Here is a 57,671-nt window from a genome sequence, read left to right on the forward strand (position 1 = left end):
AACAGCCCGCATTTGGAGCAGTTCAAAGCAAAAGGTATCGAAGTGGTTCTAATGTACGATCGTATTGATGAGTACGTAATGAACTACCTGACTGATTTTGATGGTAAGCAGTTCCAATCGATCACCAAAGCGGGCTTAGACCTAAGCAAATTCGAAGGCGAAGAAGAGAAAGAGAAGCAAAAAGAGGCAGAAGAAGAGTTCAAATCTGTTGTTGAGCGCACTCAATCTTATCTTGGTGATCGTGTTAAAGAGGTTCGCACGACATTCAAGTTAGCAACTACACCTGCTGTTGTTGTTACCGATGATTTCGAGATGGGCACTCAAATGGCTAAACTTCTTGAAGCTGCGGGTCAAGCTGCTCCTGAGGTGAAGTACATCTTTGAGATTAACCCTGAACATGCGCTAGTTAAGCAGATGGCTGATGAAGCGGACGAACAAGCGTTTGGTCGCTGGGTTGAGCTATTACTTGGCCAGGCTATGCTGGCTGAAAAGGGCTCAATGGAAGATCCGTCACAATTCTTAGGTGCAATCAACGAACTACTGACAAAACGTTAGTCTTTCGACTTTGGGCTAAGCCCATAATTATGAATAAAAGCTCGCGAATGCGGGCTTTTTTTATGAACGTCGCTTAACTTCATCGAAATGCAGCTAAAGTCGCTAACAAGATGAACGCAAACGCTGTCGATACATTCTTTAGTCTTAATTTCAGCCAAATTGAATATTAATGTGATAGAATGCTCGACCTAATCAGCTGGGACTATGAACCTATCATCTCCAGCTGTATGATTTTTAAACGTTATACCGAAACTTACCGTTTTGCTTCTGTTTACAGTTGTGCTTAGCCTCAGTTGTTACCTAACCTCTCTTGTTTGACCTAAATTAAACCAGAAAGGCGGGATAGTGAGCTTCGGTATAAATCATAATTTTTATAAGAGGATTAAACATGCGCATCATTCTTCTAGGTGCTCCTGGCGCGGGTAAAGGTACTCAAGCTAACTTCATCATGAACAAATTTGGTATCCCTCAAATTTCAACTGGTGACATGCTACGTGCTGCTATCAAAGCGGGTACTGAGCTTGGTAAGCAAGCAAAATCAGTAATCGACGCTGGTCAGCTAGTTTCTGATGAAATTATCCTTGGTCTAATCAAAGAGCGTATCGCTCAAGATGACTGTGAGAAAGGTTTCCTACTAGACGGTTTCCCACGCACAATCCCACAAGCGGATGGCCTAAAAGAAATGGGCATTGCTGTTGATTACGTTGTTGAATTCGACGTAGCTGACGATGTGATTGTTGAGCGTATGGCTGGTCGTCGTGCTCACCTTCCTTCTGGTCGTACATACCACAGTGTGTACAACCCACCTAAAGAAGAAGGTAAAGATGACATCACTGGTGAAGAGCTAGTGGTTCGTGATGACGACAAAGAAGAAACAGTTCGTGCACGTCTAGGCGTATACCACGATCAAACGGCTCCGCTTATTTCTTACTACGGTAAGGAAGCAGAAGCAGGTAACACTAAGTACCTTAAATTTGATGGTACTAAGCAAGTTGCTGAAGTTAGTGCAGAACTTGAGAAAGCACTAGCATAATTGGCTAACAGCCAGTTTTAGAATTTGATATATTGGAAGCGACCGTTAAGGTCGCTTTTTTTGTTTCAATTTTTAGTAATATACCAATCTAGATAAATCGATTGTGCACTGTTTCCGCGGTACGGCTTAGATTCGCGAGGCTAACGCTCAAGGTGATATTGTGATAACCCAGGTTAAGAACGATTATTCTTAAATTTAGTGGCACAACAATGATCTTAAACTTATGCCGATTAGTATATTACGTTCCAGAAAATCACACATTGGTCTCAGGTATCTATGGAAAATAATAAAAAGCAGGGCGTTTTACTGGTGAACTTAGGAACACCAGATTCAGCGACCCCAGCTGGCGTTCGTCGATTTTTGAGTGAATTCTTACACGATAAGCGAGTCGTAAACCTAACGCGTTGGCTTTGGTGTCCTATTTTACATGGGGTGATCTTACCGATTAGAGCGCCGAAAGTGGCTAAGCTGTATCAGTCTGTTTGGATGGATGAAGGCTCACCACTGCTTGTGTACTCTCAAAGACAAGCCGACAAGCTCCAGAAAAAATTAGAGATGCCCGTAGCGCTGGGTATGACCTATGGCAACCCAAGCCTTAAGACGGGGGTCGAGCAACTGATGGAGCAGGGTGTTGAAGACATTATCGTCCTGCCTTTATATCCTCAGTACTCAGGTACAACCACAGCGGCTGTTTCTGATGGTTTAACCAAAGCCTTTAAGCAGATGTCAGTGATTCCGAGCTATCGCTTTATTCGCGACTACTACGCGCACCCAAGCTACGCAAAAGCATTGGCTGAAAGTGTTCGTAGTCATTGGGATAAAAATGGCAGAGGTGATCATTTAGTGTGTTCTTTCCACGGTATTCCGAAGCGACTCGCTGATGAAGGTGACATCTACCCTCAACATTGTGAAGCGACGACAAAATTACTTGCTGCTGAGTTAGGCTTATCTGCGGACGATATCACTATGACATACCAGTCTCGATTTGGTCGAGAAGAGTGGTTGAAGCCTTACACTGACGAGACACTTGAATCACTGCCGAGTAAGGGCATCAAGAAGATTGATATCATGGCTCCTGCGTTCTCGGTTGACTGTTTGGAAACGTTGGAAGAGATTTCTGACCAGTGTAAAGAGACGTTCATTGATGCTGGTGGCTCAGACTTTAGCTACATTATGTGTCTCAACGACAGAGACTCACACATCGATATGATGGCTGAGCTAGTGGCGCTTCATCGCTAACTGATATGCCAATAGAATAAATAACAAAAGGGCTGCTCATTGAGCAGCCCTTTTTGATCTTGGATGTTTCTTCTTGAAATCGATCTAGCTATTAAGCGACCGAAGTTTCTGCTTTTGGTTCTGCTTCAAGCGTCATGTTGGTTTCTACACCATGCATCCATGATACAAGCTTGCCAGCACAAAGAAGCAGTAAGACGCCACTTATTGTCGCTGTAATTGCGATACCACCGAAGATAGACATTGCGCCAAGCTCACCAACGTGAGAACCCACAAGGCCAGCTACGTAGTTTGCGACAGCATTGAAACCAAACCATGCACCCATCATTAACGATGCTAGACGAAGCGGAGCTAACTTAGTGACCAACGACAGGCCAATAGGAGATAGACAAAGCTCACCAAGAGTATGGAAGAAGAAAGCACCGACTAGCCACAGCATTGATGTTTTCACTGTTAGGTCGCCACCTTGCTCCATTACTGCGCCCATCATGCACACAAAGCCTAGTGCTAAGAAAAACAACGCCATCGCAAATTTCACTGGCGAGTTTGGTTCACGCTTACCAAGCTTGACCCAAAATGCAGCAATGATTGGTGCAAGTGTAATGATGAAAAATGGGTTCAGAGATTGGAACCAAGCTGCAGGAACTTCAAAGCCACCAATCATACGGTCAGTATATTGTTGAGTGTAGATGTTCATCAAACCGCCAGCTTGTTCAAAGCCAGCCCAGAAAACGATTACGAACAGACCCATAACAAGAATAACTTTTAGTCTGTCGAACTCTTCTTTGGTCAGTGGTGTTTTCTCTTTCGATTTGTTCAGCGCTTTCGCTCGTGCAGCTGCAGGTACTGAGCCAATGTTGCCTAACCATGACTGAGCCATCGTCAATTGCATAACTAAGCTAATAACCATACCGATACCAGCGGCTAGGAAGCCAGCTTTCCAGCCGAATGAATCGACTGCAGCACCTGAAATTAAGCCACCCAGTAGCGCGCCTAAGTTGATGCCCATGTAGAAAATGGTGAAAGCGCCGTCACGTCGGTTATCGCCTTCTTGGTATAGGTCGCCAACCATGGTCGAGATGTTTGGTTTAAACATACCGTTACCACTGATAAGCAGTGCTAAACCTAGATAAAGAGCATTTACTTGGTCTAAGCCAATAGCGCCGTTAGGAAGAGCAAGTGTAAATTGGCCTAATGCCATTAATACACCGCCCACTAGGATCGATTTACGTTGTCCTAAGTAGTTATCGGCAAGCCAGCCGCCGATTAATGGCGTGATATAGACTAAACCAGTATAGATACCATAAAGATCGAGGGCATCTTTTGTTGACCAACCAAGGCCACCATTGATAGTGGTATCGGTAAGAAATAAAACAAGGATCGCACGCATTGCATAGTAGGAGAAACGTTCCCATAGCTCTGTGCTAAAAAGTAGAAATAGGCCTCTAGGATGGCCAAAGATGTTGTGATTGCTTGGCATAAGTTTTACTAATTTTAGGTATTAAAAGATTTTATAGTTCCTTATGTATACAGAGTGGAATAACCATCTGCAATAGGTGTCTTTTATGGTCACGATAACTATTTTTTTATAAGCTCATGAAAATACTGGGTTTTACTGGGAATGTTGCCCAGATAATGCGTGCTGCAAACTAATTTTCCAGTTTTGAGTTGAGCGCATAGTGTTCTTTTTAAAAGAATTATCGAATGCTAACCGTCGAATTGATTGGTTTGTTGGATGGTTTCTGGGTTTAAATGGTGTGTCGTTCCTTTTGTGTGTCGCATACATAGCCTTACAATAATGCGTCTTTTTATCTGTAAATGTTCCCTGTACAATGCTTAACCACTTTTTGTCCCTATGGCTTTTTGTTGATAAGTTGGCCTGTTACGCATAATTTATTGCTTATCAGGATTCATTTTATTAACGGTGATTAACGATTTTAGGCTTGTGGTAATATGTCCCAAAATAGAAAATGGCTAGTAAAATGAAACGTTGGTATTTACTTTACTGTAAGCGTGGCGATCAAAAACGCGCTCAACAGCACCTAGAAAACCAGGGGGTAGAGTGCTTTTATCCTCAAATCGATGTCAAGAAGGTCGTGAGAGGGAAAGAGAAGCAGGTCAAAGAACCGCTGTTCCCGTCTTATATCTTTGTTCGCTTTGATTATGAGCAAGGCCCTAGTTTTACGACAGTTCGTTCGACTCGTGGCGTTGTCGACTTTATTAAGTTTGGCGCAAGGCCACATGAAGTCCAAGGCGACTTAGTGTATGAACTGAAAGAGTTTGAGAAGTGTTGCGAAGATGAACCTGAAGAGTGCTGTGTTGAGTTTGAATCAGGGCAAGTGGTCAAGATCAATAGTGGTCAGTTTGCTGGGGTTGAAGCTATTTTCCATCAGAAAGATGGTGAAGCTCGATCTATTATGCTGGTAAAAATGATCAGCAAAGTGGTTCCGATCAGTATTGAGAACGAAGCACTACAAGCTCACGCATAAGTGCAGTAATACAAAGCAAAAAATAGGCTTAAAACAAAAAGGCGCATAATGCGCCTTTTTTAGTCTTTAGGATTTGTTCAAAACGCGCTAAGCGTTGTAAGCATCGTTGTGAACGGCTTGTACTGCACGGCCTGATGGGTCGACACAGTTTTTGAATGACTCATCCCACTCAATCGCTTTCGCTGATGAACAAGCAACTGAAGGGCCACCAGGTACACATTCTGCCGCTGATTCTAGAGGGAATAGCTCCTCAAAAATTTCACGGTAAGCATAACCTTCTTTGGTTGTTGGCGTGTTGTAAGGGAAACGGAACTTCGCAGCTTCCATTTGTTGATCCGTTACTTTTTCTTCAGCCGTTGCTTTTAATGTGTCAATCCAATCGTAGCCAACACCATCAGAGAACTGCTCTTTTTGACGCCATGCAATTGAATCTGGTAGGTAGTCTTCAAAACACTCACGTAGAATGTGTTTCTCCATTTTACCGTTACCACACATCTTATCTTCAGGGTTCAAACGCATTGCTACATCGATGAACTCTTTGTCCAAGAATGGAACACGACCTTCAACACCCCATGCCGCAAGAGATTTATTGGCGCGAGCACAGTCAAACATGCTTAGAGCAAGAAGTTTACGCACGGTTTCTTCGTGGAACTCTTTTGCATTTGGCGCTTTATGGAAGTACAGGTAGCCACCAAAGATCTCATCAGCACCTTCACCAGACAGTACCATTTTGATACCCATTGCCTTGATCTTACGAGCAAGCAAGTACATCGGCGTTGAAGCACGAATCGTCGTTACATCGTAAGTTTCAATGTGGTAGATAACATCACGGATTGCATCTAAGCCTTCCTGAATGGTGTAAGTCATCTCGTGGTGTACGGTACCAATCTTATCTGCAACTTCACGAGCAGCGATAAGGTCAGGCGCGTTTTCTAGACCTACTGCGAATGAGTGTAGTTGTGGCCACCAAGCTTCTGATTTCTCATCGTCTTCGATACGCATTGCAGCAAAACGTTTAGCGACTGCTGAAGTGATTGAAGAATCAAGACCACCAGATAGAAGTACACCATAAGGTACATCTGTCATTAGTTGACGTTTAACTGCAGCTTCTAGCGCTTCAGTCAGTTCTTCTTTACTTGTGCTGTTACCTTGTACCGCAGCGTATTCATTCCAATCGCGGATGTAGTAGCGATGAGGCTCTGCATCTTTCGAAGAATAGAAGCTACCAGGAGGGAACTCACTGATCGTCTTGCATACTTCAACGAGTGCTTTCATCTCTGAAGCAACGTAGTAGTTACCGTGCTCGTCGTAGCCTTGGTAAAGCGGGATGATACCAATATGATCACGGCCGACTAGGTACTCGTCTTTCTCTTCGTCGTATAAAACGAATGCGAAAATACCGTTAAGTTCTTCTAAAAGGTCCGCGCCCATTTCTTGGTATAACGCTAGGATAACTTCACAGTCAGAATCAGTCTGGAACTGGTACTTATCTTCATAGCGTGCGCGAAGTTCTTTGTGGTTATAAATTTCGCCATTCACTGCAAGAATGTGCTTTTTATCTTGGCTGTATAGTGGTTGTGCACCACTGTTAAGACCAACGATAGCCAAACGCTCGTGAGCAAGAATTGCTTTTTCACCAGCATAGATACCAGACCAGTCTGGGCCACGGTGACGAAGCTTTTTAGACATTTCTAAAGCAATAGGGCGAAGTGCTGCGGCATCACTTTTAATGTCGAGAATGCCAAATACTGAACACATAGAACTTCCTTTTAAATAATTTCTAAATCAACTGTATTCAATTTGCCATTCTGGCTAAAAAAAGCAACCGAATGTGAGCAAAAAAATAATATAAAGGGGTTTCTGTTAGAAATTATCTAATTTTAAGGTGGTTTTGGTGAGTGGTGTCTAATTGCGGTTGGTTTTTTAAACAAAAACCTCTCAAAAGTGCAAAAGAACAGCAATTTTGAGAGGTTAACTAGACAATGTTTAGGATTAGATCTTATTGATGTTAGGGTTTAATTGCTCACATACGTGTCGAGCAAAACCACTACCAGCTTCACTGTAGATGTTGAATGCTGCATCGACACCATTCTCTTTCAATGTTTCTAGCTGGTCGGAGTATTCAGCAATGGCGGCGATTTGACCTTTAAAATCACGTGATTTTAGCTGCTCTAAGGCTGTTTGATTACCTTGGTGATGAGGCATCGCCAAGATCACTAACTTCACGTTTGCTGTATCTAATATACGCTCCCAGAAATCTGGGTCGGTTGCGTCGCCAGAAATAACGTTTCTTCCAAGGCTTCTATGGTTGTGTGCGGCTTCTTCACGAACTTCGACACCTAAGCTAACCTTGCCATAGCGAGAACGCAATTCATCGTAGGCGCCGGTACCAATGCGCCCCATACCAAGAATAAGCACTTGTGCGCGACCAGGATCAATTCGTTTATCACGTTGGTGAAGCTTTTCAGCAGCGTGCTCTTTGAGCCACTTACCTGACTGTTGATAAAGCTTATGACCCGCTTTGTTTAAAGGAGCAGCGATTAAGAACGACAACGAAACCGCAATTGCCACCGCCACTAATATATCGCCAGACATCCACCCCATCTTAAAGGCAAGACCACCGACGATAAGACCAAATTCACTGTAGTTAAATAATGATAGAGAGGCGAGTAGAGAGGTTCGAACACGGAATTTGAAGCGGTTGAGTACCAAGAAGTAAAGCACGCCTTTCACTGGCAGCAACAGTAAAAATAAGATGGCGAGCATAAAGCCTTGAATGGTAGGTTGCTCGGATAATCCAATATTCAAGAAGAAGCAGACAAGGAAAAGCTCTTTGAGGTTAAACAGCGATTTCGACAGCTCTGAAGCTTTTGGGTGACCGGCTAACAACATACCTAAGATCAGAGCACCTAGATCTGGTTTAACCCCTACAAACTGGAACAAGCCTGCACCGACGACCAATGCGAAGAAAATGCCGAACAGCACCAACATTTCGCCGTGACCAACCCAGTCGAGGACTTTGTAGAACAATGGACGACAGAATGGCAAAGCGAACAGTGCGATGGCATACCACTCTGGAATTTTGCCTGTCGATGCCGTTAAGAAGACCACGGCAAAGATATCCTGCATGACCAGAATACCGATCGCTAATGTTCCATAGGTCGCATTCATTTCCCCTTTCTCTTGCAGAGACTTAACTGCGAATACGGTACTAGAGAATGAAAGGGCAAAACCGAGTAGAACAATCTGTTCTATTGACATGGCTGCCAACGAGGAAATACCTAGGAATTTAAAACCAAACAGGGCGACCGCAAAAAACAGAGTGGATAAAAGGTTGTGGATTGTTGCGCCAGCCCAGATCTCTTTAGAGAGCAGGGTTTTGATATCGAGCTTTAAGCCAATCGTAAATAGAAGCAGGGTGACACCAAGGTCAGCCAAGGTAATGATGGTGTCATTGGTTTCAAAACCCAGAGCAAAGAGCCCAAAACCAGCGACCAAAAAGCCGACCAATGGGGGAAGGTGACACTTTAAAGCAATAAATCCTGCAATAAACGCAGTGGATATTAATATAAGTTCCATAACTTGTAGTAGTAGTTCCCTAGCTTAAAAAAACGGGCCGTGTTTATACAAACACGGCCCGCGGAAAATCAGAGTTGTTTTTCTTTAGTCTTCAAGAAGCTTTTGAAGTAACACACCGTTGAGCATGGCGCGCTTAATCATGGCAAAAGCTCCCATCGTAGGATGTTTATCGATCTGTGATGCTACAATAGGCAGGCCGCTATGGAAAGCCGTTAACGACTGATTCTCTACATTGCGCTTAATTGCAGGGAAAACAATCTCTTGTGCCTTTGTAATATCACCAGCAATGATAACTTTCTGAGGATTAAACAAGTTAATCGTCATTGCGATAGCTTTACCCAGTTGATTACCTACTCGAACCAAACTTTGCTTAGCCAGTTCGTCGCCATTGATAGCATGGTCACATACATCTTGAATGGTAATGTGCTCAATCTCTGTTAGCGAGGACTCATAACCTTGCTTAATTAGCTTTTGGACACGTTCAACAATGGCAGGGTTTGCCGCTACGGTTTCAAGACAACCGAAATTACCGCATTGGCATTGCTCGCCAAGTGGATCAATTTGGATATGACCAATTTCACCCACGTTGCGGTTATGGCCAAGGAAAACCTGACCATTAACAATAATACCAGCACCAGTACCACGGTGAACGCTAACCAAAATAGAATCTTGGCTGTCTTTACTTGCACCGAAGTAGTGCTCAGCAAGCGCCATTCCTCGAACGTCATTACCAACAAAACAAGCAACATGGAATGTGTCGCGAATAATGTCGCTTAACGCAAGGTTATCGATGTCTGTATTTGGCATGTACTCAACCACACCTGTCGTTGGGTTAACCAAGCCTGGAAGAGTGACACCAATGGCAATCAGTTGGTCGATCTTTGGTTGGTGTTCAGCAATGAAAGCCTTCAAATTATTGACCAAGCCTTGGGTGAGGTCTGATTGGTCTGAGTAATTCAGGTCTTGCTGTTGGAAAGCCAGCTCACGACCGCCAAGGTCATGCAGGCTTATTTGAATGTAGTCTCGACCCAAGCGCACAGCGACAGAGTGAAAAGGCTCTACTTCTGTGGTTAGGGAGATAGCGCGTCTACCGCCAGTAGACGCTTGCTGCGCAACCTCTTTAATTAGGCCGCGCTCTAAAAGTTGGCGGGTAATTTTTGTAACACTTGCCGGTGCGAGTTGGCTTACATCAGCCACTTGTATACGACTGATAGGCCCTTGTTGGTCTATAAGTCGGTATACCGCCGCACTGTTTAGTTGTTTAACTAAGTCTACGTTACCTATTTGTCCGCCATTCATACTTAATTGTGCTCGTATTGTCCGTTAACAACAGTCGCTTTAACGTTAAAGTCTCGGTCAAATACAGCTAGGTTTGCAACCATGCCTTTTTTGATTCGACCTAGCTTGCTTTCTACACCGATAGCCGTAGCTGGGTATAGCGTAGCCATGCGAAGAGCTTCGTCTAAAGCGATACCGGCGTGCTCAACTGTATTCTGAACTGCTTCAATCATAGTCAGAGCTGAGCCGCCCAGTGTGCCGTTTTCATCAACACACTTACCATCACGGTAATATACTTTCTTACCGACAAAAATAAAGTATTCCATGTCAGCACCTGCAGGAGCTGTGGCATCCGTCACTAATACCAACTTTTCTCCCTTGATTTTATGCGCAATTCTGATGTTTGCGTAATCAACGTGGAAGCCATCGGCAATAATGCCAGCATAAACCTCAGGTGTATCGTAAATCGCGCCAACAACGCCAGGTTCACGACCAACCATTGGTGTCATCGCGTTGAACAGGTGAGTGGCAAATGTAATGCCTGACTCAAAACCTTGACGCGCTTCTGCGTACGTTGCATTCGTGTGACCAATCGAAACAACCACACCAGCTTTGCGCAGACGCTCAATGTGTTCTGGGTCGTTGAGTTCTGGAGCCAATGTTACTTTTGCAACAAGGTCATTGTTCTCACAGATAAGCTCAATCATTTCGCTGTCAGATTTACGAATGTGATCGACGCTGTGAATGCCTTTTTTCGCAACGTTTAAATACGGACCTTCAAGGTGTAGGCCAAGAGATTGGTTTTGGTATTGGTTGTGATATTCACGAGCTGCGGTAATAACCGCGCGCATGTCTTCGTCAGAAGAAGTGATTAGCGTTGGCAGGAAGCTAGTACAGCCAGATTTCAGGTTTGCTTTGTGCATGATCTGCATTGTGTCTGCAGTGATCTCATCGTTAAGCATTACACCGCCACAACCATTCAATTGTAGGTCAATGAAGCCTGGGCTTAGGTTTGCTCCGTTTAGGTCGCGAACTTCGATTCCTTCTGGTAATTCAGAGATAGGACAGACTTTTTTGATCAGTTCGTTTTCGATTACAACAGCATGATCGGTTAGAACATCACTACCAGTGTAAATTTTACAGTTACTTAGCGCGTACATAGTCAGCTAATCCTTATTTCGTGAGATCTCTAAAATTTGTTCGTTACCTAAATGTGGACTTAGTTTGCGAGCATCATTTACGTAACGATTTATCTTTTATGGGCAAACGGCTTCAAAATGGGAAGCGATTTAAGTTGTTGAAAAATATATGAACAATTAATTATCGATATACATTTAGGTTCACTTTTAATGATTATTTATTGGACAGTGTAAACCCAGAGATAGCATCATTTTGTCTAATGATTAGGTTTAGATTTTATCTATAAACGTTCATTTTTTTGAATGATAAAATAAGTTTTATGATCTCGCTAGCAAAAACCTCTGGATTTGGTAAAAACTGGTGATTACGATCACAAATGGTAAGGTTTTAATTTGCGGAGCAAAATTAATTGAATACACTGAATAGGACTAAATTGAGCGACTAAAATAAGTTTCTCAAACGAATTCTAAAAAATCCTATAGGGGGAAACAACTGGTGAATATTCTAGGATATGCACAGAAGCTTGGTAAGGCGTTAATGCTACCAATCGCAACGCTTCCGATTGCGGCGCTTCTTTTACGTTTAGGTCAAGGCGATCTACTTGATATTCCATTCATGGCAGAAGCTGGTGGTGCTATCTTCGGTAACCTACCATTGCTATTTGGTCTAGGTATCGCGATTGGTCTTTCTAAAGACGGTAACGGCGCAGCGGGTCTTGCTGGTGCAGTTGCTTACTTCGTACTAACAGCAACAGCAACGACAATTAACGCAGACGTTAACATGTCATTCTTCGGCGGTATCTTCGCAGGTATCATCGCAGGTCACTCTTACAACGCTTTCCATGCAACACGCCTTCCTGAGTGGCTGGCTTTCTTTGCGGGTAAACGTTTAGTACCTATCATGGCCGGTCTATTTGCACTTGTTGCAGGTGCTGTGTCTGGTGTGGTTTGGCCTGGTATTCAATCTGGTCTAGATGCACTAGCTCACGCGGTATCAACGTCTGGTGCGGTTGGCCAATTCGTTTACGGTACTCTTAACCGTGCACTAATCCCTGTAGGTCTACACCACGTATTGAACTCATACTTCTGGTTCGGTATGGGTACGTGTCAAGAAATCATCGTTGCTGGTCAAGGCGCATTCGCTAACATCACTCAACTTTGTGTTGACCCTGCACTGGCTAAAACTCTAGTTGTTGGTCAAGAGCATACATTCACATTCGCTAACTCAGTAACTCCAGAGATTACTACTGTTGTTAAAGAAGTGACTGAAACAGTTAAATCTGGCGACCTACACCGTTTCTTCGGTGGCGATAAAGGCGCTGGCGTATTCATGAACGGTTTCTTCCCAGTAATGATGTTCGGTCTACCAGGTGCTGCACTTGCAATGTACCTAGCTGCTCCTGCTGAAAAACGTAGCCAAGTTGGTGGCGCATTGTTCTCAGTTGCATTCTGTTCATTCCTAACAGGTATCACAGAGCCGCTAGAATTCATGTTCGTATTCCTAGCTCCTGCTCTATACGCAATGCACGCGGTATTTACAGGTCTGTCTCTAGTAGTGGCAAACATGTTTGGTACTCTGCACGGTTTCGGTTTCTCTGCTGGTCTAATCGACTTCGTACTGAACTGGGGTCTAGCAACTAAACCATTCACTCTACTATTGATTGGCTTAGCATTCGGTGCTCTATACTTCTTCACTTTCTCTTTCGCAATCCGCGCTTTCAACTTGAAATCGCCAGGTCGTGAAGATGATGACGAAGCTGCAGCAGCTCCTGCTGGTGACGCGCCAAAAGGTGACGTTGCTCGTCAATACCTGAAAGCTCTAGGTGGTCACGAAAACCTGACTTCAATCGATGCTTGTATCACTCGTCTACGTCTAACTCTTAAAGACCGCTCTATCGCTGATGAAGTTGTTCTTAAGAAACTTGGCGCTAAAGGTGTGGTTAAACTAGGTGAGAACAACCTACAGGTTATCCTAGGCCCACTAGCTGAAATCGTCGCTGGCGAAATGAAAGCTATCGGTGCAGGTGAAGACCTATCTGATGTAAAACTTCCATAGTAAAGGAAGTACTTGTTAAGACGTAACAACGGCTCTTAACTAAGTTTCAAATTGAAAGCCTCCCACACGGGAGGCTTTTTTGTGCCTGTCATTTAAGGCCAGTGAACAAGGTTCGTTCTATTCTTCATCGAATAGCAGAAATAATCACAATTAACTGATGGTTCTTATTGTGCAAAGGCGAAGAATTGTGGATGATTAGCAACAATGATCTTTCTATCTTTGATAGGCAGCAAAAGCCGCCTTTGTCTCGGATATGAAAGATAACTTTCTCTGACAATACTAAATACATAGAGGTGCTATAGATGAGTGAAGCTGAGGCTCGTCCATCGAATTTCATTCGCCAAATTATCGATAAAGATTTAGCGGATGGTACACACAGTAGCGTGCATACTCGTTTCCCGCCGGAGCCAAATGGTTACCTGCACATTGGTCACGCTAAATCTATTTGCTTGAACTTTGGTATTGCTCAGGACTACCAGGGACAATGTAATCTTCGTTTCGATGATACAAACCCTGAAAAAGAAGACGTTGAATACGTTGAGTCAATTAAGAATGATGTAAGTTGGTTAGGCTTCGAATGGTCTGGTGATATTTGTTACTCATCAAACTACTTCGATACGCTTTACGCTTATGCTGTGGAATTAATTAATAAAGGCTTAGCGTATGTTGACGAGCTAAGTCCTGAGCAGATCCGTGAATACCGTGGCACGTTAAAAGAGCCTGGTAAAGCGAGCCCATATCGAGATCGCAGCCCTGAAGAAAACCTAGCGTTGTTTGAAAAGATGCGTGACGGTGGCTTCGAAGAAGGCAAAGCATGTCTACGTGCTAAGATCGACATGAGCTCTTCATTCATGGTTATGCGCGATCCAGTTATCTACCGTGTTCGTTTTGCTCACCACCATCAGACTGCTGACAAGTGGTGCATTTATCCAATGTACGACTTCACTCACTGTATCTCTGATGCGTTAGAGGGCATTACGCACTCTATCTGTACGCTTGAATTCCAAGATAACCGTCGTTTGTATGACTGGGTTCTAGACAACATCACGATTGATTGCCAACCTCGTCAGTACGAGTTTAGCCGTCTGAATCTTGAATACACGGTAATGTCGAAGCGTAAGCTGAACCAACTTGTGGTTGAAAACCTAGTTGAAGGTTGGGACGATCCTCGTATGCCAACAATCTCTGGTTTGCGTCGTCGTGGCTTCACTTCAAGCTCGATTCGCGAATTCTGTAAACGTATTGGTGTGACTAAGCAAGAGAACATGATTGAGTTCGGCTCACTTGAATCTTGTATCCGTGATGATCTGAACGAAAATGCACCTCGTGCAATGTCTGTTCTTGACCCTATCAAGGTCGTGATTGAAAACTACGACGCTGATACAGTAGAAACACTGACAGTGGCGAACCACCCGAACAAGCCAGAAATGGGTACTCGTGAAGTTCCATTTACACGCGAAGTTTGGATTGAGCGTGACGACTTCCGTGAAGAAGCAAACAAGAAATACAAGCGTTTGGTTCTTGGCAAAGAAGTTCGTCTACGTGGTGCTTACGTGATCAAAGCTGAACGTATCGAAAAAGATGCAGAAGGCAACATTACGACTATCTTCTGTTCTTACGATAACGAAACACTCGGTAAGAACCCAGCAGATGGCCGTAAAGTGAAAGGCGTTATCCACTGGGTATCAGCTGATAAAGCGCTACCTGCTGAGATTCGTTTGTACGACCGTCTATTCACAGTGGCAAACCCAGCCGCTGCTGATGACTTTGCAGCGACGCTTAACCCTGAATCACTTGTTACGCTAAACGGTTTTGTTGAACCTAGCCTAGCGGAAGGTGTAGCAGAGCAAGCGTACCAGTTTGAACGTACAGGCTACTTCTGTGTGGATTCGAAAGACTCTAAAGCAGACGCACTAGTATTCAACCGCACGGTTGGTCTACGTGACACTTGGGGTAAAACTGAGGCTTAATGGCTTTGTTTTTCTCAGCTCTGTTTTTCCAAGCTTAGTGTCTTAAAGCTTAGTTTCTCAAGATTCGCTTAATAAAAAACCGGCTTAGAGCCGGTTTTTTTGTGTCTGGGAAATAACCAAATTGTGGGCCAAGCTACTGTGATTCTTAATACGGTATCAGCCCAAATAAAAAACGCCGGCCTAAGCCAGCGTTCTGTGTTACTTCTTCGCTTTATGTGCGTCTGGGTTGCCTTTGCAATCCCCAGTGATGCTTTTACCATACAGATATAAACTGTGGTTAGTTAACTGTACGTTGTAGCGTTGAGCGATTTCTTTTTGTCTTTCTTCGATAAGATCATCAGAGAATTCGATAACTTCACCGCAGTCTAAACATACTAGGTGATCGTGGTGATGCTGTGTTGAAAGTTCAAATACAGACTTGCCGCCTTCGAAGTGGTGGCGAGTTACAATGCCAGCATCATCGAATTGGTTCAGTACGCGATAAACGGTCGCAAGACCGATCTCTTCACCTAAGTCGATCAGCTTTTTATATAAATCTTCAGCACTAATATGTTGGCAGTCTGGTTGTTGTAATACTTCTAAAATTTTGAGCCGTGGGAGGGTCACTTTAAGACCAGCATCTTTTAGCGCTTGATTATTGTCTGACATATACTTTCCTGTTGATGATCTGCAGCAATTAACAGAATTCAATATTAATACCATTATAGTTTAGTCAGGCATAACAATAAACCACGAACTTCAAAGGGTTACTTACTGACATCACAATCTGTTTTGTAAATTGGAAGTATCTCACTTATAGTGGAGGTACGACCAGTCAAGCTGACGGTGTTTCTGATATGAACATGGAATGTTGTTATGAATAAGCAACTCGCAAAAATATATAAACCCAACATTGTAAAATTTGCTCTCAATATTTGGCCTCCTTTTTGGGGATCGGGAATTCGAATCGCTCACATTAGCCCTGACTTTAGGGTTGTTAAGACGATACTAAAGCTGCGCTGGTGGAATAAGAACGCCAATCGTACTCAATATGGCGGCAGTATCTTTTCTCTTACCGATCCAGTTTACTCTTTGATGTTAATGGGAATTTTAGGTGAGCGATATTATGTTTGGGATAAAGAGGCGAGTATTAACTTTATCAAGCCGGGTCAATCCGACTTGTATGCAGATTTTGAGATAAGCCAAGGGCAACTGGATGATATCTATCGTCAGACGCAGCTTGGTGAGAAGTGTTTCCCCGAATTTATTATCCACGTTAAAGATAAGCAGGGGAATGTAGTGTCAGAAATTCAGCGAACCCTGTATGTGAGAAAGAAGCCACAATTTAGAGATGATGACGAAGCATTAGAAGCTGAGTGTTGATTGGTGAACATTAAATAGCAAAAAACCTCCTATAAGGAGGTTTTTTCATATCTACATATCGGTCATTAATTGTAACAATTAACAATCGCTAGAGAATTAGTCTTCTAGCTCTGCTAGGCACATTTCTTCGTGGATTTGTTTAACCCAGTTAGATACACGCTCATCAGTTAGCTCAGGTTGACGGTCTTCATCGATACATAGACCAACGAATTGGCTGTCATCGCCTTCAACTAAGCCTTTCGATGCTTCGAATTCGTAGCTTTCAGTTGATGTGTGACCTAGGATAGTACCGCCTTTCGCTTCAACGATGTCACGGATAGTACCCATAGCATCACAGAAGTATTCTGCGTAATCTTCTTGGTCGCCACAACCAAAGATAGCAACAAGCTTAGTTGAAAAATCAATAGCTTCTAGCTCAGGGAAAAAGTCGTCCCAATCACATTGTGCTTCGCCGTAGTACCACGTAGGGATACCAAGCAGCAGTAGATCGAAGTTATCGATATCTTCTTTGCTGCTTTTTGCAATGTCTTGAACTTGAACGAGCTGCTTGCCCAATTGCTTTTGAATCATCTTAGCAACAGCTTCAGTGTTACCTGTATCGCTACCAAAGAAGAGACCTACACTTGCCATAGAATCATTACCTTTCATTTTGTCTGTTGTCGGTGTAATAAAGTTCGGAGGAAATCGTTAGATTCCAGTTCCTTCCCAGCTTAGTTGGATTATCCCTTTTGCGATAAAACCTGCGCAGCCAAGGAAAAGTACTAACCATACGATGCGACGACCAAATGCAGGAACATTTCCTTCCTTTAGAACGTCTTTAATTGCCATTCCGATTAGAAAGAAAATCGCGGCAAACAGAAGATCTAAACCAATAGATTCAATGATGTTCATGTAGTCGTAAAGCATGGGAACCTTATATACCAAATTTGCTTGGGCGCACTATATCACTGTTGTGAGATAAAGTTAATCTGCTGTGATTACACAGCTCTCATTTATATCGACTAATCAACCTATCTAAGCGATGAATTTTCTTATTGCACGGAGTACTTCAGCTGGCTTTTCCGCGTGTAACCAGTGTCCCGTGTTAGCGATAACATGAGCCTTTGCGTTGGAAAACTGCTGTTGAACGGCGGTTTGATGCTCAGCTGTGAGGTAATCAGAATCCCCACCTTTTATTAGTAAGGTTTTGACCGAGGTTTTCTCGATCGGTTCCCAACCAATAATTTGTGGATAGTTGCTCAATAACGAAGCAACGTTGAAGCGCCATTCCATGATGCCTTGTTCCGTTTTGAACAAGGATTTAGTCAAGAACTGGCGAACCCCATCAATTTCGATATGTTTTGCGAGGATTTTCAGAGCGTCTGAGCGTGAGGTCGGTTTTTCTTCTATCACAGCTTGTAGGCCGGCGAATACGTTGTCGTGGCGACTTTGGGTGTACGCGACTGGTGCCATATCCAAGACAATCAATTTATGCAGCGTAAGATGTTGTGTCAGCGCCATCGCTACCTTGCCACCCATGGAGTGACCAATCACAGTGACATCATTTAACTCAAGATCATTCAGTAGTTGAGCCACATCTTGTGCCATTGCTTTATAGCTGTGAGTGTCACTATGGAAGGATTGACCGTGGTTGCGTAGATCGATACTAAGTACCTGGTGATCGGCTTTTAGATCCCTAGCGAGCAAGCCAAGGTTGTCCAGATTACCGAATAATCCATGGATCAAAACAATGGTGTGACCCGCACCTTCTAATTTATAGTTGAGCTGTACTGACATTTTTATCTTATTCATGGTGGGTTTGACGTAGAGTATCCGCGCGGATCTCGCTATAATCCCCCTGAGTTTAAACATTGAGATTGTGAAAAGCGAATGAAAACAATTGAGGTTGATGAGGACCTATACCGTTTTATTGCGGGTCAGACAGAACGTATTGGCGAAAGCGCTTCAGATATTCTGCGCCGCTTATTACAGGTTGATAGCCAAGGCATGGTTCCGATCGAAGAGATCGTTGAGCCAAAAGGTATCGTTGTTAGCAAAGAGGTAGGCTTTACTCCAGAGAAGTTCGATGGTGTTAAAGAAATGCGCTCACTACTAATATCAGATGAGTTTGCATCACTGAAGAAAGCCATTGATCGTTTCATGCTTGTGTTATCGACACTGCATAAAATCGACCCTTTAAGCTTTTCAGAAGCAACTCAAGTAAAAGGCCGCAAGCGTGTTTACTTTGCAGACAACGAAGAGACCTTGCTAGCAAACGGCAACACAACTAAGCCTAAAGCCATTCCACAAAGTCCTTTTTGGGTTATAACTAATAATAACACTAGCCGTAAAAGACAAATGGTTGAACAGCTTATGAGCCGCATGAGTTTCCAAGCAGAATTGATAGAAAAAGTAACAGGTTCAATTTAACGAAATCTGATTTAAACCTCATAATATCCATGGATAAGAAGATATTATGAGGTTTTTTTGTTTTTAAATTTTATATATAAGGATGTCGAAAAATGGCTATGCACCCTCGTGCTGGGCAGAAAGCTCAGCAGGAAGATCTTCATAATATTCCGGCTTTAGTTGCTAACTATTTCTTACAGCAACCGGATGCTACTAACCCAGATCACAAAGTACTGTTCGGTACTTCAGGTCACCGTGGTACAGCAGACAAATCAACATTTAATGAAAACCACATCCTAGCGATCGCACAAGCGGTGGCTGAAGTTCGTGCTGAGCAAGGTACAACAGGGCCTCTTTTCCTAGGTAAAGATACTCACGCTCTCTCTGAGCCTGCGTTTTCTACTGTAATCGAAGTGCTTGTAGCCAACGATGTTGAAGTTATTATTCAAGAAAACAATGGCTTTACTCCAACACCAGGTATCTCGCACGCGATTCTTACGCATAACTTAGTGAATGACAAAAAAGCAGACGGCATTGTTATCACGCCTTCGCATAACCCACCACAAGACGGTGGTATTAAATACAATCCGACACACGGTGGCCCTGCTGAGGCTGAGCTAACTCAAGCGATTGAAGATCGTGCGAACGTCATCATTGCTGAGCAAATGCAAGGTGTAAAGCGTACTCCTATCGCACTGGCTAAACAGTCTGAGCTAGTGAAAGAAGTTGATTTAGTTGCACCATACGTTGCTGACTTGGTTAACGTGGTTGATATGGAAGCGATCCAGAAAGCAAACATCAAGATTGGTGTTGATCCACTGGGTGGTAGCGGTATTGATTACTGGCGTCAAATTGGCAAAGCGTACAACCTAGATCTCACTCTGGTCAGTGAAGCGGTTGATCCTTCGTTCCAATTTATGTCTCTAGACAAAGATGGGGTGGTTCGTATGGATTGTTCTTCTCCGTACGCAATGGCAGGTTTACTGGCGCTTAAAGACGACTATCAACTAGCGTTTGGTAACGACCCTGATTACGATCGCCACGGCATCGTTACGCCAAAAGGCTTGATGAATCCAAACCACTTCCTAGCGGTTTGTATTGACTACCTATACCGTAACCGTGAAGGTTGGGGCAAAGACGTTGCAGTGGGTAAAACACTAGTATCAAGTGCACTAATCGACCGTGTTGTTGCTGACTTAGGCCGTGAACTTTGTGAAGTGCCAGTTGGTTTCAAATGGTTCGTTGATGGCTTATACAACGGTCAGTTTGGTTTCGGTGGTGAAGAGAGTGCGGGTGCATCTTTCTTACGTAAAGACGGAACGCCTTGGTCAACAGATAAAGATGGCCTAATTCTTTGTTTGCTTGCGGCTGAGATCACAGCAGTAACGGGTAAGAACCCACAAGAATATTACGAAGAGCTTGCTGCTAAACACGGTGAGTCTAAGTATAACCGTATTCAAGCGGTAGCAAATGGTGCACAAAAAGACGTACTTAAGAAGCTGTCTCCAGAGATGGTTTCTGCTGAGACGCTGGCTGGTGACCCAATTACTGCACGCCTAACGCACGCTCCGGGTAATGGCGCTGCGATTGGTGGCCTAAAAGTGACAACTGAAAACGGTTGGTTTGCTGCTCGTCCATCAGGTACAGAAGACATCTACAAGATCTACTGTGAAAGCTTTAAAGGTAAAGAGCACCTGAAAGCAATCGAAGCAGAAGCTCAAGAGATTGTTAATCAAGTATTTGCAGCTGCTGGCCTATAATCGAATACCGATTAGTAGAGTCACAAGGTAAATAGTGAAAGGGTTGATGTGAAAGCATCAGCCCTTTTTTATATCAGCTCGTGGGTAAAGCGGCTAAGGCTAGGTGGTTGAATTACTGTACAATTGAGTAGGTTATACTATCCGTGTGGCCAACTTTGTGGCATCACAAACCAAAACTGCCCTGATCTAGTTTGCCCATGAACGAAGCGATCACCAAACTCGGTGATAGGTTCACAGGTGAAGTCATCTGTGCCAGCTGCCCATTGCTCTTTGGTGAGAGGGTAGAGCACGTCAGTAATTAAATGGGCTTGGTTTTGATAACACCAAAAACCGTTTACTTGGCTTGAATTAATGTTATAGCCCAAACATTCAGTAGGTACTTTTTGATCTAAGAATGGGTTGGTATATAGACGACCCTGCATGAGGAGATGTTTTGAGTCGACATCGATCTCTGGATATTGCTCCACAAACGCCGCTGAAGAGGACATGCCAAGTTGATGGGTGAGCATCCTGTCTAACTTCTTATCCAATTGGTCGTGAGAGTTAGGACCAAACCATGTTTGTTCATGGAGTAGATAAAACTTGATCGCGACTTCCCAGTGTTGCAGTTTCTGACTACTTTCTTCTTCTAAAATAAAGTCGATAGCACCGAGTGTTCTTCCCTCAACATTAATTTGAATCTCATCGTACTTGACCGAATAATCAGGTGAGGCTTCAATGACTTGTTCACATAGATGCTGGTAGAGGAAACCTAACCTTGGGTTTCCGTTATAAGTGTGTGATGAGTCGATGGCATGGGGGCTTAAGAATGCACCAAGATCGGAAATCGGTGGCTTAATTTTCAGTAACGGCGGTGAGTCGATGACCCATTGGTAAAAACGTTGCAGTGCTGTCATCGGTTCCTCATAAACTCATCGTGGGGCTTTCGACATTCTACCCGTAAATTGATATAACGACGTTATTATAAAGTTAAGCTGGAAAGAAAAATGAATAACTTACAATTAGAAAAGCTACTTAACGAAAAACTTCAGCCACAGCAGATTAAAGATTACTGTCCTAATGGTCTTCAAGTGGAAGGTACTTCTCAAGTAAAGCGGATTGTTACTGGTGTGACAGCTTCTCAAGCATTAATTGATAAAGCGGTAGAACTGAACGCAGACGCTTTATTGGTCCATCACGGTTTCTTTTGGAAAGGTGAGTCAGAAGCCATTCGTGGTATGAAGGGTAAGCGCATTCGTACCTTGATTAAAAATGACATTAACCTTTTGGGTTACCACTTGCCTCTTGATATTCACCCTGAGTTAGGCAACAACGCCAAGCTTGCTGAGTTGCTTGATATCGAAGTTGAAGGCGGTTTAGAAGGGCACCCACAATCTGTTGCGATGTTTGGTAAGTTGAGTTCACCAATAACTGGTGCGGAGTTCGCAGAAAAGATTGGCCAAGCTTTGAACCGCAAGCCATTACATATCGCTCCAGAAAACCAAGATAAAATGATTACGACTGTCGGTTGGTGCACTGGTGGTGGTCAAGACTACATTGAGTTAGCTGCGTCTCAAGGTATTGATGCGTTTATCTCTGGTGAAATTTCAGAGCGCACAACGTACTCAGCACGTGAACAAGACATTCATTACTTTGCCGCAGGCCACCATGCAACAGAACGCTATGGGGTGAAAGCGCTAGGTGAATGGCTAACGAAAGAACATGGCTTAGACGTAGAATTTATCGATATTGATAATCCAGTGTAGCCACATTTAGAGGTTATGACTTTCTGGATATTTGTACCTTCATTGAAGTGATACGAAATACTGGAAGACAAAAAAGGGTTGATGTTAATACATCAACCCTTTTTGATTTTAATCGATTAGAAAAGTCGAAACTTTACTATTCGCGCTCGTGTAGAGCTTGGAAATCACGCTGTTCTTCACCAGTGTACAACTGACGAGGACGACCGATACGGTTTGTCGGATCGCTGTGCATTTCGTTCCAGTGTGCAATCCAACCGATAGTACGAGACATCGCGAAGATTACTGTGAACATTGATACTGGAATACCGATCGCTTTCAGAATGATACCTGAGTAGAAATCTACGTTCGGGTATAGCTTCTTAGAAACAAAGTACTCATCAGAAAGAGCGATGCGCTCAAGTTCCATTGCTACGTCTAGTAGTGGATCTTGAATGTTTAGCTCTTTAAGTACTTCGTGACACGCTTCACGCATTACCGTTGCACGTGGATCGTAGTTCTTGTAAACACGGTGACCGAAGCCCATTAGGCGGAATGGGTCATCTTTGTCTTTTGCTTTTGCTACGTATTCTTCAATGTTGTCTACGCTACCGATCTCTTCAAGCATCATTAGACAAGCTTCGTTAGCACCACCGTGAGCAGGACCCCACAAAGAAGCGATACCAGCAGCAATACAAGCAAATGGGTTTGCACCCGAAGAACCTGCTAAACGAACCGTTGACGTTGAAGCATTTTGTTCGTGATCAGCATGTAACGTAAAGATTTTGTCCATTGCGCGAGCCACAACAGGATTTACTTCGTATTCTTCACATGGGTTTGCATACATCATGTGTAGGAAGTTTTCTGCGTAGCCTAGGTCATTGCGCGGGTAGATAAACGGTTGACCGATAGAATATTTGTAACACATTGCAGCCAGTGTAGGCATTTTTGAAATTAGGCGGTATGCCGCAATTTCACGGTGTGTGTCGTTATTAACATCTAATGAATCATGATAGAACGCAGCAAGCGCACCTACCACACCACACATAACAGCCATTGGGTGAGCATCACGGCGGAAACCGTGGAAGAAACTAGCAATTTGCTCATGAACCATGGTGTGACGTGTGACTGTCGTCTTGAACTCTTCGTATTGAGCTCGAGAAGGGGCTTCGCCGTATAAAAGAATGTAACAAACTTCTAAGTAATCAGCGTTATTGGCCAGTTGATCAATTGGATAACCACGGTGTAGAAGAATACCTTTTCCACCGTCAATATAAGTTATTTGCGATTCACAAGATGCAGTGGCAAGAAAACCAGGATCAAAAGTGAAAAAACCATTAGAACCCAGTGTACGAACGTCGATGACAGGAGTACCAAGTACACCTTCTGTAATCGGCAATTCGATCGGTGCTTGACCTTCAATATGAAGGGTAGCTTTCTTATCCGCCATAACAATCTCCTTTGTTATTATTAATCCGTCCAGGATGTTTATGTGCCATTTTTTTACTGGTCTTACGTGAGAAAGTCAATTTTTCTGCAGCTTTGTGTGCACTTGTTAGTGTTTTTTACATTAAATTCGTTAAAAATCTGTTCTGTGTAGCATTATTTGTTGCATCAATTGTATTAGAATGTTGCCAGCCGTATAGTGGCGCTGAAAAGTTTGGTTAAAACCTTATAAATGCAAGGCTAAGAAGAAATGTGAGGTGTCTTCAGAAACCTAGCTGTTAACAATTATTTTACAATTATCTAAGGCTCAACTTACGTTATTTGTTAAGTTAATGTTAAATTTTGAAGGTTTGCAATCAAATTTTGTCCATAACAATACATAAGGTTATTTAATGACCATCATGCTCAATGGAGCTGAGTGAGCGAGCCCGTGAAAGAAAGAAAGACAAGACCTGTTAATTTAGATTTACAGACCATCCACTTTCCTATCACAGCAATAGCTTCCATCCTACACCGTGTGTCTGGGGTGATTACTTTTGTTGCGATCGGAATTCTGCTTTGGTTACTATCCATTTCCCTCTCTTCCCCTGTAGGCTTTATGGAAGCTAGCGACATTGTCGACGGTTTCTTCGTGAAGTTTATTCTGTGGGGCATTTTAACCGCTTTGGCTTACCACATTGCTGGTGGTATTCGTCACCTTCTTATGGACCTTGGTCACTTTGAAGAGCTGGAATCTGGCGCTAAGAGCGCGAAGGTTGCATTCGCAGCAACAGCGGTATTGTCTCTACTAGCGGGGATCTTAGTATGGTAAACAACGTTTCTACTTTTGGTCGTAATGGTGTGCATGATTATCTATTGATTCGTGCAACAGCCATCATTATGACGCTTTACACTATCTACCTAGTGAGCTTCTGTGCTTTTTCTGGTGATATTTCTTACGCATCTTGGACGCAATTCTTTGGTGGTACCTTCACTAAAGTCTTCACCATGTTAGCACTTACTTCAATTTTGGTTCACGCGTGGATCGGCTTGTGGCAAGTACTAACTGACTACATCAAATGTGCAAAATTGCGCGTTGGTCTTCAAGTCGGTGTTGTTGCGGTTCTTCTAGGATATTTCTTCTCTGGTCTGTTTATTTTGTGGGGTGCGTAAGTGACTATTCCTGTTCGTGAGTTTGATGCTGTAGTAATTGGCGCTGGTGGTGCTGGTATGCGCGCCGCGCTACAAATTTCTGAGCAAGGCCTATCTTGTGCGTTGCTTTCTAAAGTTTTTCCAACTCGTTCTCATACTGTATCTGCGCAAGGTGGTATCACCGTTGCTCTTGGTAATGCGCATGAAGATCACTGGGAACAACACATGTACGATACGGTTAAAGGTTCCGATTACATCGGCGACCAAGATGCTATCGAATACATGTGTAAAAATGGCCCTGAGTCGGTTATCGAATTAGAAAAAATGGGTCTTCCATTTTCTCGCTTTGATAACGGCAGTATTTACCAACGTCCGTTTGGTGGCCAATCTAAGAATTTTGGTGGTGAGCAAGCGGCTCGTACCGCAGCAGCAGCCGACCGTACTGGTCACGCACTGCTACACACGCTTTACCAACAAAACATTAAACACAAAACGACGGTTTTCTCTGAGTGGTATGCACTGGATCTTGTTAAAAACGAAGATGGTGCAATCTTAGGTACTACCGCGCTTTGCATGGAAACGGGCGAGGTTTGCTACTTCAAAGCGAAGGCAACAATCCTTGCTACTGGTGGTGCTGGTCGTATCTATGCATCAACAACGAATGCACACATTAACACTGGTGACGGTGTTGGCATGGCAATTCGTGCTGGCGTTCCAATGCAAGACATCGAAATGTGGCAGTTCCACCCAACGGGTATCGCTGGCGCAGGTGTTTTGGTAACAGAAGGTTGTCGTGGTGAAGGTGGTTACCTTCTCAATAAAGACGGCGAGCGCTTCATGGAACGTTATGCTCCGAATGCTAAAGATTTAGCAGGTCGTGATGTGGTAGCTCGTTCGATGATGGTTGAGATTCGTGAAGGTCGTGGTTGCGATGGCCCATGGGGTCCTCACATTAAGCTGAAACTTGATCACCTAGGTAAAGAGACGCTTGAGTCTCGTCTACCGGGTGTATGTGAGCTTTCTCGTACGTTTGCTCACGTTGATCCAGTTAAAGAACCAATTCCTGTAATCCCAACGTGTCACTACATGATGGGCGGTGTTCCTACACAGGTTTCTGGTCAAGCAATCAAACAAACTGAAGACGGTACAGACGTTGAAATTCAAGGTCTATTCGCTTGTGGCGAAATCGCTTCAGTATCTGTACATGGTGCAAACCGTCTAGGTGGCAACTCGCTACTTGATTTGGTTGTGTTCGGTCGTGCGACAGGTCTTCACCTTGGTGAGACTCTGAATAAGCAAGCTGAAGCAAAACCTGCAACTGAAGCCGACATTGAACGTTCACTAGAGCGATACAATCGTTGGGAAAACAGTACAGACGGTGAAGACCCTGCGGTAATTCGTAAAGATCTTCAGCAATGTATGCAGAACAACTTCTCTGTATTCCGTGAAGGTAAAGCGATGGCTGATGGCTTAGAAGAGCTTAAAGTGATTCGTGAGCGTCTTAAAAATGCACACCTTTCAGACAAGTCGACAGAGTTCAACACGCAACGTATTGAGTGTTTAGAGCTTGAGAACTTGATGGAAACGGCATTCGCAACTGCGGTTGCAGCAAACTTCCGTACAGAGAGTCGTGGAGCGCATGCTCGTTTTGACTTCCCAGACCGTGATGATGAGCAATGGCTATGCCACTCACTTTACAACCCAGAATCAGAAAGTATGACTAAGCGTGGCGTGAACATGGAACCTATCCATCGTGAAGCATTCCCGCCGAAAGCACGTACGTACTAAGGAGATATGACCATGAAACTGAATTTCTCTTTATACCGTTACAACCCAGATGTGGACCAGAAGCCTTACATGAAAGAGTACACCCTAGAGGTGGAAGAAGGCTCTGACATGATGCTTTTGGATGCGCTTATTCTTTTGAAAGAGCAAGATCCAACGATTTCATTCCGTCGTTCATGCCGTGAAGGTGTATGTGGTTCTGATGGCTTGAACATGAATGGTAAAAATGGATTGGCGTGTATTACACCTCTGTCTGCTCTTACTGGCCAAGATAAAATCGTAATTCGCCCACTTCCAGGTTTGCCTGTGGTACGTGATTTAATCGTAGACATGACTCAGTTCTACGATAACTACGAAAAAGTTAAGCCGTTCTTAGTGTCTGATGGCAATGTGCCACCGGCTCGTGAAAACCTACAAAGCCCTGATGAGCGTGCTCATTTAGATGGTTTGTATGAATGTATCATGTGTGCATGTTGTACGACTTCGTGCCCATCATTCTGGTGGAATCCAGATAAGTTCATCGGACCAGCTGGCCTGCTTGCAGCATACCGTTGGCTAATAGATAGCCGAGATACGGCGACAGACGAACGTCTGTCCGATCTTGATGATGCATTTAGCGTTTTTCGTTGCCATGGCATCATGAATTGTGTAAGTGTTTGTCCTAAGGGATTAAATCCGACGAAAGCGATTGGTCACATCAAGACCATGCTTGTGAATCGTTCGGTTTAAGTTATATAAAAATTGCCGCCCTAGAAGTTTTGGGGCGGCCTTTTAATAGCTCGGCATAGACCGCAGCAAACGTGAAAACTACTGGTTAAGGGAAAATATGCACAACGGCGTGATGAAGGCATGGCTCGAGTCTTCACACTTGGCTGGCGCCAATGCAACGTACGTAGAAGAACTCTATGAACTGTATCTAAGTGACCCCGATTCGGTAAGTGACGAATGGAGAAGTGTTTTTGAAGAATTGCCTGTGCAAGCTTCAGAAGCAGTGGAACAACCACACTCTCGTGTTCGTGAATACTTCCGTCGACTCGCTCAAGAAACAAAGCATTACAGTGTCCAAGTTAGTGATCCAGATGTCGATGCGAAACAAGTAAAGGTTCTGCAACTTATTAATGCCTATCGATTCCGAGGGCATCAATCAGCAAATCTAGACCCCCTAGGTTTATGGGAAAGAGATACAGTCGCTGAACTGGATCCTTCTTTCCACACTCTTACCGAAGATGACCTCAATGAGACGTTTAACGTCGGCTCTTACGCCATTGGCCAAGAGACGATGGTGCTTCGAGATTTGTACAAATCTTTAAAGCAAACTTATTGTGGTTCGATTGGTGCTGAATACATGCACATGACTAACACAGAGCAAAAGCGTTGGATCCAACAACGTTTAGAGTCTGTTTCTGGTCAACCCTCTTTCGATAAAGAAGAAAAGCAAGCTTTCCTAGAAGAGCTAACTGCTGCTGAAGGTCTTGAGCGCTATCTTGGTGCTAAATTCCCAGGCGCAAAACGCTTCTCGTTGGAAGGTGGTGATGCGTTGATCCCAATGACGAAGGAAATTATTCGTCATGCAGGTGGACAAGGCATGCGTGAAGTTGTTGTTGGTATGGCTCACCGTGGTCGTCTAAACATGCTGGTCAATGTGCTTGGTAAAAAGCCACAAGACCTGTTTGACGAGTTTGCGGGCAAGCACAGCGATGACTCGTGGGGCACTGGTGATGTGAAATACCACCAAGGTTTCTCTGCGGATTTCGCAACACCAGGCGGCAACGTTCACTTAGCACTTGCATTTAACCCATCTCACTTAGAAATCGTAAACCCGGTAGTTATCGGTTCGGTACGTGCTCGCCAAGATCGTCTAGACGATAAAGATGGCAGCCGCGTACTTCCAATTACTATCCATGGTGATTCAGCTATCGCTGGCCAGGGTGTAGTACAAGAGACGTTCAACATGTCTCAAGCTCGTGGTTTCTGTGTTGGTGGTACGGTTCGTATCGTTGTAAATAACCAAGTTGGTTTTACAACGTCTAACCCTCGCGATACACGTTCTACGATGTACTGTACCGATATCGCGAAGATGGTTCAGGCTCCGATTTTCCACGTTAACTCTGATGATCCAGAAGCTGTCGCTTTCGTAGCGCGTCTTGCATTAGATTACCGTAATACGTTTAAGCGCGATGTTGTTATTGATTTGGTTTGTTACCGTCGCCACGGTCACAATGAAGCCGATGAGCCGAATGCAACGCAGCCTTTGATGTACCAAAAAATCAAGAAGCATCCAACGCCACGTAAGCTTTATGCTGACGTGCTAATGGAACGCGGTGAGTTTGGTATTGATACGGCAACACAACTCGTTAACGAATATCGTGATGCACTTGATCACGGTGAAGTTGTGGTTAAAGAGTGGCGTCCAATGGCACTTCACTCAGTGGACTGGTCACCTTACCTAGGTCATGACTGGAACATCGAATGGGACAACAAGATTGACATCGAGCGCCTGAAAGAGCTTGGTAGCAAACTTTGCCAATACCCAGACAGCCACAAGCTGCAAAGCCGAGTAAACAAACTGTACAACGATCGTACTGCCATGGTGAATGGTGAGAAACAAGTCGATTGGGGTATGGCCGAGACTCTGGCTTACGCAACACTTGTTGATGACGGTAAGCGTATTCGTATCTCAGGCCAAGATTCAGGTCGTGGTACGTTCTTCCACCGTCACTCAGTACTGCACAATCAATCAGATGCAAGCACGTATGTTCCTCTTGCGAACATTCATGATAAACAAGGGCCATTCCAAGTATTTGACTCTGTGTTATCTGAAGAAGCGGTACTCGCATTTGAGTATGGTTATGCAACGGCAGAACCAAGCGGTCTAACCCTTTGGGAAGCACAATTTGGTGACTTCGCAAACGGTGCACAAGTTGTAATCGACCAATTCATTTCGTCAGGTGAGCAAAAGTGGGCACGTTTATGTGGTCTAACTATGCTGCTTCCTCACGGCTATGAAGGCCAAGGCCCAGAGCACTCATCTGCTCGTCTTGAACGTTACCTTCAATTATGTGCTGAACAAAACATGCAGGTTGTTGTTCCTTCAACGCCGGCACAGGTTTATCACATGATTCGCCGTCAGGTTGTTCGACCAATGCGTCGTCCACTGATCGTAATGTCACCTAAGTCATTGCTTCGTCACCCTCTATGTACGTCTTCTATGGAAGATCTAGCAGAAGGTACGTTCCAACCAGCTATCGCAGAAATTGATGATCTGGCTCCTGAGAACGTAAAACGCGTCGTGTTCTGTTCAGGTAAGGTTTACTTTGACCTGCTTGATCAAAGACGTAAGAACGAGCAAGACGATGTCGCTATTGTACGTATTGAGCAACTTTACCCGTTCCCTTACGAGGACGTGAGAGCTGCAATCGCACAATACACAAATGTAGTCGATTACGTTTGGTGTCAAGAAGAGCCACAAAACCAAGGTGCTTGGTACAGTAGCCAACATAATTTCCGAGCTGCTATTCCAGTGGGTGCTGATATTCAATATGCAGGTCGTCCTGCATCAGCATCACCAGCTGTTGGCTATATGTCGGTACACTTGAAACAACAAAAAGCGTTAGTTGACGACGCTTTGACCCTACTTAAGAACTAGAAGTAAAAGGAAAATACGCACATGACAATTGAAATTCTGGTTCCAGATTTACCTGAATCTGTGGCTGATGCAACAGTGGCGACTTGGCACAAAAAACCAGGCGAAGCCGTTGCACGTGATGAAGTCATTGTAGACATCGAAACAGATAAAGTAGTTCTAGAAGTACCGGCTCCTGAAGCGGGTGTTCTGGAAGCTATCCTAGAAGAAGAGGGTGCTACGGTACTTTCTAAGCAGCTTCTTGCAAAGATCAAACCTGGTGCTGTCGCTGGTGAACCAACGAAAGATACCACTGAAGATACAGAAGCTTCTCCTGATAAGCGCCACAAAGCGGCACTGACAGAAGAAAGCAACGACGCACTAAGCCCAGCTGTTCGTCGTCTTCTTGCAGAACACAACCTACAACCAGCTGACGTCAAAGGCACTGGTGTTGGTGGTCGTATTACTCGTGAAGACATCGACGCGCACCTAGCAGCAGCGAAAGCGGCTCCGGTAGCAGCATCTGCACCAGCAGTTGAAGCGCCAGCAGCGGCTCGTAGCCAAAAACGCGTGCCTATGACTCGCCTACGTAAGACAGTTGCAAACCGTCTTCTAGAAGCGAAGAACAGCACAGCAATGCTGACTACTTTCAACGAAGTGAACATGAAACCAATCATGGACCTTCGTAAGCAGTACAAAGACCAATTCGAGAAGCGTCACGATACGCGTCTTGGTTTCATGTCTTTCTATGTGAAAGCAGTAACAGAAGCGCTGAAGCGTTTCCCAGAAGTTAACGCTTCGATTGATGGTACAGATATTATTTACCACAACTACTTCGATATCAGCATGGCGGTATCTACGCCACGCGGTCTAGTGACTCCAGTACTGAAAGACTGTGACACACTAGGTTTTGCTGACATCGAAAAAGGCATCAAAGAGCTAGCAATCAAAGGCCGTGACGGCAAGCTAACTGTTGATGAACTGATGGGCGGTAACTTCACTATCACAAACGGTGGTGTATTTGGTTCTCTAATGTCTACGCCAATCATCAACCCGCCTCAAGCGGCAATTTTGGGTATGCATAAAATCCAAGATCGTCCAATGGCTGTTGATGGCAAGGTAGAAATTCTACCAATGATGTACCTAGCGCTTTCTTACGATCACCGTCTAATCGATGGCCGTGAATCAGTTGGCTTCCTAGTGACTATCAAAGAGCTTCTAGAAGATCCTGCACGTCTGTTATTAGACGTTTAGTATCGCTAAAACGTCTAGTTAACCTCGTTAGCTAGACGTAAAAAGTTTCAAAGGCTAGGCTGCTCAACGTCTGGCCTTCACTTGAACTGTAAAGCCATTAGAAAATGGACAGCAGTTGATTTGAGAAGACCCTACAGACGTACCACAGGAAACTGTGTCGTTATGGAAATAATAATCCCTTAAGGGAAAATAAACGGAATATCAAAATGAATTTGCATGAATACCAAGCCAAACAGCTGTTTGCAGAATTCGGTTTGCCTGTACCAGAAGGTTTCGCATGTGATACAGCACAAGAAGCTTTCGAAGCTGCAGGTCGTATCAGTACAGCCAAGAAAGTCGTTAAGTGTCAAGTACACGCTGGTGGTCGCGGTAAAGCGGGCGGCGTAGAGCTACATGACACTAAAGAAGGCGTTAAAGAGTTTGCACAAAAGTGGCTAGGTAAAAACCTAGTGACTTACCAAACAGACGCTAATGGTCAGCCTGTAACAAAGATCCTAGTTGAAGAAGCATCAAACATTGCTAACGAACTTTACCTAGGTGCTGTTGTTGACCGTGCAACTCGTAAAATTGTATTCATGGCGTCAACTGAAGGCGGCGTGGACATTGAGAAAATCGCTGAAGAAACTCCAGAGTTGATTCACCAGTCTGCGATCGATCCTCTAGTTGGCCCTCAAGCTTACCAAGGCCGTGAATTGGCATTCAAACTTGGCCTAGCTGGCGATCAAATTAAACAGTTCGTTAAGATCTTCATGGGTCTTGGTGAAATGTTCGCTCAGTACGACCTAGCTCTACTAGAAATTAACCCGCTTGTTATTACAAATGAAGGTAACCTTCTTTGTCTAGACGGCAAGATCAACATTGACTCAAACGCAATGTACCGTCAGCCAAAGCTTCGTGAAATGCACGATCCTTCACAAGAAGACGAGCGCGAAGCGCACGCAGCTCAGTGGGAACTGAACTACGTAGCACTTGATGGCAACGTTGGCTGTATGGTTAACGGTGCAGGCCTTGCTATGGGTACGATGGATATCGTAAACCTACACGGCGGCAAGCCAGCAAACTTCCTTGATGTAGGCGGCGGCGCAACAAAAGAGCGTGTAGCTGAAGCATTCAAGATCATCCTTTCTGATGACAATGTTAAAGCAGTACTCGTAAACATCTTCGGTGGCATCGTTCGTTGTGACATGATCGCTGAAGGTATTATTGGTGCAGTTAAAGAAGTTGGCGTAACAGTTCCTGTCGTTGTTCGTCTAGAAGGTACAAACGCAGACCTAGGTCGTGAAGTACTTGCTAATTCTGATGTTGATATCATTGCTGCTGTATCTCTAACAGATGCTGCTCAGAAAGTTGTTGCTGCTGCGGAGGCTAAATAATGTCTGTATTAATTAACAAAGACACTAAAGTAATCTGTCAGGGTTTCACTGGCGGTCAAGGTACATTCCACTCAGACCAAGCTATCGCATACGGTACGCAAATGGTTGGTGGTGTTTCACCTGGTAAAGGTGGTCAAACTCACCTAGGCCTTCCAGTATTCAACACAGTACGTGAAGCAGTAGAAGTAACTGGTGCAACAGCAACAGTTATCTACGTACCAGCTCCTTTCTGTAAAGATGCAATCCTAGAAGCGATTGATGCAGGTATCGAACTGATCGTAACGATCACTGAAGGTATCCCTACAACAGATATGATCGACGTTAAAGTGAAGCTAGAAGAAACTGGCGTTCGCATGATCGGTCCTAACTGTCCAGGTCTTATCACTCCAGACGAGTGTAAGATTGGTATCATGCCTGGTCATATCCATAAGAAGGGTAAAGTAGGTATCGTATCTCGTTCAGGTACTCTGACGTACGAAGCAGTTAAGCAAACAACAGATGAAGGCTTTGGTCAGTCTACATGTGTTGGTATCGGTGGTGACCCTATTCCAGGTTCAAACTTCATTGATATCCTAAAACTTTTCCAAGAAGACCCAGAGACTGAAGCAATCGTAATGATTGGTGAGATCGGTGGTACTGCGGAAGAAGAAGCTGCTGAGTTCATCAAAGCAAACGTAACTAAGCCAGTTGTATCTTACATCGCTGGTGTTACTGCTCCTCCGGGTAAACGTATGGGCCACGCTGGCGCAATCATCTCTGGCGGTAAAGGTACTGCTGAAGATAAATTCGCAGCGCTAGAAGCAGCAGGCGTTAAGACTGTTAAGTCTCTTGCTGACATCGGTAAAGGCCTACGTGAAATCACGGGTTGGTAATCAGCTAGCTTTTATCTAACGAGATAGAAGCTAACTGAACGATATAAGAAAGGCTTGGTCATTGACCAAGCCTTTTTCTTTTGTAAACGATTGTTTTATAAACGACTGCCGCATCACGGTTGTGTTGTTAAAAGCTAGAATGAATCCCGACTTTTCACTTTAGGCGCGGGTTCTGTACATTTGAGACAGCATAAACATTGCCGCAGCACTGATAACAACAGAAGGGCCGGCTGGCGTGTCATAGAACCAAGACAAGCTCAACCCTCCGAACACAGCGATAGAACCAATTATAGAGGCGAGGAATGCCATTTGTTCGGGTGTATTGGCGAATTTTCTTGCCGTTGCTGCTGGGATTATCAGCAATGACGTCATGATCAATGCACCAACAAACTTCATACCGACCGCAATTACAATACCAACCAGTAACATCAGGATTAGGCGCATTAAGTCAATGTTGATGCCATCTACTGCTGCAAGATCTTCATTTACTGTCGTTGAAAGCAGTGGTCGCCAAAATATCGCAAGCACTAAACCAATCACTGCAGCACCCGCGTAGATGAACACCAAATCTGTTGGAGACACCGCAAGCAAGTCACCAAATAGGTAACTCATTAGATCGACACGAACATTGTCTAAGAAGCTGACAGCAACAAGGCCTAAAGAGAGTGCACTGTGCGCCAATATACCCAGTAAGGTATCGGTCGCGACTAGCTTTTGTTTTTGTAAAGTCACTAGCAACACGGCCAGCATCAAACAACAAATCAGCAGCGCGAAATACAAGTTAATGTTGAACAGAAAGCCAAGTGCTAAGCCCATCAAAGAAGCGTGAGCAAGCGTGTCACCAAAGTAAGCCATCTTGCGCCATACCACGAACGACCCTAATGGGCCTGCAATTAGCGCAATACCCAAACCCGCCAGAATAGAGGGAAGAAGAAACTCAAGCATTAGTGATGTCCATGTTTATGGTTTGAACATTCATGCACGTCGCCTTCGACAGGCTGGCCTGCAAGATCATGATGGTGATGTTCGTGTTGGTGATGATAAAACGCTAGTGTTTCTTGGGTCGCGGTGCCAAAGAGCGCAATATACGAAGGGTGGTGTTTGATGTCTGCAGGTGCGCCTGAACAGCAGATGTGATGGTGCAAACAGATAACATCGTCTGTTTTGGCCATCACTAAATGCAGGTCATGTGAAACCATAAATACGGCACAACCAAAGCGGTGACGAATGGTGTCAATCAGGTCATACAGGTCTATTTGCCCTTGTACATCAACGCCTTGAGCAGGTTCATCAAGAACCAGTAGGTCTGGTCTTCTTAGCAATGAACGAGCAATCAGCACACGTTGGTTTTCACCGCCAGATAGCTGGTGCATGTTACTCTTTTGCAGATGTTCAGCGCCAACGAGCTTCAATGCTTCAAGGATCTCTTGCTGACTGAACTTGCCAGTGAGCTTTAGAAAACGTTCTACATTAAGCGGTAGTGAATCATTAAGCTTTAATTTTTGTGGTACATAGCCAATTTTCAGTTTTTTAGCTTTTGTTATTGTGCCTGAAAATTTAGTTTGTAAACCCAGTACCACTTTGACTAATGTCGACTTTCCTGCACCGTTTGGCCCAATGAGGGTAGTGATTCTGCCGCGCTCTATATTTAGAGAGATGTTGTCTAGAACTTTTCGACCGTCAAATTCGACGCTCACAGAATCTAGTTGGATTAAGTTATCCATGAATAGAACTCATTTGCAATTCGCTAATGTTATAATGTAACATTTACCTCAAGCCTAAGCTACTTTTCTATTATCGAGGGATTATGTCACGTTCATCTTTTATACTTGCTACTTTGCTTTTAGCGCCAAGTGTCGCAAGTGCCAATACTATTCTAACAAGCTTTAAACCGATTCAAATGATTGTGACAGAATTAACGCAAGGCGTTAGTGAGCCGGATGTGTTGATGAACAGCAATGCTTCGCCGCATGATTATGCGCTTAAGCCATCGGATGTCAAAAAAGTTCATAGTGCCGATATGGTTATCTGGTTCGGCCCTGACCTAGAAGCCTTTTTGACTAAGGTGATTGGTTCAAAAGAAAATGTTATCAAGATCAGTGAGATTCCTGGAATCAACTTGAGAGAGTTTGGGCATGAAGATCACGATGCTCATGAAGGACACCATCATGGTAGCCATGACCCGCATTTTTGGTTGGGCATCGACCAAGTTGAAGTCGCGGCAAAATATATCTCAGCTAAGTTGATTGAATCTGACCCTGATAACGCAATGGCGTATCAAGAGAACCTAGACTCATTCTTGATTGCTTTGAAAGAGAAGAAGCAGTCAATTAATGAACAACTTGCGCCTGTGAAAGACAAAGGTTACTACGTATTCCATGATGCGTATGGCTACTTCGAACAGGAGTTTGAGTTAAATAACTTAGGTCACTTTACCGTGAGCCCAGAGCGCAAGCCGGGTGCAAAAAGCTTGATAGCTATCAAGAAAACCTTGGTGCGTGAAAATGTTCAATGTGTATTTGCTGAGCCTCAATTTACACCGGCTGTGATCGAATCGGTGACTCGCGGAAGCAATGCTAAGCAAGGGCAACTTGATCCTGTTGGTTCACAGGTTGAAGTGAAGAGTGGAAGTTATTTCGATTTTCTTCAGCAACTTACAGACAGCTACACCAGTTGCTTGAGTGCTAAGTAATCAATAATCAATAACCAATATTCCTAACGACACTTTGCTCTCGTTAATTTATGAATCATGCCGCTTTTTGCGGCATTTTCGTGACCGCTAAGATAAAACCTCTCAACAAATAGCAAACCTCCTTTCTCCTTTGTTAATTTCCGCTAAAATAGAAAGATAATAATAAGCACAAAAAAACTGAATTTTTGGTTCAGCAACGATAAGACGTTGTGGATACCATAATTTCATGTGTTATTGCTGTTCAGGATGAAAAGTTGTATCGAATTATCTTCAGAATGTTCATGTTAATGAGCATTTCATTTAGCGTTCTCGCGGTAAATACATCACCCTCCGTTTTCTATCCTTTGCCCGTTCAAGCGCAAGGGAACTTTCTTGCGGCTAAAAACTTGTACTTAGGTGCCGGTGGCGGGCTATGGGTTCATGATGTCCATGGAAAAGTACTCTTTTATGATGGCCGAACCCTATTCCCTCGAAAGGGCAGCCTTTTGCAATTTTCTTCAGAAAGAGTCGCGTTTCTTAACGATGAGTTTTGGACATTTTTTGATAATGAGGTGTACCGACATAGCCCTGGTATTGGCAATGAGCTTGCGTTTAGTTTAAGCCCCGGCGCTGAGATCGCGAATATCGGCTCATCAGGTGATTATATTTGGGTCACAGATGGCAGTAATTTTTATACTTACAACACTCAATCTTTAGAATTTACCACCTACTCACTACTCAAACTGTATCGATACAACAATAGCAGTGATATTGCGATTAACGATGCGGAGTGGGTGTTGTCAAAATGGGTACTCGCGACCAGTTCTGGAGCTTACCTTTCCGAGGCGCAAGAGTTTACTCACATCACTGCATCAGATAAGCACCATATTGAGACGGTTTATTTTTCTAATGCTAGACGAGAGTTAGTGATTGGCACTTTAAATGGGGCGGTGATTGTTGATCTCGCGAATCCAGATAATGAGAACAAAATAAAAGGGTCGCACGTTCTCTCGCTTGCTGAAACTTCAGACCAATATTGGATTGGCACAGAGCATGGACTCATTAGTTACAACTTCATTACGGGTCAGATTACACGATTCGAACAAGCCGCTAACCAAGATTTCTCGCTACCGGGAGAGAAAATATATTCGTTAATCAACGACCATGCTGGTGGGATGTGGGTTGCGACAAATAACGGCATCCGATATTTCTCACTGTTCAGTAAGACATTCTCAAGAACGCCATTAACGGGTATGGGGATGCATTCAAGTAGTGTCGTGATAAACAAAGTACAGCCGGTTAGTGAACAATTATCTTGGGTTGCTTCCTCAATGGGCCTCTATTTGGTCGATGCTCAAAGCAAAGCTAGTCCAATTCGTGTTTACTCCAACTCGGTACAGGACTTTGAGGTCTTTGGTTCTTCCATTTGGTTGGCTACAGAAGAAGGCATTATTAGTTTTAATACCAATACGTTAGAGCCTGAAGTGCTCGGTTTACCAAGGTCTATCAAGGGGGTACAAGTTGAGAACTTTGCGCTTCAAGCTGATAACGTACTTTGGATAACATCGGGGCAAGACCTTTATTCGTTATCTATCGAAACTATGAAGCTGACGGGGTACGGTACTGACTGGTTAGTTGATAAGTTTTTGCCAGCAAAAATCACTGCTCTCAATATAGGGTTACAAGGTCGTATATATATAGGCACTGACCACGGCTTCTACTCTTTTATTGATAAACGGATTAGCTTTAGTCGCTCAAGCGAACGATTTGGCAAAGTGGTCGATATTGAAAAAGCGAAGGATGGGGCTCAATGGTTTGCGAGCAGTTATGGCGTGTATCGAATCCCTTATGACAGCTCTATTATTCAAGAGGTCACGCTTGTTGAAGACAATATTAGCCCAAATTGCTTAATAAGCGATGACAATGGTGTGTGGTTAGGTTCTTCGAAAGGTATCAGCTATTACGGACTGGATGGGCAACTGCATAAACATATCGGTTCACCATTTGGCTTGATCACCAATGAACTAGCGGCAGGGGCATGTGCTTTGTTTGACAGCGAAGGCAGCCAATCTACGAGGCTTATTTTTGGATCAAAGTATGGCGTAGTCAGTGCGTTATCTGATGAGTTATTGGTATCAACAACACCTCATAGTCGAGCATTACTGAGTAAGATCAGTGTTGATCAGCAAACCGTATCAATTGGTGGTAAGACAGCTGATTTGGATGAAATCCCTTATGGTTCATCTATGAGTTTTAAGTTGGGTATCCTACCTGCGACGTTTGCCCCTGCGATGGAGTATCGCCTGAGCGACGATGAACCTTGGAGTGAATTTGAAGGAGGCTTGTTAACGCTCGATCATCTTCTTCCGGGGGACTATACACTGGAAGTAAAACCCGTTAAGGATTCGCATTATCGCTTTGTGTCAACGAATCAAAGCTTCTCAATCGCTGAGCCTTGGTATCTGAGCAATTGGGCTGCCGCAAGCTCTCTGGCGCTGCTGATTGGTGTCGTGACTATCTTGGTCTTTTGGCGTTCGCGTTATGTCACTTTTGCCAATAGACACCTAAAAGCGCAAGTTGCATTAAAAACCGATCAACTGAGGCACCAAAGTCGCATCCTGTTGACGACCAATCAACAGCTTAAAAAGCAACTATCAGTTAAGAGTGCGCTTGTATCGCACACAGCAAATGAACTCTCATCTGAAGTTAATCATATTGCTGCGATGCTCCCGAATTGGAATGATGAGAAAGGCAAGTCGCCAATCTTAACGCTGAAAAATGGCTTGGCTCAATTGAGTAATACACCTCAAGGAGAAGGGAAGGTCAGTTACGATATAATTTTGATCTTAGAAGCGGTACTCAAAGCTTGGCAAGATGATTTAGCCAAAGCGGGTATTGAACTGGATATTAGAGTTGATACCAAACAACGATACGTATCCTTACTGTATTTTAATCTCGATATTATTTTCAACAACTTGGTTGCGAGCATCATCAAGAGAAACTTTAAGTCACAAAGCATGGTGGTTCTGGTTGAAGAAGTGAAGGAGCATCTTGTCGTTACGATTCGAGATCATGGGATGCCTTTTCCTAAATTGGCATCAAGCATGAGTGACAACACCGGAAAATCGACTGATCTAAATATCGAAAAGTTACCTCTATTGATGAATCAGAGTGGTGGTGAGCTGAACGCGTTTGTTTCTGACTATCAAAATAAGGTTCAGCTTTCGTGGCCGATTGAATATCAAGTACTGGATAATCTGGAAGCCAGCACAATTGAGCAGATAGAAACCATTAAGCTTGCCGCTTCAACGCCAGAGCAACAAAGGTTGAGTGCTGAACAAGAGTGGAAAAACAGAGTGTCGCAGCTTGTGAGCGAAAACTACGCCGATGCAGAGTTCAGTACTGCAACTGCTGCTAAGTACTTGTTCATGTCAGAGAGAAGCTTACAGAGACGCTTTAAATCGGCTTATAACAAGACCTTTAAAGAGCATTTGAATGAAGTGCGTTTAGAGCATGCGTGCGAGCGGTTACTTGCGGGAGAGAAGATCTCAGATGTCGCGTTTGATTCTGGTTTTAATGACCCTTCCTATTTCAGTCAGAGGTTTAAGCACCATTTTGGTATGTCGCCATCTAAGTTTGCTGAAAACAGCGAAGAGTAGCGAGCTGCGGATTTACTCTACGTCCACATAGATAAAGATACTCTAAGCCTCGACATTCGTGTTGGGGCTTTTTTATGCTTCTACGAGATAGAGATAGAGATAGAGATAGAGATAGAGATAGAGATAGAGATAGAGATAGAGATAGAGATAGAGATAGAGATAGAGATAGAGATAGAGATAGAGATAGAGATCAGTGGGTAGTTTAAAAGGCTGTTGAGATAAAACAAAAGGAAGAAAAAAAATATCGTGGTATAGCCGGGGGGACTATACCACGGGTGCCAAGGACACCTTCGCTTGCTGCCGGAGTGATATGGCAAGCCACATCACCTCTGGAATAAAACTAAAGAGAAGTAGTTTCTCTTCGTTGGAGTAACTATACGTCTGCCCACTTATTTTACTTATAAAATTAACGACAGATGGCCATGAGAAAACCGACATTATTTTAAGTTATTGATAATTAATGATTTGCGTTGGTTTTTCTTGATTGGTATTAGTGAGGTAGTTCTCGTTGTTTGTTGAAAGTAACGTTTTTGACGTAAACGTTTTTAACGAAATTTACGAGTATGTATTTTCGAAAACATTGATTTCACACAATAGAATTGTGGTCATGTATGTGTATCATGGCGGTAATAACAATCTTTCTCATTATCAGTCACGAATTGGGCATTTATGAAACTCTCACAACTCGAGCAAGGAAAAGCGGCTTCTATTGTTGCACTAACAGGCTTAACACCAGACGTTAGAAAAAAACTTATGGTTATGGGCATGTTGCCAAAAACTGAGGTGACGCTAATCCGTCGTGCGCCGATGGGTGATCCACTTCAAGTGGAGGTGAGAGGTGTTTCTATCGCCATTCGTGAAAGCATTGCAGAACAAATCGAGGTTATCTAAATGGATTATCAAGTTCTTACCGTTGGTAACCCAAATAGTGGTAAAACAACATTATTTAACGCCTTAACTGGTGCTAAGCAGCACGTTGGTAACTGGGTTGGTGTAACCGTAGAAAAGAAGACGGGTTTGTATTCGCATGCTGGTGATCAGTTTCAGCTAACGGATTTACCGGGTATCTACGCACTAGACAGTGGTAATGATGCGAACAGTATCGATGAATCTATCGCGTCTCGTGCTGTGCTAACTCATCCTGCAGATGTCATCATCAATGTTGTAGATGCAAGCTGCTTAGAACGAAGCTTATACATGACATTACAATTACGAGAGTTGGGTCGCCCAATGATCGTTGTATTGAACAAGATGGATGTATTAAAGCGTGAGCGTCAGGTGATTAACCTTAAAGCGCTAGAGAAAGAGCTTGGCTGTCCAGTTTTAAGCTTGTCTGCAAACGACAAAGGCCAAGTTGCACGTTTTAAAGAGCGTCTGCATAAACTGCTTGTTCAAGGTGTGAGTCTTGATCCTATCTCTATTGATTACGATGCCGCGTTAGAAGCTCTTATCCCTTCTGTGGAGTCACAATTTGATGATGCTGATGTATCTCACCGAGCTCTGGCTATTCGTGCTTTAGAAAACGATTACTTAGTATTGAACGGATTGGCTCCTCAAACTCGTACTCAAATCGACAGTGTGCGCCTAGGTGCCGATTTCGATATTGACCTTGCTGTTGCTGACGCTAAATACACTTTCTTACATGACCTTTGTAAACGTGTTCGTCGCAGTGAAGGGAAACTAAGCCGTAACTTTACTGAGAAAGCAGACCAATTCATTTTGAATAAATGGGTCGGTATTCCTTTCTTCTTCGTCATCATGTACCTAATGTTCATGTTCTCTATCAATATCGGTAGTGCGTTTATCGACTTCTTTGATATTGGTGTTGGCGCAATATTAGTTGATGGTGGACACCACTTATTAGATGGCCATTTACCGGTTTGGCTAGTCACCATTCTTGCCGATGGCATCGGCGGTGGTATTCAAACGGTTGCGACCTTTATTCCGGTTATTGCCGCGCTTTACTTGTTCTTAGCGGTATTAGAAAGCTCGGGTTACATGGCTCGTGCAGCATTTGTACTTGATAAAGTGATGCAGAAGATTGGTTTACCGGGCAAAGCGTTTGTTCCGTTAGTACTTGGCTTTGGTTGTAACGTACCTTCAATCATGGCAACTCGTACTCTTGACCAAGAGCGTGAACGTAAACTGGCAGCATCAATGGCGCCCTTTATGTCATGTGGTGCTCGTTTGCCAGTATACGCACTATTCGCAGCTGCGTTTTTCCCTGGTGCCGGACAAAATGTCGTATTCGCTCTGTACATCATGGGTATTGTAGCTTCTGTATTTACGGGCTTATTCCTTAAAAATACTATCTATCCTGGTAGCAGTGATAGCTTGGTTATGGAGATGCCAGATTACGAATTGCCAACCGTGCAAAACGTGATGCTGAAAACTTGGCAGAAGCTGAAGCGTTTCGTGCTTGGCGCAGGTAAAACCATCGTAATGGTTGTGGCTATTCTTAGCTTCCTGAACTCATTAGGTATGGACGGCAGTTTTGGTAACGAAGACAGCGAAAGCTCAGTGCTATCTAAAGCGGCTCAAGTTGTGACTCCAGTGTTCCAACCTATTGGTATTACTGAAGAGAACTGGCCTGCAACGGTTGGTATTATTACGGGTATTTTTGCGAAAGAAGCCGTTGTTGGTACATTAAACAGCTTGTACACCACGCCATCAGATGAAGAAGCGGCTGAATTCGATTTAGCAGCAAGCTTGCAAGAAGCCGTCATGACCATCCCTGAAAACCTAGCTGGTTTGAGCTATTCAGATCCATTAGGCATTGAAGTGGGCGACTTGTCTGACTCAAGCTCTGTGGCTGCAGATCAAGAGGTTGATACTTCGATCTTTGGTAACTTGAAAGACAAGTTTGTATCAGGCCACGCTGCGTTTGCTTACTTGATTCTTATCCTGCTTTACACACCTTGTGTTGCTGCGATGGGCGCTTATGTACGTGAGTTTGGTCAGACGTTTGCCCGCTTCATCGCGGTATGGACAATGGCTCTAGGTTACTTCGGTGCAACTTTCTACTACCAAGCAGCAAACTTCGCTGTACACCCAGTAAGTAGTGCTGTGTGGATGGTGGCAATTGCTGGTGGCTTTGTGGTGACGTATCGCGTCTTCAAGAAAATCGGCAGTAAGCAAAAAGCGTTAGAGGTGCAAGTAGTATGATTTTAACTGAACTTCATCAATACATTGATAACGAAGGTGTCGCTGCTCGTAGTGAACTCGCGTCTAAGTTTGGAATGAGCGAAGACGGTGTCGATGCGATGCTGAGTGTTTGGGTCAAGAAAGGGAAAGTTTCCCGCTTGGTCGATACCAACAAGCATGGCCATACAACGCGTATTCGTTACACCATCAGCAAACAAGATGGTCTGTCACTGAATGTGATGATGTAGTTCAGAGCTTCATACTGTCGTTGAAAACGACGAGATTAGACAATAAAAAGCCGCTCACCTATTTTAGATGAGCGGCTTTTTGTCATGTGTCTATTCTGAACAGCCTTGCTTTAAAGCGTAATGAGATGAACTCGAATTACGCTTTCTTGAAGATAGAGCTCAGCGATAAAACGTTTTGAATGCGAGTATGGATTGCGGCTTGTTGTTCTTCACTGCGCTGTTCGCCTTTGGTGTTGCCCCATACTGGACCTGGCCACGCGATGTCGTCTTTGAAACGTGCAATATGGTGAATGTGTAGTTGTGGCACCATGTTACCCAGCGCGCCTAGGTTTAACTTGTCTGGTTGGAATGTCGCTTCTAATGCTTGGCTTACCGCTTGAGACTCAAGCAAGAACTGCTGTTGTTCTTTCATTGGCAGATGGTGCAACTCTTTTAGGTTGGCACGTTTTGGTACCAAGATAACCCAAGGCACAGCACTGTCTTTGCTTAGCAGTGCCAAGCTTAGTGGAAATTCGCCGATAAGCGTGGTGTCTTTTGCTAACTGTGGGTGAAGTTCAAAGTTCATGATCTTTCCAATTAATTGTTTTACTTGAGTATAAGGTTGGAGTTGGGATGTGGCTAGCGCTTACGTTCTCAATAAGCAGATTCCCTATCACGTTCGTTCCTCACTGTAGGGAATGACGGGCGGGGAGAGTTTTAGCGAATGGCTTTGCTTGTGTTACGCGTTTGGAGGAGATTTCCTATTACGTTTGTCCCTAACTATAGGCGGTAACGATTCGGTGTAGTTTGATAAGTTCATTAATGTCGAGTTGGACTAACGACACTTATTTTCGTCATCTCCTATAGCGACGAAGGAGCGTAGTAGGAGATCTCTTACTGCGTAGGCCGACTCGTCGCAAAGATAAACGAGTAAACGAAACCTCCAAATAAAACAAAAGGTTGATGCTCTAACATCAACCTTTGTATTTATTCATTGTAACCCGAAGGGAATTACATGCGCTCTAGAGTTTCGATACCTAGAAGCGACAGGCCTTGCTTGATAGTCTTAGCTGTCAGTGCAGCAAGCTTCAGGCGGCTCTGTTTAACGGTTTCATCTTCAGCCACAAGGATAGGGCACGCTTCATAGAAGCTAGAGAATTGACCAGCAAGTTCGAATAGGTAGCTACACATGATGTGCGGTTGACCTTCACGAGCAACAGACTGTACCGCTTCTTCAAATTGTAGAAGTTTCGCGATAAGGGCTTTCTCTTTCTCTTCAGTGATTTTGATTTCACCTTCAAGAGAGTCCATAGAAATGCCTGCTTTAGCAAAGATTGAAGCGACACGAGTGTACGCGTACTGCATGTACGGTGCTGTGTTACCTTCAAATGCCAGCATGTTTTCCCAGTCGAACACGTAATCAGTGGTACGGTGCTTAGAAAGGTCTGCGTATTTAACAGCCGCCATTGCAACTGTGTTTGCGATGGTTTTCTTCTCGTCTTCTGCTAGCTCAGGGTTTTTAGATTCAATTAGCTGAGTTGCACGCACTTCTGCTTCGTCCAGAAGATCAGCAAGACGTACTGTACCGCCTGCACGAGTTTTAAATGGCTTACCATCTTTACCTAGCATCATGCCGAACGCGTGGTGCTCAAGAGAGACAGACTCAGGAACATAACCCGCTTTACGAACGATAGTCCAAGCTTGCATTAGGTGTTGGTGCTGACGAGAGTCAATGAAGTAAAGTACGCGGTCTGCGCCCAGTTCTTCAAAACGGTATTTAGCACAGGCAATATCAGTGGTGGTGTATAAGAAGCCACCGTCACGTTTTTGCACGATAACGCCCATCGGGTCGCCATCTTTGTTTTTGTATTCGTCTAGGAATACAACTTGTGCGCCGTCAGACTCTTTTGCTAGGCCTTGTGTTTGTAGGTCAGAAACGATGTTTGAAAGCATGTGGTTGTACATACTTTCACCCATTACATCATCACGTGTCAGTGATACGTTCAGGCGATCGTAGTTACGTTGGTTTTGAACCATGGTTACGTCAACCAGCTTTTTCCACATTTCAGCACAGTATGCATCGCCGCTTTGCAGTTTCACTACGTAGCCACGTGCTTTCACAGCGAATTCTTCGTCTTCGTCGTAAAGCTTTTTAGATTCACGGTAGAACTGCTCAAGATCTGAAAGTTCCATTGAAACTTCGCCAGTTTCAGCTTGGATGCGCTCAAGGTTTGCGATAAGCATACCGAATTGAGTACCCCAGTCACCAATGTGGTTAGCACGGATAACTTTGTGGCCTAAGAACTCTAGTGTACGAACAACAGCATCACCGATGATCGTTGAACGTAGGTGACCAACGTGCATTTCTTTTGCAACGTTTGGTGCTGAGTAGTCAGCAACAATTGTTTGTGCTTCAGCTGCTGTAACACCAAGGCGAGAGTCAGCCAGTGCTGCGTCTGCTTGTTGTGCTAGGAATGCTTCATCTAGGAAGATGTTTAGGAAACCTGGACCTGCGATTTCAACTTTAGAAGCGATACCGTCTAGGTTTAGAACGTCCAATACTTTTTGAGCAAATTCTCGTGGGTTAGTGCCTAGTCGTTTAGCAACACCCATAACGCCGTTTGCTTGGTAGTCACCAAATTGTGGTTTTGCAGATTGGCGAACAGCTGCAGGAGAGCCTGCAGGTGCGCCAGCGGCTTCTAGAGCCTGAGATACTTTGTCATTAATCAGTGCTTGGATATTCACACGCGTTTCCTTCAATTCAAGGATGAATAAGAGTGGCCGTTATTTCGTGGGTATTAAATTTGGTTAATTATGCGTCGAGTTAACGATTTAATGCCGAAATGAACAACAGACTCTGTTTAAGTTCACAAAAATGGCGTTAATCATACCAATTTTGTGGGGTTTCTTATAGGTCGAATTGATAGAAAATTAACATTTCCTGAGGGGTTTTTGACAATCGACTTTGACCAAGCCAGGTTTGTCTATTTAGGAAAGTAAGACACCGTACTTTTTGAACGTTTTTTTGTAAAAGCAACGCTTGTTGCTGAAAGTAAAACTGATACCATGCAGCCATTATTTGGAGAACAAAGACAATGACGATGAGCCTGAAGCAAGCCGAATTAGAACCACAACAAATGATTGCGCGCCTTGATACGTTTATGGCGAAAATTGAGAACCTAGGAAATGCACTGGGTTTAGATTTAAGCTTTGCTCAAGCGGATCATATTGCATTAAGAATCAATGAAACTGAGCTTGCTAAATCAGCACATCTGGCTTGGTCTGAATATGGCTCTACAATTTCAGAAGCGATGATCAATGGCCGTCCAATTTTGGTGTTGGCTTTCGATGAGCCATTGCAAAGCCTTGGTTGGAAGATTGAGTGCTTAGAGTTGCCATATCCAGCAGAAGGTAAAATTTATCCAAGCCAAGATTGGGAACATGTCGAGTTTGTGATTCCTTCTCACGCGCAAACGGCTGATGAGTATCTGGCGGATCTTAAAGAGACTTACCCGCAGTTCGCTGCTAAGTTTGAAACTTTGGCAGAGCAAGGCGTTAAGATAAAACTGTCTAGCCCGAAAGGTGAGGGTGAACGTTTGAATAACCCAACGGTGGCTTTTAAACATCAAGGCATTTGTATTAAGTTGCATCCACACTCTTTGAAGAAGATTGTTGAGTCAGAACAGGCTTAATTTGAGCAGAGAATAGCTGGGATAGATTCCTGATCTCGCCTAGGCTCGTCGGAATGACGGGGTGTTTGATGGGGTTTGCCAGGTCTATCTTTAGTGCTGACAGTCTGAGTGTTCGAGGGCGCATGTTAGAGCCTATAGCTAGAAGATTCATCACCGAGTTCGTCATTCCCGATAGCGACGAAGGGGCGTAGTCGGGAATCTCATAAAGCTAGTCAGATCATCAGATACAAAAAACGCGCAATGGATTAACCCTATTGCGCGTTTTTTATGGGCTTCTAACTGGAAGTCTTACCGGAAATCGAATCCCCGACCTACAGAATCACAGTCTTGTTACCGTAAACAAACACGTGATCATTGATCACTTTGTTTAAAGCCTTACTCAACACGTTCTTCTCTACGTCACGACCGGCTTGAGCCATGTCTTTCGCACTGAAGTTGTGATCCACTGGAATCACGTCTTGCTTGATGATTGGGCCTTCATCGAGATCGTTTGTCACGAAGTGCGCTGTTGCGCCAATGATTTTCACGCCGCGCTCATAAGCTTGTTGGTATGGTTTAGCACCAATGAATGCTGGCAAGAAGCTGTGGTGAATGTTGATGATTTTGTGGTTGTACTTCTCAACAAACCCCGGAGTCAGCACTCGCATGTATTTAGCAAGTACCAGATAGTCCGCCTCGTACTGGTCAATCACTTCAAGCATCTTCTTCTCATGTTCTTCACGGTTTAATCCTTCGTGAGAAACATGATGATAAGGAATATCAAAACGCTCGGTTAAGCTTTGCAGAGTATCGTAGTTGCCAACAACAGCGGCAATTTCTACATCCAAACTGCCATCAAAGTTCTTCATCAGAATATCGCCAAGGCAGTGAGCTTCTTTAGTCACGAGTATCACGACACGCTTACGAGAAGAGCCCATCAGCTTACGTTTCGCATTCTCTGGCAATGCTTGGTCTAAATCGGCAAGCAAGGTTTCGTCATTGAAGTAACCCTCTAGCTCGGTACGCATAAAGAAGTGGCCACTAGTGTTATCGACGAACTCATTGTTGTGAATAATATTGAGTTGGTGCTTATAACAAATGTTGGTGATCTTTGAGATGAGGCCTGGGGCGTCAGTACAATGTGTTAATAAAGTTTTTCTTTCCATTTGCATCTTACTTCCATGAATGTTGCACTTTTTTATATGAAATCGGGATTCTTCAAATTTAATGCAGGCCGTCGAACGGTGAACTGAGCCGCAATATCACCGTTATAATTAATCTATTATCAATTTGGTTTCAACAAAATCTACCGTTCATTTAGGGGATTAATAAATTGAGAGGCTTAATAAATTCAGGTAGAGGTTAGATTTCTGACGGTTTTAACCGATATTCTCGGTCAAGTTCCACTAGAGCGAGCCAACATTTCAGCCATGCATAGGTGATCATTTATGGATAAAGAGTTACTAGCGAAAAAGTTGTATTGTAAGCGTGTAAATTCATTAGTGGGTGATGTTCAGGTGGACGACAACGTTCTTGATGAAATGTGGGAAAGCAAAGCTTCTCCGACTGATGCTGCTAAAGCTATGCAACCAAGTGATTCCGGTTTTTCTGGTGCGCCTTGGTTATCTCGTTACTTGAATCGCAAGTAGTTAAACAACCCCTTCATTTGTTTTGGGCTAGGTTGGTTAACAAGACTTAGCCTGCTATGTTCTATTCGATAGACACCTCCGGTGTGCAGTCATTTCTGATTCGCACCGGCTCACTAAACCTGCCATAATTCGCCTTCTATTTTTCTAAACCACGTACTCTATGATATCTAAAACGTTTTCTGCTGATGGTGCTCTGGGTAAAGCGATCCCTGGGTTTCAACCACGACAAGCTCAGTTGGACATGGCTGAAGCGGTCTCACAAGCCATTGAGCAACAAAGCCAATTGGTTGTTGAGGCAGGGACAGGTACCGGCAAGACGTTTGCTTACCTCGTGCCAGCGCTGCTAAGTGGCAAGAAAACTATTATCAGTACGGGTTCTAAAAATCTTCAAGAGCAGTTGTTTCATCGTGATTTACCATTAATGGTCGATGCGCTTGGTTTTTATGGTCAGGTTGCTCTGCTGAAAGGTCGCTCAAACTATTTGTGTTTAGACAGGCTCAGTCGCCAGATGATCGAAAGTCATGGCACTCATACCGATCCAACGCTGTTAGCTCAGTTGGTGAAAGTGCGCAGCTGGTCGTCAGCGACTCAAACTGGCGATTTAGGAGACTGTGATGATATTGCTGAAGATAGCCCAGTTATTCCAACCATTACCTCGACTAACGACAACTGCTTAGGCAAAGAATGCCCAAGCTACACTGATTGCTTTGTGCTTAAGGCGCGTAAAAAAGCGATGGATTCTGATGTTGTTGTAGTGAACCACCACTTGTTCCTAGCGGATTTAGCGATCAAAGAAACCGGGTTTGGTGAGCTGATACCTGAAGCCGATGTGTTTATCTTCGATGAAGCGCATCAACTTCCCGATATCGCCAGTCAGTACTTTGGACAATCGGTTTCCAGCCGACAGATCCAAGAATTAGCTAAAGACATTGAAATTGCTTACCGCACTGAAGCCAAAGACATGCGTCAGTTGCAAAAGGTTGGCGAGAGGCTCATTCAATCAGCCGCCGATTTACGCATTGTGCTCGGCGACACCGGCTTTCGTGGTAACTGGCGTGAAGCATTGAAGTCAGAGTCGATTGCGAGAGAGCTCGTGCGTTTACAAGATGCGTTGCAACTGGCTGTGGATGTATTGAAATTAGCATTGGGTCGAAGCCAGTTGTTAGACACGGCTTTTGAGCGTGCAACCATGATTAAGTCGCGTATCGAACGTGTGTGTGATATGTCGATTACCGGTTATTCCTATTGGTATGACACCACGCCACGCCACTTTGCTTTGCACATCACGCCTCTTTCGGTTGCCGATAAATTCCACGAACAAATCGAGCTAAAACCGGGTGCTTGGGTGTTTACCTCTGCAACTTTGGCTGTGTCGGACGATTTCGACCATTTCACCTCTCGACTCGGGTTAAAACCGTCAGCACAGTTTTCACTGCCAAGCCCGTTTGACTATCCAAATCAGGCGCGTTTGTGTGTGCCTCGCTATCTTCCCGAACCAAATAGCCCGGGCTTAGCGGATAAGCTAGTAAGAATGTTGACCCCTGTGATTGAGCAAAACCAAGGTCGCTGTTTCTTCTTGTGCACCTCACACAGCATGATGAAAGAGTTGGGGGAGCGATTCCGTGAAACGCTCTCGGTTCCAGTTCTGCTACAAGGTGAGACAAGTAAGCAAAAAACCTTAGCCGAATTCATGAAATTAGGTAACGCATTGCTGGTGGCCACTGGCGCCTTCTGGGAAGGTATAGATGTTAGGGGCGACGCATTAAGCTGTGTTATCATCGATAAATTACCCTTTACCGCCCCAGACGACCCGTTACTTAAGGCTCGAATCGAGGACTGTAAGCTAAAAGGGGGTGATCCTTTTGCACAAGTACAGTTACCAGACGCAGTGATTACCTTGAAACAAGGTGTTGGCCGATTAATACGTGATAAGCGTGATAATGGCGCTTTAATTATTTGCGATAACCGCTTGGTGACCCGCGATTACGGTGGTGTGTTTTTGGCGAGTTTACCGCCTATCCCACGTACCCGTGACTTAGGGATCATTAAAGAATTCTTAGCTAAAGACCATTCAACCGCTGCTGAGTAATTGGCATTGTTGAGCTTAGCCATTATTTTTAGATTAGATAACGAATATTTGAGACACGAATGAGCGCGAAAATTCTTGCAGTAGATACCGCAACTGAAAACTGTTCAGTTGCACTAGTAATGGGTGACCAGGTGTTCGCACGTAGCGAAGAGGCTCCTCGAGACCATACGAAAAAAATTCTACCTATGGTTGATGAAGTACTGAAAGAAGCGAATGTCGCTTTAACCGATATCGACGCAATCGCGTTTGGCCAAGGCCCAGGCAGTTTCACGGGTGTGCGTATTGGTATCGGTATTGCTCAAGGCTTGGCTTTTGGTGCTGATTTACCGATGATCGGTGTATCTACACTGGCCGCGATGGCGCAAGGCAGCTACCGTAAATTTGGTGAAACTCACGTAGCTACAGCGATTGATGCTCGCATGAGTGAAGTATATTGGGCTCGTTACAGCCGTGAAGACGATGGTCGTTGGACTGCGGTTGATGCGGAATGTGTCACGCCTCCAAGCGAATTAGCTACGCAGCTTGAAGCGGATTCTGAGACATGGGCAAAAGTCGGCACCGGTTGGGAAGCGTATGCAGAGCACATGGACACACTCGCGATTAACACCAAAGCGTGTGAAGTCCTGTTTCCAGAAGCTCAAGACATGGCGTTCCTTGCTCAATTTGCTTACGCAGAAGGTAAAGCGGTTGCAGCAGAAGAGTCTGAGCCTGTTTATCTTCGTGATAAAGTGACGTGGAAAAAACTGCCAGGTCGAGAGTAAATACGTATTATTTTGGCTTTGTATTCACTTTGCAAAGCCAAAATAAAAACAGATACACAATCATTAACATCAGGTAATAAACTCTTTAAGCATGGTTTCAATAAACGGCTTACCTCCTTCTTCGATAGGCAATACATCCAAAACCAATCGAACCAACAAAAAGAACGAGGTAAAAAAAGGCGATGCAAAAACCTCAGTTGGTCAGCCAACTAAGGTCGCGAATGCTGTCTCGCATTCGATTCGCCAAGTCAAAGAATCTGAGATCCACAAAGCTCAGGTTCAATATGATCTTCCAGAAGGGCGTGGACGACGTGCGATGGAGGAGTATATGGACGTGATGAATCAAGCTAAAAAAGAGGAACTTGCGAAGCTTATTGGGGTCGATATTTATATCTAGCTTTGTGCTTTCATTTATCCTTTTCTAAGGACCAGCATTATGTTTTCTCTCATTTCTAAATCTCGCTTATTTTTCCTTGTCGCCTTCTCTTCGATGGTGATGGGTTGCTCATCTCTACCAGAAGAACTTAATGCAAACTCTGAACAGGTGGTAACTGACTACCAAGAGTGGGTAAACACAGTGCCAGACGCTGGTGATGTTCGCTTAGGTGGTGTGATAGCTAAAGTCACTAACTTACAAGACAAGACTCGTGTTGAAGTGGTTAACTTGCCTATCTCAAGCAACGGTAAGCCAGATATTGATGCCGAGCCAAAAGGGCGTTTTGTTGGTTACATTGATGGTTACGTAGAACCTTTGAGCTTTGCTGAAGGCCGTTTAGTCACCTTGGTTGGAACATCAAGTGGTACTGAAGGTGGCACCGTTGGTGATTACCCTTATACCTTCCCAGTAATGAATGTCTACAACCAACGTTTATGGCAGATCACCGAGCGAGTGGTCATCAACGACTTTGCGCCAACCTATTACTCTTGCCGCAGTTTGCATTGTCGCAGCTTTCAAACCATGCCTAAGTCAGGCCGTGTGATTCAAGATGTGGAATAGTCGAACCTGAAATCGACACACTAAACGATAGGGACACCATACAATCAATGATTGAAAAGTCATATTCCCTTGCGAGCGGGACGCTTGCAACACAACAGATTGGCAACTCAAAAACGACCGCAACGACGGTCGTTTTTATTCATGGTTGGCTAGATAATTCTGCAAGTTTCACTCAGGTTATGCCGCAAATAGCCAAGCTTTCTCCAGATACTCACCTCGTTGCTATCGATCTCTTCGGACACGGTTTCTCGTCGCATAAACCGGGGAGTTATTACCCATTTCACGACTATATTGATGATTTGCATCAGTTGGTGACCAAATTATCGCCAAACAGACTGGTACTGGTAGGACATTCACTTGGTGCATTGATCGCAAGTTGCTATAGTGCCGCCTTTCCTGAAAAGGTGTCAGGATTAATTCAAATTGAAGGTCATGGACCTCTTTCAGAAGCTCCCCACGAAACAGTCTCTCGTTTGAGAGATGGGGTACTCAGTCGTCTTCGACAGCGAAGAAAGCCTTCACGTCCTCTGGCAAGTCTTGAGGATGCTATTAAGCTGAGAGCTCACGCCAATCAAATCAAAGCAGAACTCATTGCTCCTATTGTTGAACGAGGAATCGTTGAGCTAAGTAATGTTGATCGGACTGTTGTTGCTAAAGCTGCTTTTGATCAAGCGACTGTAGATCAAGTTGCTCTTAGTCAAGCGACTGTAGATCAAGGTATTGCCGAGTTCGATAACTCTTGGCAATGGAGATGCGACCCTAACCTAAAATGTGACTCGTTATATCGAATGTCACAAGCGCATGCTGAAGCGATCATGGCGGCTATTGAATGCCCTCAATTAATAGTTTTAGGAAATGATGGATTCCGACATTTGCAGCATAATCGCTACAAATCAGCCCATAGTTCTCTGAATATAGAGACTGTTCCTGGCGGACATCATTGCCATTTAGAGAGCCCAGAGCTAGTTTCAGAGCTAATTCTTGGTGTAGTTAACAAAATTTAAACAAGTGTTTGAGCCTTTTAGTGCTCATGCACTAAAGCTGTGCTGTAATACCCCAATGATAAAAAGCGGCGAAGCAGTCGTCAGCTGATAAACGAGGAGTAACATAGTGGACAAACCTTGGCTTTCACGTTATCCAAGTGACGTACCTGAGACGATCAACCCAGATCAGTACCCATCTCTTATTGAAATGTTCGAACAGTCAGTACAGAAGTACGCAGACCAACCAGCATTCGAGAACATGGGGTCTATCATGACATTCCGTAAGCTTGAAGAGCGCAGTCGTGCTTTTGCTGCTTACCTGCAGAATGATCTAAAACTGAAGAAAGGCGATCGTGTCGCGCTGATGATGCCAAACCTGCTGCAATATCCAATTGCACTCTTTGGTGTACTGCGTGCAGGTATGATTGCAGTGAACGTCAACCCACTGTACACGCCTCGTGAACTTGAACATCAATTGAATGACTCTGGCGCAAAGGCGATTGTTATCGTTTCTAACTTTGCGAGCACGCTAGAAAAAGTCGTTGATAAAACACCGGTTAAACACGTTGTACTAACCAGCCTTGGGCAAATGCTGCCAAGAGCAAAAGGTACGATTGTCGACTTCGTAGTGAAATACGTAAAAGGCATGGTGCCTAAGTACGATCTGCCGGGTGCTATCTCATTTCGAAAAGCACTGCATAAAGGCCGTCGCCTACAGTATGTGAAGCCATTTATGGCGGGCGATGATATCGCATTTCTACAGTACACGGGTGGTACAACGGGCGTAGCGAAAGGCGCAATCCTAACGCACCGCAATATGATTGCGAACGTACTGCAAGCGAAAGGGGCATATAGCCCTGTTCTGCAAGAAGGCCGTGAATTGGTGGTAACGGCATTGCCGCTTTACCATGTATTTGCTCTTACCGTGAACTGCTTATTGTTTGTTGAGATGGGTGGCCGTAACCTTCTGATTACTAACCCTCGTGACATTCCTGGCTTTATTAAAGAGCTGCAAAAGGTTCCGTTTACCGCGATTACTGGCGTAAACACCTTGTTCAATGCGCTCGTGAATAACGAAGATTTCCACGAGTTGGACTTCAGTAACATGCGTTTATCTGTTGGCGGTGGTATGGCGGTTCAACGCGCTGTTGCTGAGCAATGGAAGAAAGCGACAGGTGTCCACCTACTTGAAGGCTATGGTTTAACCGAATGTGCTCCTTTGGTCACGGGTAACCCATATGATCTGAAAGACTACACAGGTGCAATCGGCCTACCAGTACCTTCAACAGAAGTTCGTATTGTTGATGATGAAGGTAAAGTGGTTGGCAATGACCAAGTGGGTGAATTGCAGGTTCGTGGTCCTCAAGTGATGCAAGGCTACTGGCAGCGTCCAGAAGCGACCAAAGAAGTGATCGACCAAGACGGTTGGTTATCGACTGGTGATATCGTTAAGTTTGATGACGAAGGCTTGCTGTACATCGTAGACCGTAAGAAAGACATGATTCTTGTGTCAGGATTCAACGTTTACCCGAACGAGATTGAAGATGTTGTGGCTCTGCATGGCAAAGTGTTAGAAGTTGCGGCTATCGGCCAACCTCATGAGGTGTCTGGTGAGCTGGTTAAGATTTACGTGGTGAAACGTGACCCTAGCCTAACCAAAGAAGACATTATCGCGCACTGCCGTGAACACCTAACTGGCTACAAGATCCCTAAATTGATTGAGTTCCGTGAAGAACTACCAAAAACCAATGTAGGTAAGATCTTGCGCCGAGTGCTTCGTGAAGAAAACGACGCAGAGCTTGCCAAACGCGCAAGCGAGTAATGCACGGGTTTGCGAGAAATTAGCCCCCGAAACCATTCGGGCGCTTAATCTAAGCGAGCGCTGAAAAATGGTGTTAGAATGCCGACAGTTAATGTCGGCATTTTTGTATCCGGCGATCAAAGTAAAATCAGTGAGAGTTTTTGTGGATTATCAAATCATTACCCAAGTTAAAGACCTTGAGCGAGTTTGCCAACAAGCACGTGAAGCCGATGTTGTTATGCTTGATACAGAGTTCGTTCGTACAAGAACCTATTACCCTCAATTAGGCTTAATTCAGTTATTTGATGGTGAAACGCTGTCACTGATTGATCCTATTGCTCTTGATGAAATGACCCCGTTTGTTGGGCTGTTGAAAGACACTTCAGTACTGAAAGTGTTGCACGCGTGTGGCGAAGATCTAGAAGTATTCCAGAACGCATTTGGCTGTACGCCAACACCAATGGTTGATACGCAGATCATGGCAGCCTTCTTAGGTCATGGTCTTTCAACTGGCTTTGCGGCTCTAGTTTCTGAGTTTGTAGGTGTTGACCTAGATAAGAGTGAATCTCGAACTGACTGGCTAGCGCGTCCGCTTTCTCAAAAGCAACTCGACTATGCAGCGGCAGACGTTCACTACTTGATGCCAATGTACAACAAGCTTCTCGAAAAAGTGATGGAAGCAGGCTGGTGGGAAGCGGCGCAACAAGAGTCTGATTTACAAGTGGCTAAGCGCATCCGTAAAGCAAACCCAGACAACGCTTACCTTGATATTAAAGGCGCGTGGCAGCTAAAACCTCAACAGCTAGCTATTTTAAGACCTCTAGCAACTTGGCGTTTAAAAGAAGCGATTAAGCGTGATTTAGCGTTGAACTTTGTCTTTAAAGAGCAAGACTTATGGGCAGTAGCGCGTTTCGCGATGAAAGATCCTAAACATATGGAGCAAGAAGGGTTTGATTACCGCTCTGTACGTCGCCATGGTGCGAAGATCAGCTCAATCGTGAAATTGGCTGAGCATACGCCAGAAGAAGAGTACCCAGCGCCAGTAGAACGTCTAATGGACTACCCAGGTTACAAGCAACTCTTCAAAGTGTTGAAAGATGAAGTGAAAACAGCATCGCAACACAGTGGTTTAGCGACTGAGTTTTTGGCATCGAAGAAGCAACTTAATCAAGTGTTAAGCTGGATTTGGAAGTACGATCGTAATCCAGAGAAGCTGCCTGATGTAATGCAAGGTTGGCGTCTAGATGTCGTTGGCGAGAAGCTAAATAAAGCAATCAAGTAACTTTAGTTTTGTAGTAAGCAACGAATGCTTTAGAGATAAAAGTTTCAGACACAAAAAAGAGAGCCTAGGCTCTCTTTTTTATTGAGTATTGATAAGCACAGCTCAGGCTCTAGTTATCGATCTTCTTCTGGAAGCTTAACGTTCAGCTCTAATACGGAGATGTCGTCATCTTTGTGTTCGAAAGTCAGATCAACCATTGATGGATCGACTTCAACGTACTTCGCAATACATTTCAAGATGTCTTCTTTCAGTTGCGGCAAGTAAGACGGCGCTGGGTCGTCATGGCTGCGTCGCTCAGCAACAATGATCTGCAAACGCTCTTTGGCTAGGTTTGCGGTTGTCTTTTTTTGTGGTCTGAAAAACTCTAATAATGACATTGCGTATTAGCCCCCGAACAGTCTTTTGAAGATGCCTTTCTTCTGTTCCGTTAAGAAACGGAAGTCCACTTGGCTACCCAGTAGTCGCTCTACAGTATCATTGTAAGCCATACCTGCGTCGGTTGCTTCGTCAAAGATAACTGGCACACCCTTGTTCGATGCGTTCAGTACTGCCTGGCTCTCTGGAATCACGCCCAGTAGAGAGATGTGCAGGATTTCTTCAACGTCTTCCACACTGAGCATCTCACCTTGAGTTACGCGTGCTGGATTGTAGCGAGTCAGTAGAAGGTGTGTTTTCACTGGCTCTAAGC

The 57,671-nt window shown here is 44.2% G+C and carries 51 protein-coding genes (2 of these 51 only partly in view); 32 read left to right on the top strand and 19 right to left on the bottom strand.

Annotated elements, in window-relative coordinates; translation table 11 throughout:
- The 3 genes from htpG to hemH all read left to right on the top strand — a co-directional run.
- Window positions 1-555: the 3' end of a molecular chaperone HtpG gene (gene htpG, locus AACR09_RS03170; protein WP_193836004.1), read on the top strand. It extends 1,350 nt beyond the left edge of the window; only the last 555 of its 1,905 coding nucleotides appear in the window; its start codon lies beyond the left edge, outside the window; the stop codon is at window positions 553-555.
- Window positions 556-943: 388 nt separating this feature from the next.
- Window positions 944-1,588, top strand: coding sequence for an adenylate kinase (gene adk, locus AACR09_RS03175; protein ID WP_004734238.1), 645 nt, complete (start codon window positions 944-946; stop codon window positions 1,586-1,588).
- A gap of 276 nt (window positions 1,589-1,864) precedes the next feature.
- Window positions 1,865-2,827 carry a ferrochelatase gene (gene hemH, locus AACR09_RS03180; RefSeq protein ID WP_193836005.1) on the top strand — a complete coding sequence of 321 codons (963 nt, stop codon included), beginning with the start codon at window positions 1,865-1,867 and terminating at the stop codon, window positions 2,825-2,827.
- Between the two features lie 91 nt (window positions 2,828-2,918).
- On the opposite strand, the gene AACR09_RS03185 is transcribed toward hemH, so the two are convergent.
- Window positions 2,919-4,304 carry a peptide MFS transporter gene (locus AACR09_RS03185; RefSeq protein WP_004734236.1) on the bottom strand — a complete coding sequence of 462 codons (1,386 nt, stop codon included), beginning with the start codon at window positions 4,302-4,304 and terminating at the stop codon, window positions 2,919-2,921.
- 502 nt (window positions 4,305-4,806) lie between these two features.
- Between AACR09_RS03185 and rfaH the strand changes: the two genes are divergently transcribed.
- Window positions 4,807-5,313 carry a transcription/translation regulatory transformer protein RfaH gene (gene rfaH, locus AACR09_RS03190; RefSeq protein ID WP_004734235.1) on the top strand — a complete coding sequence of 169 codons (507 nt, stop codon included), beginning with the start codon at window positions 4,807-4,809 and terminating at the stop codon, window positions 5,311-5,313.
- A gap of 87 nt (window positions 5,314-5,400) precedes the next feature.
- On the opposite strand, the gene asnB is transcribed toward rfaH, so the two are convergent.
- The 4 genes from asnB to nagA all read right to left on the bottom strand — a co-directional run bounded on the left by asnB (window position 5,401) and on the right by nagA (window position 11,330).
- Window positions 5,401-7,071 carry an asparagine synthase B gene (asnB, locus tag AACR09_RS03195; RefSeq protein ID WP_193836006.1) on the bottom strand — a complete coding sequence of 557 codons (1,671 nt, stop codon included), beginning with the start codon at window positions 7,069-7,071 and terminating at the stop codon, window positions 5,401-5,403.
- 234 nt (window positions 7,072-7,305) lie between these two features.
- Entirely contained in the window at window positions 7,306-8,892 is a 1,587-nt protein-coding gene (locus AACR09_RS03200) for a cation:proton antiporter family protein (protein WP_017093863.1), read from the bottom strand.
- An 84-nt stretch (window positions 8,893-8,976) separates the two neighbouring features.
- Window positions 8,977-10,191, bottom strand: coding sequence for a DNA-binding transcriptional regulator NagC (nagC, locus tag AACR09_RS03205; RefSeq protein ID WP_004734232.1), 1,215 nt, complete (start codon window positions 10,189-10,191; stop codon window positions 8,977-8,979).
- 2 nt (window positions 10,192-10,193) lie between these two features.
- A complete protein-coding gene (gene nagA / locus AACR09_RS03210; RefSeq protein ID WP_017079464.1) occupies window positions 10,194-11,330 on the bottom strand; it encodes an N-acetylglucosamine-6-phosphate deacetylase in 1,137 nt (378 codons plus the stop codon).
- A 475-nt stretch (window positions 11,331-11,805) separates the two neighbouring features.
- Between nagA and nagE the strand changes: the two genes are divergently transcribed.
- Window positions 11,806-13,365 (top strand): N-acetylglucosamine-specific PTS transporter subunit IIBC, encoded by a 1,560-nt coding sequence (gene nagE, locus AACR09_RS03215; protein WP_017079465.1) that lies wholly within the window; start codon window positions 11,806-11,808, stop codon window positions 13,363-13,365.
- A 302-nt stretch (window positions 13,366-13,667) separates the two neighbouring features.
- On the top strand, window positions 13,668-15,335 hold the full coding sequence (gene glnS, locus AACR09_RS03220) for a glutamine--tRNA ligase (RefSeq protein ID WP_065606307.1): 1,668 nt from the start codon (window positions 13,668-13,670) through the stop codon (window positions 15,333-15,335).
- Window positions 15,336-15,533: 198 nt separating this feature from the next.
- Here the strand turns inward: glnS and fcrX are convergent, their stop codons facing one another.
- Window positions 15,534-15,983 carry a ferric iron uptake transcriptional regulator FcrX gene (gene fcrX, locus AACR09_RS03225; protein WP_004734226.1) on the bottom strand — a complete coding sequence of 150 codons (450 nt, stop codon included), beginning with the start codon at window positions 15,981-15,983 and terminating at the stop codon, window positions 15,534-15,536.
- A 207-nt stretch (window positions 15,984-16,190) separates the two neighbouring features.
- Here fcrX and AACR09_RS03230 point away from each other — a divergent pair, with 207 nt between their 5' ends.
- A complete protein-coding gene (locus AACR09_RS03230) occupies window positions 16,191-16,697 on the top strand; it encodes a DUF4442 domain-containing protein (protein WP_017092672.1) in 507 nt (168 codons plus the stop codon).
- A 96-nt stretch (window positions 16,698-16,793) separates the two neighbouring features.
- Here AACR09_RS03230 and fldA read toward each other — a convergent pair whose 3' ends face one another.
- From fldA to AACR09_RS03245, 3 genes are all read right to left on the bottom strand, one after another.
- The gene (fldA, locus tag AACR09_RS03235) at window positions 16,794-17,327 is read right to left on the bottom strand and encodes a flavodoxin FldA (protein WP_004734224.1); all 534 of its coding nucleotides are present in this window, start codon (window positions 17,325-17,327) and stop codon (window positions 16,794-16,796) included.
- A gap of 57 nt (window positions 17,328-17,384) precedes the next feature.
- Window positions 17,385-17,603: a DUF2788 domain-containing protein gene (locus AACR09_RS03240; RefSeq protein ID WP_004734223.1), complete on the bottom strand. Its 219-nt coding sequence runs from the start codon at window positions 17,601-17,603 to the stop codon at window positions 17,385-17,387.
- Window positions 17,604-17,711: 108 nt separating this feature from the next.
- On the bottom strand, window positions 17,712-18,473 hold the full coding sequence (locus AACR09_RS03245; protein ID WP_102450870.1) for an alpha/beta fold hydrolase: 762 nt from the start codon (window positions 18,471-18,473) through the stop codon (window positions 17,712-17,714).
- A gap of 93 nt (window positions 18,474-18,566) precedes the next feature.
- Between AACR09_RS03245 and seqA the strand changes: the two genes are divergently transcribed.
- Together seqA and pgm are read left to right on the top strand one after the other, a co-directional pair.
- A complete protein-coding gene (gene seqA / locus AACR09_RS03250; RefSeq protein ID WP_004734221.1) occupies window positions 18,567-19,106 on the top strand; it encodes a replication initiation negative regulator SeqA in 540 nt (179 codons plus the stop codon).
- Window positions 19,107-19,198: 92 nt separating this feature from the next.
- Window positions 19,199-20,845: a phosphoglucomutase (alpha-D-glucose-1,6-bisphosphate-dependent) gene (gene pgm / locus AACR09_RS03255; protein ID WP_193836007.1), complete on the top strand. Its 1,647-nt coding sequence runs from the start codon at window positions 19,199-19,201 to the stop codon at window positions 20,843-20,845.
- Window positions 20,846-20,982: 137 nt separating this feature from the next.
- Here pgm and AACR09_RS03260 read toward each other — a convergent pair whose 3' ends face one another.
- Window positions 20,983-21,741: a DUF1853 family protein gene (locus AACR09_RS03260; protein WP_193836008.1), complete on the bottom strand. Its 759-nt coding sequence runs from the start codon at window positions 21,739-21,741 to the stop codon at window positions 20,983-20,985.
- Window positions 21,742-21,831: 90 nt separating this feature from the next.
- Here AACR09_RS03260 and AACR09_RS03265 point away from each other — a divergent pair, with 90 nt between their 5' ends.
- On the top strand, window positions 21,832-22,590 hold the full coding sequence (locus tag AACR09_RS03265; RefSeq protein WP_017084087.1) for a Nif3-like dinuclear metal center hexameric protein: 759 nt from the start codon (window positions 21,832-21,834) through the stop codon (window positions 22,588-22,590).
- Window positions 22,591-22,726: 136 nt separating this feature from the next.
- Here AACR09_RS03265 and AACR09_RS03270 read toward each other — a convergent pair whose 3' ends face one another.
- A complete protein-coding gene (locus AACR09_RS03270; RefSeq protein ID WP_004734217.1) occupies window positions 22,727-24,016 on the bottom strand; it encodes a citrate synthase in 1,290 nt (429 codons plus the stop codon).
- A 414-nt stretch (window positions 24,017-24,430) separates the two neighbouring features.
- Here AACR09_RS03270 and sdhC point away from each other — a divergent pair, with 414 nt between their 5' ends.
- From sdhC to sucD, 8 genes are all read left to right on the top strand, one after another.
- A complete protein-coding gene (gene sdhC / locus AACR09_RS03275; protein WP_012604532.1) occupies window positions 24,431-24,823 on the top strand; it encodes a succinate dehydrogenase cytochrome b556 subunit in 393 nt (130 codons plus the stop codon).
- Complete coding sequence (sdhD, locus tag AACR09_RS03280) at window positions 24,817-25,164, top strand: succinate dehydrogenase, hydrophobic membrane anchor protein (RefSeq protein ID WP_004734215.1); 348 nt, start codon at window positions 24,817-24,819, stop codon at window positions 25,162-25,164. Before sdhC ends, sdhD begins: the two co-directional genes overlap by 7 nt.
- Complete coding sequence (gene sdhA / locus AACR09_RS03285; RefSeq protein ID WP_009847321.1) at window positions 25,165-26,931, top strand: succinate dehydrogenase flavoprotein subunit; 1,767 nt, start codon at window positions 25,165-25,167, stop codon at window positions 26,929-26,931.
- Window positions 26,932-26,943: 12 nt separating this feature from the next.
- Entirely contained in the window at window positions 26,944-27,657 is a 714-nt protein-coding gene (locus tag AACR09_RS03290) for a succinate dehydrogenase iron-sulfur subunit (protein WP_004734213.1), read from the top strand.
- A 97-nt stretch (window positions 27,658-27,754) separates the two neighbouring features.
- Complete coding sequence (gene sucA / locus AACR09_RS03295) at window positions 27,755-30,574, top strand: 2-oxoglutarate dehydrogenase E1 component (protein WP_017079473.1); 2,820 nt, start codon at window positions 27,755-27,757, stop codon at window positions 30,572-30,574.
- Between the two features lie 21 nt (window positions 30,575-30,595).
- Window positions 30,596-31,804, top strand: coding sequence for a 2-oxoglutarate dehydrogenase complex dihydrolipoyllysine-residue succinyltransferase (gene odhB / locus AACR09_RS03300; RefSeq protein ID WP_004734211.1), 1,209 nt, complete (start codon window positions 30,596-30,598; stop codon window positions 31,802-31,804).
- Window positions 31,805-32,010: 206 nt separating this feature from the next.
- Window positions 32,011-33,177 (top strand): ADP-forming succinate--CoA ligase subunit beta, encoded by a 1,167-nt coding sequence (gene sucC, locus AACR09_RS03305; protein WP_004734210.1) that lies wholly within the window; start codon window positions 32,011-32,013, stop codon window positions 33,175-33,177.
- Window positions 33,177-34,049 (top strand): succinate--CoA ligase subunit alpha, encoded by an 873-nt coding sequence (gene sucD / locus AACR09_RS03310; RefSeq protein WP_004734209.1) that lies wholly within the window; start codon window positions 33,177-33,179, stop codon window positions 34,047-34,049. The genes sucC and sucD overlap by 1 nt, the downstream gene beginning before the upstream one ends.
- Window positions 34,050-34,208: 159 nt before the next feature.
- Here the strand turns inward: sucD and znuB are convergent, their stop codons facing one another.
- Window positions 34,209-34,994: a zinc ABC transporter permease subunit ZnuB gene (gene znuB, locus AACR09_RS03315; protein WP_102506588.1), complete on the bottom strand. Its 786-nt coding sequence runs from the start codon at window positions 34,992-34,994 to the stop codon at window positions 34,209-34,211.
- A complete protein-coding gene (gene znuC / locus AACR09_RS03320; protein WP_004734207.1) occupies window positions 34,994-35,773 on the bottom strand; it encodes a zinc ABC transporter ATP-binding protein ZnuC in 780 nt (259 codons plus the stop codon). Before znuC ends, znuB begins: the two co-directional genes overlap by 1 nt.
- A gap of 83 nt (window positions 35,774-35,856) precedes the next feature.
- Here znuC and znuA point away from each other — a divergent pair, with 83 nt between their 5' ends.
- The gene (gene znuA, locus AACR09_RS03325; protein ID WP_017079474.1) at window positions 35,857-36,741 is read left to right on the top strand and encodes a zinc ABC transporter substrate-binding protein ZnuA; all 885 of its coding nucleotides are present in this window, start codon (window positions 35,857-35,859) and stop codon (window positions 36,739-36,741) included.
- Between the two features lie 254 nt (window positions 36,742-36,995).
- Window positions 36,996-40,379, top strand: coding sequence for a helix-turn-helix domain-containing protein (locus tag AACR09_RS03330; protein WP_193836209.1), 3,384 nt, complete (start codon window positions 36,996-36,998; stop codon window positions 40,377-40,379).
- Window positions 40,380-40,459: 80 nt separating this feature from the next.
- Here the strand turns inward: AACR09_RS03330 and AACR09_RS03335 are convergent, their stop codons facing one another.
- Window positions 40,460-40,696: a hypothetical protein gene (locus AACR09_RS03335; RefSeq protein ID WP_193836009.1), complete on the bottom strand. Its 237-nt coding sequence runs from the start codon at window positions 40,694-40,696 to the stop codon at window positions 40,460-40,462.
- A gap of 352 nt (window positions 40,697-41,048) precedes the next feature.
- On the opposite strand from AACR09_RS03335, the gene AACR09_RS03340 reads away from it, so the two are divergent.
- Genes AACR09_RS03340 through AACR09_RS03350 form a run of 3 tightly spaced genes read left to right on the top strand, consistent with a single transcriptional unit; the run spans window position 41,049 to window position 43,771 of the window.
- Window positions 41,049-41,270: a FeoA family protein gene (locus tag AACR09_RS03340; protein WP_004734203.1), complete on the top strand. Its 222-nt coding sequence runs from the start codon at window positions 41,049-41,051 to the stop codon at window positions 41,268-41,270.
- A complete protein-coding gene (gene feoB, locus AACR09_RS03345) occupies window positions 41,271-43,544 on the top strand; it encodes a Fe(2+) transporter permease subunit FeoB (protein WP_004734202.1) in 2,274 nt (757 codons plus the stop codon).
- On the top strand, window positions 43,541-43,771 hold the full coding sequence (locus AACR09_RS03350; protein ID WP_004734201.1) for a FeoC-like transcriptional regulator: 231 nt from the start codon (window positions 43,541-43,543) through the stop codon (window positions 43,769-43,771). Before feoB ends, AACR09_RS03350 begins: the two co-directional genes overlap by 4 nt.
- A 136-nt stretch (window positions 43,772-43,907) precedes the next feature.
- On the opposite strand, the gene AACR09_RS03355 is transcribed toward AACR09_RS03350, so the two are convergent.
- Complete coding sequence (locus tag AACR09_RS03355; RefSeq protein WP_121603040.1) at window positions 43,908-44,336, bottom strand: HIT family protein; 429 nt, start codon at window positions 44,334-44,336, stop codon at window positions 43,908-43,910.
- A 425-nt stretch (window positions 44,337-44,761) separates the two neighbouring features.
- The gene (gene argS, locus AACR09_RS03360) at window positions 44,762-46,495 is read right to left on the bottom strand and encodes an arginine--tRNA ligase (protein WP_017080715.1); all 1,734 of its coding nucleotides are present in this window, start codon (window positions 46,493-46,495) and stop codon (window positions 44,762-44,764) included.
- A 350-nt stretch (window positions 46,496-46,845) separates the two neighbouring features.
- Between argS and AACR09_RS03365 the strand changes: the two genes are divergently transcribed.
- The gene (locus AACR09_RS03365; protein ID WP_102462377.1) at window positions 46,846-47,442 is read left to right on the top strand and encodes a VOC family protein; all 597 of its coding nucleotides are present in this window, start codon (window positions 46,846-46,848) and stop codon (window positions 47,440-47,442) included.
- 311 nt (window positions 47,443-47,753) lie between these two features.
- Here the strand turns inward: AACR09_RS03365 and purU are convergent, their stop codons facing one another.
- Window positions 47,754-48,587, bottom strand: coding sequence for a formyltetrahydrofolate deformylase (purU, locus tag AACR09_RS03370; RefSeq protein ID WP_017093523.1), 834 nt, complete (start codon window positions 48,585-48,587; stop codon window positions 47,754-47,756).
- 282 nt (window positions 48,588-48,869) lie between these two features.
- On the opposite strand from purU, the gene AACR09_RS03375 reads away from it, so the two are divergent.
- From AACR09_RS03375 to rnd, 8 genes are all read left to right on the top strand, one after another.
- Window positions 48,870-49,070: a hypothetical protein gene (locus AACR09_RS03375; RefSeq protein ID WP_065606287.1), complete on the top strand. Its 201-nt coding sequence runs from the start codon at window positions 48,870-48,872 to the stop codon at window positions 49,068-49,070.
- Window positions 49,071-49,230: 160 nt separating this feature from the next.
- Window positions 49,231-51,159 carry an ATP-dependent DNA helicase gene (locus tag AACR09_RS03380; RefSeq protein ID WP_193836010.1) on the top strand — a complete coding sequence of 643 codons (1,929 nt, stop codon included), beginning with the start codon at window positions 49,231-49,233 and terminating at the stop codon, window positions 51,157-51,159.
- 59 nt (window positions 51,160-51,218) lie between these two features.
- The gene (gene tsaB, locus AACR09_RS03385; RefSeq protein ID WP_102445063.1) at window positions 51,219-51,920 is read left to right on the top strand and encodes a tRNA (adenosine(37)-N6)-threonylcarbamoyltransferase complex dimerization subunit type 1 TsaB; all 702 of its coding nucleotides are present in this window, start codon (window positions 51,219-51,221) and stop codon (window positions 51,918-51,920) included.
- Window positions 51,921-52,011: 91 nt separating this feature from the next.
- Window positions 52,012-52,317 (top strand): hypothetical protein, encoded by a 306-nt coding sequence (locus AACR09_RS03390; protein ID WP_017074520.1) that lies wholly within the window; start codon window positions 52,012-52,014, stop codon window positions 52,315-52,317.
- 39 nt (window positions 52,318-52,356) lie between these two features.
- Entirely contained in the window at window positions 52,357-52,917 is a 561-nt protein-coding gene (locus AACR09_RS03395; RefSeq protein WP_193836011.1) for a Slp family lipoprotein, read from the top strand.
- A 47-nt stretch (window positions 52,918-52,964) separates the two neighbouring features.
- Window positions 52,965-53,921, top strand: coding sequence for an alpha/beta hydrolase (locus AACR09_RS03400; RefSeq protein ID WP_065681323.1), 957 nt, complete (start codon window positions 52,965-52,967; stop codon window positions 53,919-53,921).
- Between the two features lie 106 nt (window positions 53,922-54,027).
- Entirely contained in the window at window positions 54,028-55,722 is a 1,695-nt protein-coding gene (gene fadD / locus AACR09_RS03405) for a long-chain-fatty-acid--CoA ligase FadD (protein ID WP_004734190.1), read from the top strand.
- A 142-nt stretch (window positions 55,723-55,864) separates the two neighbouring features.
- The gene (rnd, locus tag AACR09_RS03410; RefSeq protein WP_032500282.1) at window positions 55,865-56,983 is read left to right on the top strand and encodes a ribonuclease D; all 1,119 of its coding nucleotides are present in this window, start codon (window positions 55,865-55,867) and stop codon (window positions 56,981-56,983) included.
- Window positions 56,984-57,096: 113 nt separating this feature from the next.
- Here rnd and minE read toward each other — a convergent pair whose 3' ends face one another.
- Window positions 57,097-57,360, bottom strand: a complete 264-nt coding sequence (minE, locus tag AACR09_RS03415; RefSeq protein ID WP_010436847.1) for a cell division topological specificity factor MinE — start codon at window positions 57,358-57,360, stop codon at window positions 57,097-57,099.
- Window positions 57,361-57,366: 6 nt separating this feature from the next.
- On the bottom strand, window positions 57,367-57,671 hold the end of the coding sequence (gene minD / locus AACR09_RS03420; protein WP_009848498.1) for a septum site-determining protein MinD. It continues 508 nt past the right edge of the window; 305 of the gene's 813 nt are visible here — the last part of the coding sequence; its start codon lies off the right edge, out of view; it ends in the stop codon at window positions 57,367-57,369.

The sequence above is a fragment of the Vibrio sp. OPT20 genome, assembly GCF_963889365.1.
GTDB lineage: Bacteria > Pseudomonadota > Gammaproteobacteria > Enterobacterales > Vibrionaceae > Vibrio > Vibrio splendidus.

Coding starts and splice junctions, on each gene's coding strand:
- fldA (WP_004734224.1), bottom strand. CDS start 17,327: ATGGCAAGTGTAGGTCTCTTCTTTGGTAGCGATACAGGTAACACTGAA.
- hemH (WP_193836005.1), top strand. CDS start 1,865: ATGGAAAATAATAAAAAGCAGGGCGTTTTACTGGTGAACTTAGGAACA.
- AACR09_RS03200 (WP_017093863.1), bottom strand. CDS start 8,892: ATGGAACTTATATTAATATCCACTGCGTTTATTGCAGGATTTATTGCT.
- AACR09_RS03395 (WP_193836011.1), top strand. CDS start 52,357: ATGTTTTCTCTCATTTCTAAATCTCGCTTATTTTTCCTTGTCGCCTTC.
- AACR09_RS03230 (WP_017092672.1), top strand. CDS start 16,191: ATGAATAAGCAACTCGCAAAAATATATAAACCCAACATTGTAAAATTT.
- AACR09_RS03265 (WP_017084087.1), top strand. CDS start 21,832: ATGAATAACTTACAATTAGAAAAGCTACTTAACGAAAAACTTCAGCCA.
- AACR09_RS03375 (WP_065606287.1), top strand. CDS start 48,870: ATGGATAAAGAGTTACTAGCGAAAAAGTTGTATTGTAAGCGTGTAAAT.
- pgm (WP_193836007.1), top strand. CDS start 19,199: ATGGCTATGCACCCTCGTGCTGGGCAGAAAGCTCAGCAGGAAGATCTT.
- AACR09_RS03245 (WP_102450870.1), bottom strand. CDS start 18,473: ATGTCAGTACAGCTCAACTATAAATTAGAAGGTGCGGGTCACACCATT.
- AACR09_RS03350 (WP_004734201.1), top strand. CDS start 43,541: ATGATTTTAACTGAACTTCATCAATACATTGATAACGAAGGTGTCGCT.
- AACR09_RS03390 (WP_017074520.1), top strand. CDS start 52,012: ATGGTTTCAATAAACGGCTTACCTCCTTCTTCGATAGGCAATACATCC.
- sucA (WP_017079473.1), top strand. CDS start 27,755: ATGCACAACGGCGTGATGAAGGCATGGCTCGAGTCTTCACACTTGGCT.
- AACR09_RS03340 (WP_004734203.1), top strand. CDS start 41,049: ATGAAACTCTCACAACTCGAGCAAGGAAAAGCGGCTTCTATTGTTGCA.
- feoB (WP_004734202.1), top strand. CDS start 41,271: ATGGATTATCAAGTTCTTACCGTTGGTAACCCAAATAGTGGTAAAACA.
- seqA (WP_004734221.1), top strand. CDS start 18,567: ATGAAAACAATTGAGGTTGATGAGGACCTATACCGTTTTATTGCGGGT.
- AACR09_RS03270 (WP_004734217.1), bottom strand. CDS start 24,016: ATGGCGGATAAGAAAGCTACCCTTCATATTGAAGGTCAAGCACCGATC.
- odhB (WP_004734211.1), top strand. CDS start 30,596: ATGACAATTGAAATTCTGGTTCCAGATTTACCTGAATCTGTGGCTGAT.
- purU (WP_017093523.1), bottom strand. CDS start 48,587: ATGGAAAGAAAAACTTTATTAACACATTGTACTGACGCCCCAGGCCTC.
- sucD (WP_004734209.1), top strand. CDS start 33,177: ATGTCTGTATTAATTAACAAAGACACTAAAGTAATCTGTCAGGGTTTC.
- znuB (WP_102506588.1), bottom strand. CDS start 34,994: ATGCTTGAGTTTCTTCTTCCCTCTATTCTGGCGGGTTTGGGTATTGCG.
- AACR09_RS03400 (WP_065681323.1), top strand. CDS start 52,965: ATGATTGAAAAGTCATATTCCCTTGCGAGCGGGACGCTTGCAACACAA.
- znuA (WP_017079474.1), top strand. CDS start 35,857: ATGTCACGTTCATCTTTTATACTTGCTACTTTGCTTTTAGCGCCAAGT.
- znuC (WP_004734207.1), bottom strand. CDS start 35,773: ATGGATAACTTAATCCAACTAGATTCTGTGAGCGTCGAATTTGACGGT.
- fcrX (WP_004734226.1), bottom strand. CDS start 15,983: ATGTCAGACAATAATCAAGCGCTAAAAGATGCTGGTCTTAAAGTGACC.
- adk (WP_004734238.1), top strand. CDS start 944: ATGCGCATCATTCTTCTAGGTGCTCCTGGCGCGGGTAAAGGTACTCAA.
- sdhD (WP_004734215.1), top strand. CDS start 24,817: ATGGTAAACAACGTTTCTACTTTTGGTCGTAATGGTGTGCATGATTAT.
- AACR09_RS03290 (WP_004734213.1), top strand. CDS start 26,944: ATGAAACTGAATTTCTCTTTATACCGTTACAACCCAGATGTGGACCAG.
- AACR09_RS03380 (WP_193836010.1), top strand. CDS start 49,231: ATGATATCTAAAACGTTTTCTGCTGATGGTGCTCTGGGTAAAGCGATC.
- minE (WP_010436847.1), bottom strand. CDS start 57,360: ATGTCATTATTAGAGTTTTTCAGACCACAAAAAAAGACAACCGCAAAC.
- AACR09_RS03240 (WP_004734223.1), bottom strand. CDS start 17,603: ATGCTTTACGACTACATGAACATCATTGAATCTATTGGTTTAGATCTT.
- nagC (WP_004734232.1), bottom strand. CDS start 10,191: ATGAATGGCGGACAAATAGGTAACGTAGACTTAGTTAAACAACTAAAC.
- tsaB (WP_102445063.1), top strand. CDS start 51,219: ATGAGCGCGAAAATTCTTGCAGTAGATACCGCAACTGAAAACTGTTCA.
- nagA (WP_017079464.1), bottom strand. CDS start 11,330: ATGTACGCGCTAAGTAACTGTAAAATTTACACTGGTAGTGATGTTCTA.
- AACR09_RS03260 (WP_193836008.1), bottom strand. CDS start 21,741: ATGACAGCACTGCAACGTTTTTACCAATGGGTCATCGACTCACCGCCG.
- asnB (WP_193836006.1), bottom strand. CDS start 7,071: ATGTGTTCAGTATTTGGCATTCTCGACATTAAAAGTGATGCCGCAGCA.
- AACR09_RS03185 (WP_004734236.1), bottom strand. CDS start 4,304: ATGCCAAGCAATCACAACATCTTTGGCCATCCTAGAGGCCTATTTCTA.
- AACR09_RS03365 (WP_102462377.1), top strand. CDS start 46,846: ATGACGATGAGCCTGAAGCAAGCCGAATTAGAACCACAACAAATGATT.
- AACR09_RS03355 (WP_121603040.1), bottom strand. CDS start 44,336: ATGAACTTTGAACTTCACCCACAGTTAGCAAAAGACACCACGCTTATC.
- glnS (WP_065606307.1), top strand. CDS start 13,668: ATGAGTGAAGCTGAGGCTCGTCCATCGAATTTCATTCGCCAAATTATC.
- sucC (WP_004734210.1), top strand. CDS start 32,011: ATGAATTTGCATGAATACCAAGCCAAACAGCTGTTTGCAGAATTCGGT.
- rfaH (WP_004734235.1), top strand. CDS start 4,807: ATGAAACGTTGGTATTTACTTTACTGTAAGCGTGGCGATCAAAAACGC.